Source organism: Campylobacter cuniculorum DSM 23162 = LMG 24588, assembly GCF_002104335.1.
Lineage (GTDB): Bacteria > Campylobacterota > Campylobacteria > Campylobacterales > Campylobacteraceae > Campylobacter_D > Campylobacter_D cuniculorum.
Map to the genome: position 1 here is coordinate 461371 of NZ_CP020867.1, position 57671 is coordinate 519041.

The window sequence follows — 57671 nt, forward strand, 5'->3', positions numbered from 1 at the left end:
TTATTGCAACTCTTTTTTCATTTTAGGAACTAAATAACAAAAGCCGTATATCATCATAGAAGCTTGAGCTAAAACACCTATAACTATGCTGATAATATTGATTTTTGTTGATACTAAATTGTTTGATAAGAAATACCAAATGGTATAAATTCCTATCGGTATATTAAATAATACACTTACAACAAGCCCGGGTTATATTTTCTGTTAAATTTTAAAAACATTACCACGTGAGTAAATGCATTCAAATAAGAAAAATAAGCACACCACAAACCCCACTTTATACCAAAATAGTGAGCAAGTATTGCAGATAACGGCATTAAAAGATATACAAGAGGAATATTTATCCAAAAAGACCCTGCTTTTGTTAAGGGATAATCTCCGCTATCAGATTTCATCATATTATGGTTAAAGTATTCTAAAAATCCGCCGGGTAGAATATATTCTTCAAATTCGTGAAACCAATACACAACGATTTGTAACCATATAAGATAAAGAGGATAGCTATAATCTTTTACATACAAAAAAATGAAGATAAAACCATATAAAGCTAAAAACGGCGTTGCCTTCATCCAATTATCATACAACCATTTCAACATAATAATTTAACCCTTTTAAAATTATAATTATTATAACAAAAAACAAGATTATTAAAATTCTAAAATTAGTGTTAATTTTTTGTGAAATTTCAAAACGAACTTTTCCAAAATAATCGATAACGCAAACAGGCTCATTGATTTCACCTTCAGCTCAATAATTCACTTTGCAAAACTAAACTACACCTCAAATAAAAATCTTACTTTGAATTTAAAAAAATTAAATTTTTAAAATGCTCTTAATCAATTTGAGTTTCACTTCGCATGATAAGGCTTTGTGGAAGTTTAAAAAATTCAATCCATTCTTTTTCTGTTTGTCTCATCTCGCCATTATCTGTTTCATGATCAAATCCAAGCAAATGAAGCATAGCGTGGATGAAAAGCAAGGAAAGTTCGTCATTAAGACTATGTCCTAATTCTTTTGATTTTTCTTTTGCTAAATCAAGATTGATAGCAATGCAACCTAGCGGTAAATGTTCATCAATATTTTCAAGCGGAAAAGAAAGCACATCTGTGCTTTTATCTATCCCCCTTTGTGTTTTGTTAAGCTTTTTCATTTCTTCGTCATTGATAAAAACAAGCTCTATATCCTTAGGACTTAAATTTTGTGCAATTTTGTCTAAAAATTCGCAAGGTTCCTCGCAAAGTATCATCACAAACCCTCTTTAATCAAATGGTAAAGTTTCTCTATCTCTTCATCTTCGAAGATGCTTGAGTTTTTATTTTCGTAAAATATTTTTAATTTGTCTTTTTGAAAAGCATATCCTAAAGCACAAACATTGTGAGCAGGTAAGAAAGCCCTTAAAAGCGTAACTTCTCTATCAATTTTTTCATCACAAGAAAAACAAATAAAATCCTTATGAAGTCTTCCTTCAAATTCTAAAATTTGTATGTAAGCGTCGATAATCACACGTTTTGGATTTTGTTTTAAAAATTTTTTAGCACATTCATCTAAAAGCTCGAAATAAAAATTATCAAGCTCATCAATGTCTTTTAAATGAGCGTATAAAAGGCGGATAAATTCTTGCCACAAAAACATTTTTTCCCTCTGTGTTATCCATAAAAAGCCCATATGCAAAACATCTTTTAAACGCGGTAAAAAACTTGGATTGTCTTCTGTTGCAAAGTCTATTTTATAACCATTTAAAATGCTTGAATGTCTCAAACCATAAAAACGATAGGTTTTTAAAACCTTATTTTTACTCAAAATATAAACAATCAAATCCTCGTCTTTCACCCTTTGAGTGTGTAAAATAAAACCTTGCATCAATTTACCAAATTTCTACACCAAAGGCTTTAAGCAATTCAAAAGCAGCATTTTGCAAATTTTCATCAAAACTCGCGGTAGCTTTTTGATGCAAAATCAATTTGGCATTAAGATTTGCATTGAAGGCTAAAAGGATATTGTGGAAGACACAAATATGAGAAACAAGTCCACAAAAGTGAATTTCCTCATAAGAATTTTCGGCTATGAAATTTGCAAATTCTAAGCTTCCAAAGCTGTTTTTATAAAAAATTTTTCTAGCTCGAGGTATAAATTCCTTAAATGCATCCGGCATTTGCCAACCCCAAGTATCTTTAATACAATGTTTTATGGGCAACATTTTACCTTCTTTGCTTTGCAAATATTCTTTAGAATGTGTGTCAAAGGTTATAAGCAAATCCGTTGTTTTGAAATTTAAGGTTTTGAGTAAATCGCGTATATTTTCTTCAATCAAAAGAGCTTTTTGAAAGCCTAAACTTCCGCTAATAAAATCATTTTGATAATCTATGATTACAAAAGCTTTTTTCATCGTTGTTTTAAATTTCAGCCCATTTTTTGCAGCCAAAAGCTTTCTTGATGCAAATTTGAAAAGGCTGTTTTTAGGCTTGTAAAAAGCTTTGGATTGTCTTTTTCAAGAGAGGCGAGAATTTGTTTGGCTTCTTCTCTAGCGTGTGGAAATTTCACATTTTTTTCACTCAATTTCATGCCCGGACAAAATTCATTACCTATGACTTCAAGTTCATTGATTAAAGCATTGTCTTTTAATTGTCTCTCACGTACAAAAATTAAAGGTCTGATCACAACCACCCCTCTTTTACTCCTATAAATAGGTGCTAGAGTGCGTAAAGAACCATTATGAATGAAATTCATAAAAAAACTTTCCGCAGCATCATCTAAATGATGGGCAATGGCAAGTTTATTGAAACCTTCTTTGAGTGCATAAGTGTAAAGAGCACCGCGTCGCATTCTTGAAAAATAACTGCAAAAACTTGAATTTTCTCGTATGGTCTCGCCTGAAAGTTCATAGATGTTTGAATCAAGGATTTTATGATTAATTCCATGTGTCTTACAATGTGCATGAAGTTTGGAATAATCTTCACCCATACCATAACTAAGTGTTACAGCCTCAAATTCAAAATCAAAAGGAGCGTGTTGTTTCATCCTTTGTAAAAGATGAGCTAAAGCCAAAGAATCTTTACCCCCGCTCAAACCTAAGAGCACTCTGTCGTTTTCTTGAATGAGTCCAAATTTAGCATTGGCTTGTGCAACTTGACGAATGAGCTTTTTACTAAGATTTATCATAGTTTTTCACACATTTTAAGGATAAAATCAGCTGAAATTTTAGCAGATTTTGCAACAAATTCATCAAAATCGAATTCGGCTTTCTCTCCCGCTTTATCACTCATAGCCCTTAAAATGAAACAAGGAATTTTCAAAGCATCACAGACCAAAGCCACACTTGCACCTTCCATTTCACAAGCATCAGCTTTAAAAATTTCTCGTATTTTTTCTTTTTTAGCTTCGTTACAGATGAATTCATCTCCGGTTGCTATGATTCCCTCTTTAATCTTTATGCCTAAATCTTTAGCCGTTTCTAAGGCTAAAGCATTGAGTTTTTCATCGGTTTTAACAAAAATTTCATTTCCCGGAACATAACCTAAAGGATGTCCAAAAGCAGTAATATCTAAGTCATATTGCACGAGTTTGCTTGCATAGAGCAAATCGCCTATTTCTAAATCTTTATTGAAGGCTCCTGCAACACCGGTAAAAAGCAAAGTTTGAGCCTTAAATTTTTCTATCAATATACTTGCACTAAGAGTGGAATTGACTTTACCGATTTTTGAATAAGCTAAAATCAATTCGTGTTTTTTGTAATTTGCAAAATAATAGGTATTATGAGCGTATTCTACGCTTTTATAATCTTTGAGTGTTTCAAGTAAAGGAGTGATTTCTTCAGGCATTGCACCAAGTATTGCAATTTTCATTCGTTTTCCTTTAAAAAAGAATCAAGCTCTTTTAAATTTGTCAAACTCCAAGTATTTTTAGAGGTGATTTTTTTATTCAATCCCTTTAAAACACTTGCTCCAAATTCGATAAAACCTTCGATTTCATTTTCTATATTTTTAATGCTTTGTTTATAAAGAACAGGTTTGATAAGCTGCTCTCTAAGTAAGGACATGGCTTCATTTTTATTGTGATAAATTTTTGCATTCACATTAGAAATAACAGGTGCAAAAGTAGGATTTAAAATCTTTTCAAGCTCTGCACTAAGCTTTAAAGAAGCATTTTCTAAAAGCGGACAATGGCTTATAACATTCATATTTAAAAGCATAGTTCTTTTTGCTCCCTTGTCTTTAAAATCATTTTCTAAGCCGAGCAAATCAGATTTTAATCCAGCAACGACAATCTGCCCATCACAATTATAATTTGCTGCATAAATTTTTTTTTGATTGTTTCTAGCTTGTATGCAAAGTTCTTCTACAACTTCGTCTTTTAAACCTAAAATAACCATCATTGCAACCTCAATCCCACGACAATCCTCTTGCATAAATTTTCCTCTTTTATGCACTAATTTGATGGTTTCTAAAAAATTTAAAGCTTTGCTGATTGCAAGGGCTGAAAACTCGCCTAAAGAATGCCCTAGAGCAAATTTAGGTTTTAAATCCGGTTTTTTTTCAAGTAGAGCACAATAGCACATTAAAGAATTTAAAACAATGGCAGGTTGAGTGAATTCACTCTTGTTTAAATCTTCATTTTGACTAAAAAGCAAATGCTTAAAATCGATTTTACAAAAATCACTCGCCTCTTCTAAAAGCTCTTTTGCTCTAGGCGAGTTTTCGTAAATTTCTTTACCCATTCCGACATTTTGAGAACCTTGTCCCGGAAAGATAAAAGCATACATCAATGGCAACCGCAGCCTCCGCCTCCGCTACAACAACCACCACCGCTATTTTCATGATCATGGGCATGACCGCTACAACCACAACTATGGCTTCCTGCAATAATACCTGTTAAAATTTCATCTTCACTTGCAAGTCTGCTGTCTATGATATTCAAAGAAAAGAGTAAGTCTCTCCCTGCATAAGGATGATTATAATCAATCGTTACATCATTTTCTCCGATTTCTTTAACGCTTACACGTACAGTTTCACCATTTTCTCCTTCACCAAAAAGCTCCATTCCTATTTTTAATTCAATTCCTGCAAATTGTTCTTTAGGTAAAGTTTGAATGGCACTTGCATCATATTCTCCTAAGCCCTTTTCTTTTTTGATTAAAACATCAGCATTACTCGGACTCTCAAGTTTCATAATCTCTTCTTCTAAGCTCTCTAAAATTTGCCCCTTTCCAACGATGAAAGAAATAGGCTGTGTGTAAAGATTTGACTCTAAAACTTCATTGGTATTAGCATCTTTGAGTTCATAAAACATTGATACAACATCATTTTTTTGAATTAGCATTTTTTCTCCTTTATTATTTTTATTATTTACGATTTGGTGAAGCTTTCGCTTCAGGTGAATTCGGATAATTTGTTTTCAAAGCTTTATAAAAACCATTTGCACTTTTTGTATCACCGATTTTGTCTAAAGAAATGGCTGTATGATACAAAAGTTTTGGAAAATAATCTCCTTTTGTGCTAATCGCAGAGCTTTTCTTATAAAAAGAAATGGCGTTATTATAATTTTTTTGTTTATATTCTATCTCTCCTAGATAGAAATGAGCCCTTGCAGGTTTGTATTGATTTTTTATTAAATGATTGAATTGTTCTTCAGCTTGTGTGAAGGCATTTTTGTTTAAATTTTCTATTCCTAAAGCTAAAATTTCATTATTTTTTTTCTTTTTCCAAGTTTCATCGATTTTTTCTTCAGTATTTATTTTCTGTTCAGTGCTTTCTTCAGTCAAATTTTCATCTTTATTTAAATCATTTTTTACAGCCGAGTTTGTTTTTTTAGAATGGTTATTATCTTGTAATTCTTCTTTTGAAACATAATTTGCATTAATAGAATCCACTAAAGAACTAAGTTCTGTTAGAACTTTCTTGATTTGATTGTGATTTGTTTCTTGAATTTTCCTACTTTCTTCAACATAAGCTTTAAGGCTTTGAATTTCTTTGCTTAAATTATTATCTATATTTTCTTGTTCAAGTTGTGAAAGTCTAGAATTAGATTTAGAATATTGAGAATTGATACCTTCAAGAGTGCTTTGCAATCCCTCTACTCTCTCATTTATTTCATTAATTTTCGCATTAATTTGTATATAGTCATTGCTTAATTTGTCTATTTTTTCTTTAAACAGCTTCTCATTTCGGGTTAAGCCGTAAGAAGAATCATTCGCTAAATTTCCAGCATCAAAAGCAGAATTTTCTGCATAAAGAAAAGTAGCTCCGAGTAGAGCTACTAAAATAGTTTTTTTCATTAATTATCTTGCTAGTCTGAATTCAGCACGACGATTTTGTGCATCACAAGCTTTAGTTTTTTCTGTACACACAGGATTTGTTTCTCCATAACTTTTTACAGAGATTCTATCTGCATTAACACCTTGCACAGATAAAGCTTCTTTTACAGCTCTAGCTCTCTTTAAACCCAAAGCTTGATTGTATTCATCAGTTCCCCACTCATCGCAGTTTCCTTCGACTACAAAACTTATGCCACTAGCTTCATTATTGAAGAAAGCTGCATTATTTTTAATGACATACTGCATATCTGATCTTATATTGAATTTATCAAAATCAAAATATACTTTTTCTACCCCATTGATTTGTCCATCGGCACCAAAAATATCACTACCTCCGGTTCCACCTCTTCGTTGATCAACACTACTATCACCACTTACACTTGTGCTTTTTGTGCTACAACCACTAATGATTACCGCAAATGCTGCAATCGAAGTAAAAAGAATTTTTCTCATTGAATACCTTTCTGAAAAGAAATTAATTTAAAAATTTTACAGATTATAGCTAAATTTTTTATAAAAATCAACATAAAATTATAAATTTTTTACCAATCTATGGATTGAATTTTTCCAACTTTAAGCGGAAAATAAAAGGTTTTATTCGCATTGACACGAATAACTCCTAAAGCACTTTGTGCTCCCAAATATTTGATAAATACTATACTTCCGCCATCGCTTGAAAAACGTGGAAATAAATTTTTACCATTTGCACTAAGCTGTCTTATATCATCGCTCTTAATGGACATTAAATAAATATTGAAAACACCTGCTTGATTGCTTTCACGGCTTGAATAGACTAAAAAATCTTTATAGGTTGAAACAGCTGAATTATTTTTGCCATGAAAAACAACTTGCTCGGCATTTGTATTTCCTATATTTTGCATAAAAATATTAGGATAACCTAAGCGATCTGATACAAAAACCACCTTTGATTCGTCTTCGCCGATAAAATTAGCATTAACATCTATACCAGAATAATTTGTCATTTTTGTTAAATTTTTAGAATTTAAATCATACAAATATACATCAGGTTGGTCTTGCGGTGCCATAGTGATAAGGATTTTATCCCCATTTTTATTCACATCACTTGCCACAACCATACCTCCACTCGAAAGAATTTTGCTTGCTTGATTTGTTTTTAAATCATAGCGATAAAGTGTTGGCATTTCGTGATCATATGCAGTGTAGTAAAAGGCACTTTGCTCCTCGTTAGCCCATTTAGGAAATAGATTAAGCCCCCCACTAATAATAACTTTTTGGTAAGTTAGTGTATAATCTGCCATAATGATTTGACTTTGTTTTGGACCATTTGTTCTTGCAATTAGGATTTTATGATCCATCCATTCAACCGGTGCAAGTGCGAGAAAATTTACAGATTCTTTTACGCTTTTGTGAGCTAAAAAAGGATATTGTTCTATATTATTAAGGGTATAATTTTGACTTGATTTTTGCTCACCACCTGCTTTAATTCTGACGTTTAAACTCAAGGTATTTCCGTTTCTAGCTAAGTCATATTCAAAGGTATAATTGAAATTTTCACTTCCTTCACTTACAACCTCAAAATTAGAGCTTACCTTCAAATCATTAACCAAGATATTATAAAAACTACGTTTTAAATTTGCATCGTTTAAATTCGAAGTATCCTTAACGATAATTTTTGGTAAAACCACTCCTTTATTGATAACATCAATCACAGGATCTTCAGCCCAAGCAAAAGCTAAAAAAATAAAAAACAATAAAAAAAATTTTTTCATCTGTTCTCCTAAAAATTTATTGTGCAACCACAACTTCATCACCTAAATTCATTGTAATATTTACAAGCTCTGCCTTAGGTGGATTTGCGATAAATTTACCATTTTGATTTTGTAAAAAGTCTAAAACTTTCTCATCAAAAGCTGCATTATGACTTTTCTCCACAGAAGTATAACCAAATTTTCCGTTACTATCGATAAAAATTTTAACCACAACTCTTAAATTTCCTTGATAAGGGTGATAAAGTCTCCATCTTTGTTCAATAATCCTTGTTACCCTCCCTAAGAATTCATCATAAATTCCTGTGCGTTGGCTTTGTGTACTGCTGCCTTCATTGTTTGATTTTTCAGCGATAAGATTGTCATTAAGTTGTTTTACAAGCTCACTCGCAGCAGTTTTTGGTGCCGAAGTTTTTGGTGTTGATTGTGCAGAAGATTGCACTTTTGTCGTTTTTTCATCTTGAATCTCTTTAACATTTCCAAACAAAGCATTAAAATCTGTTGCTTTTTGATTGACATTTTCAGTTTTAACAGCTTTATTTGTTGTTTCTTTAGCGATTTTTTCTGTATCGTTTTGCAAAGGAGAGGGAGTTTTTTCTACAATTTTTTGTTCGTTTAAAATTTGTTTTGATGGTTCGGCAAACTCAATATCTATAAAACTATCTTTTAAATCTGTGTATTTAATGCTTGGTGATTCAAAGATTACAATTCTAAAAAATACAAAAGCTACAACAATGAAATAACTCAGCAAAGCAAGTAAGAAAGATTGAGTATTGGTGATTCCGTATTTCATTTTATTCAGTTTGTAAAGCGACCTTGTTAAAGCCTAAATTTTTAATATTTCTTAACACAAAAATTACATCGTCATATTTTAAATTTTTATCTGCTCTTATAAAAACAGGGTCGTCAAGATTGAATTGAGATTTTCTTTGAGCAAGATTATCTGCAAAACTTAAGAAATCAAATTTATCTTGATTGATAAAAATTTCTTTATTCGCATTAATACTTACAATAAGACTTTTAAGGGTTGGGCTACTTGAAGTTTTTTGAGAGCCTTGAGGAAGATTGATTTTTTCTTCATAGGTGATACTTGGTGCTGTAACCATTAAAATTGCGAGTAAAACGAGCATAATATCCACTAAAGGTGTGATATTAAGTTCGGGTTTTTCATCAAGCATTTGATTCCTTATTGGAGCTTAAAACTTTAATTTCACTATCGATAATACTGATAAGTTCATAGGCTCTTCTTTTGATGATAAGATGAAAAGTATAGGCAGGAATGGCAACTAAAATTCCACAACCTGTTGCAATCAAAGCTTCGCTGATTTTAGGTGCAATGATACCTAAAGAAGTTTGAGACCCTAGCCCTCCAAAGGTTTCAAGTATAGAAATAACCGTCCCAAAAAGACCTATAAAAGGCGAAGTTGAAGCAATGATACTCAACCAAGTCAGACCAACAGAAGATTTTCTATTCGCAAGATTTTTATAAATTTCTAAACGAGAAAGACTATAATCCGTGCATTTTCTAAGTATAGAATCGCTTTGACTGATGTCTTTTTCTCCTAAAAGCAATCTTTCTAAGCTTTGTTTTTCTTTACTTTTCCAAATTGCTAAATAACTCATTCTTGCAAAAAGTATGGAAAAAGAAAGGATAAAATATAAAGAAAGCCAGATTAAAACAATATAAGTAATGGGGCTTGAATCATTAAAAAAATGAAAAATAGCCTCAAAATTCATCCGCTTGCCTTTATATCGTCAAGTTTTGAAAGAGTTGCAGCTAAAGCGACATTATCTGAACTCATAGATTTGATTAATTCTTTGGCTTGAGAGAGATTTTTTTCTATTTCACTTTCACTACTTCCTGATATCCAAATTGCTCCTTTGGCTAAAACGACGATTTTATTTTCATCTACTTTCGCATGTCCTCCATCAATAGCAATTAATTCGTGTTTTAAATCTGCTTTTTCTATGGTAATTACGCCAGATTTTAAAGAAGCAATCAAGGCAGCATGTCCTTTCAACACTCCAAATTCGCCCTCGCTACCGGGTAGGGTAACTGATTGCACTTCTCCTTTGTAGATGACTCCAATGGGCGTAACAATTTCAAAATCAATTAAACCATTCATTTTGAACCTTTAATCTTATCCGCTTTTGCAATCGCCTCATCAATATTTCCAACCATATAAAAAGCATTTTCTGGTAAATCATCATATTTACCCTCTAAAATTCCTTTAAATCCTGCTATGGTTTCTTCAAGAGTGATGTATTTACCCGGACTTCCTGTGAAAACTTCAGCAACGAAAAATGGTTGCGATAAAAATCTTTCTATTTTTCTCGCTCTTTCAACGGTGAGTTTATCCTCTTCGCTCAACTCGTCCATACCTAAGATAGCAATAATATCTTGCAAATCTTTGTATTTTTGAAGCACAGATTGAACCCCTCTTGCAACTTTATAATGCTCTTCGCCAATGATATTAGGATCAAGCATTCTTGAAGTCGAATCAAGAGGATCTACAGCAGGATAAATTCCTTTTTCTGCGATAGCACGATTTAAAACCGTTGTTGCATCTAAGTGGGCAAAAACGGTTGCTGGAGCTGGGTCTGTAAGGTCATCGGCTGGGACATAAACAGCTTGAACTGAAGTGATAGAACCTTTTTTGGTTGAGGTGATTCGTTCTTGGAATCGTCCCATTTCACTTGCTAAAGTCGGTTGATAGCCTACAGCTGAAGGAATTCTTCCTAAGAGAGCTGACATTTCAGAGCCTGATTGAGAAAATCTAAAAATATTGTCAATAAACATAAGCACATCAAGACCCATTTCATCTCTAAAATATTCGGCCATAGTAAGCCCCGTTAAAGCAATGCGATTTCTAGCCCCCGGTGGCTCATTCATTTGTCCATAACAGAGAGCAACTTTATCCAAAACATTGCTTTCTTTCATTTCATTATAGAGATCATTTCCCTCACGTGTTCTCTCTCCAACTCCTGCAAATACAGAATAGCCACTATGTTTAAAAGCGACATTATGGATAAGCTCCATAATAACAACGGTTTTCCCAACACCTGCACCACCAAAAAGTCCTACTTTTCCACCCTTTGCATAAGGAGCTAATAAATCAACAACCTTAATACCCGTTTCAAAAATTTCGCTCTTGGTGCTTTGTTCTTCAAAACTTGGAGGATCTCTATGAATAGACCATCTTTTATCAAAATTGACTTCTTCACCTTCGTCGATTAAATCGCCCGTTACATTAAAAATTCTGCCTAAAACTTTTTCCCCTACCGGAACATTGATAGGACTTCCTAAAGCTTGGACTTCAAGTCCTCTAACCAAACCATCTGTCATATCCATAGCAATAGTTCTTACGCGATTATCTCCTAAATGTGCAGCAACTTCTAAAACAAGTCTATGTTTTTGTCCTTCTCTTTCAAAATTTACCATTATAGCTTCATTAATCTTAGGCAAATAGTCGTTAAAATCTACATCAACTACGGGACCTAATACTTGTGAAATTAATCCTTGCATTGTTATTTTCTCCTTAAATTTTCTATTTCATAGACTCAACACCACTGATTATCTCAATGAGTTCAGTAGTAATGGATTCTTGTCTGGCTTTATTATACGCTAGATTAAGCTCTTTGACTCTTGTTTTTGCATTATTTGTTGCATTATCCATTGCTTGCATTCTAGCACTGTGTTCAGCAGCTAAAGAATCAATTAAAGCATAATACATATTATACTCAAAATAAGTTTTCATCAAATCTTCTAAAATATCGCTCCCTTCAGGTTCAAGCTCTAAAAGCGAATTTTGCCCTTTTTCAACTTGTTTTGGTTCAACGGGAATGATATGATTAATCCTTAATTCTTGAGTGATCATATTTTTATAGCCATTGTGTATTAGGATTACTCCATCGGTTTGTCCATTTAAATAATCATTGACAGCAGCTTGAATGACCATACAAGCTTTTTCATAATTAGGGCTTGAACTTAAATGCAAATATTGTTCTAAAAGCTCTATCTTTTGAAAACTAAAATAATCAATCCCTGTTTTTCCCACAGCCCTTAAACGAATATTAATATTTTTGTTTTTATAATCACTTAAAAATTCACTCACTGCCTTAAGAGTTTTGATATTAAACCCTCCGCAAAGCCCTTTGTCTGCAGTTATAAAAATCAAATCTATATTTTTAATTTGTTTTCTTTCATGAAAAAGGCTAAATCGCGTGTCTTCTTCATTATGAATCACTTTATTAAGCTGGTATGAAATTTCACTTAAAATTTCATCAATCTTTTGTGCATAAACTCTAGCCCTTTTAGCTGCTTCCTCTGCTTTTTTGAGTTTTGCAGTAGAAACGAGTTTCATTGCATTTGTAGTTTTTTGCGTGTTATGGACGCTTTTTATCTTTCGTTTGATTTCTTTTAAATTAGACATAAAAGACCTTATAAATGATTTGCTTTAAATTCATCAATAGCTTTAGTTAATTTTTCTTCTATATCATTATCTAAAGCTTTTTTAGAGCTAATTTGCTCAAAAATCTCTGGATATTTTGTTTGAATAAAGGTGTAAATTCCCTCTTCGAAATCCTTAATTTTATCCACTGCAATATCATCTAAGAATCCCTTAGTTCCTGCAAAAATCAGAACAACTTGCTTTTCTGGTGTGAGCGGAGAATAAGGAGCTTGTTTTAAAACCTCTACCATTCTTTGTCCTCTTTCAAGTTGTTTTCTGCTTGCTTCATCCAAATCACTTGCAAATTGAGCAAAAGCTTGAAGTTCTCTGTATTGAGCTAAATCAAGCCTTAAATTTCCTGAAACTTGCTTCGTTGCTTTAATTTGAGCTGCACCGCCCACTCTTGAAACTGATAAGCCTACATTGATAGCTGGACGAATTCCGCTGTTAAATAAATCTGTTTCAAGGAAAATTTGCCCATCGGTAATTGAAATAACATTAGTTGGAATATAAGCTGAAACATCTCCAGCTTGAGTTTCTATAATAGGTAAAGCAGTCAAACTCCCTGCACCGAGTTTATCATTTAATTTACTTGCTCTTTCAAGCAATCTTGAATGCAGATAAAAAACATCACCCGGATAAGCTTCACGTCCGGGAGGACGACGTAAAATAAGACTCATTTCACGATAAGCTACAGCATGTTTGCTTAAATCATCATAGATGATTAGGGCATGTTTTGAATTATCTCTAAAATATTCTCCCATAGTTACACCTGCATAAGGTGCGAGGTATTGCAAAGCAGCTGGGTCACTAGCACCTGCATTGACAACAATTGTATAATCCATAGCTCCGTGCTCTTCAAGTCTTTTAACCACCTGTGCTACCGTGCTTTGTTTTTGACCGATAGCAACATAAATACAGATGACATTTTGCCCTTTTTGACTGATAATGGTATCTATTGCAACAGTTGTTTTTCCTGTTTGTCTGTCCCCGATGATTAATTCTCTTTGTCCTCTACCGATAGGTACAAGGGCATCAATTGCTTTGATTCCTGTTATTAAAGGTTCATGGACACTTTTTCTTGCCATAATACCCTTTGCTTTTTCTTCAACAAAGCGAAATTCATTAGCGTCTATTGGTCCTTTAGCGTCTATAGGTTCTCCTAAAGCATTAACAACTCTGCTTACTAAGGCTTCACCCACAGGAACTTTAAGAAGTTTTTTGAGTCTTTTAACTGAACTGCCTTCTCTTAAATCTACACCTTTACCAAGTATTACGATACCTACGCTACTTTCTTCAAGATTAAGAGCCATACCTTTTTCGCCATTTTCAAACTCGACCATTTCTCCAGCCATAATGTTTTTTAGACCATAGACTTTGGCAACTCCATCGGCAACAGAGATGATTTTTCCGGTTTCTTCAATCTCTAAATTTAAATCAAAATTTTCAATTCTTTCTTTAATTATGGAACTGATTTCATCAGCTTTAAATTTCATTCATATACTCCTTATTTAAATATTTTTTAGTATAAATTCACTTATCTTATTTTGAAGATCTTTCATAGAAAAAGATATTTCATAACCTAATTCTTCTAAAGTGATTTTAACACCTTTGTCTTGATTTAATTGATTTTTTAATTTAATTTTAGCATTCAATCTAGTGCTAAGTTTATTTTCTAATTCTTTAAGTTTTTCTTCATCTAAATTTTCTTGAGTATAAACCACGCCCAAATAAGTTTTTTCTTTATAGGATATTTCTTTTTCAAGTTCTTTAACGATTTGTGGAATATAAGAAAGTCTTGAATTTTCAGCAAGAAGTTTTAAAAAATTTTTAAAGTTTGGACTCATTTGAGTGAAAAATGAATGGATTAATTCTAATTTTTTATCTTTTTTAATTTGAGTGGATTCTATTAAAGTTTTGAATTTCGGTAGAGTAAAAGCTGAATTTAAAACACACAAATTATTATAAAATTCATTCATATCTGCTCTTGGTGCAACGGCTTTAGCATATTTTTTAGCAATTAAATCATTCATTAAGACACCTTTTTAACCATAATATCAACGATTTCATTTTGTTTAAGTTCTATTGTTGAATCATTAAAAATCTCAATAATGAGCTCTGAAACCACTTCTTTTTCCATTTTTCTTAACTCATAATTTTTATGTTCTTCAAAATGTTTGTCAAGCAATTCAAGTTCTTCTTTTGCTTGAGTTTTAATTTTAGCACTTAAAATTTCTGCCTCTTTTTTGGCAGTGATTAAAGCACTTGAAGCACCTGTCTTAACCTCTTCAAGTTTTTTTACGGCATTAAATTTTTTATTTTTACTTTCTAAAAGTTTTTTCTGAATTTCATCGAGTTTTGAAGAGATTTTTAAAATACGATTTTTGTAAAAATTCTTTAAAGGCGTTGCTATAAAATAAAGTAATATAGCAATAAAAATGACAAAATTAATCGTTCTTGGTATGATGTCATAATCCTCGCCCCCTGAAGAAGCTAAAGCGAATAAAGGTGTTAAAATAGTAAGATAAATTGATTTTTTCATAGCTTAAACCTTCCTAAGGGCATTTTGCAAAGTTTGCTTGAGCTCGGGCAAATGTGCTATCAAGTTCTTTTTTAATTCTTGCTTTTGATTTTGTAAATCCGCATAAAAAATAGCCGTTTTCTTCTCAAGTTCTTCTTTTTTTATTTTAAATTCTTGTTCCACTTCTTGTTTAGCTTGTTTAATTGCTTCTTGTTTAATCTTTTGAATTTCTTCTCTTGTAGCCCTTTGAATTTTTTCAAGTTCGTCATTGACTCCCAAAATTTCTTGTGAATTGTCTTTAACTTTCATTTCATCATTTTTTATAGAATTGTCTCTATCGTCCATAAATTTCAAAAGAGGTTTGTAAAATATAGCATTTAAAATAACAATCATGGCTAAAAAAATTGCTCCGGTTGCTAACATTGTAGAGACATTCATATCATCAAACATAAAATATTCCTTCTATTGTTAATTTAATTATAGTTCTTAATATATTTTTATAACTTATAATACCATAAAAAGATTCAATTTAATCTAAAATTTTACTGAATTTCTTAATTTTATCAATACTTGTTAAATAAATAGTAAGTTTTTCTTTTTGATTTTTGCATTCAAAGCCATATTGAGCTAAAATTTGTGTTATTTTTTTCATTTCATTTTCAAATTCAAAATGGGAATTTAAAGAAAATTTACCTTTATTTTTTATTTTTTTAATCATTTTTTCTGTGTCATGGACATTGAGTTTTTGTCCTAAAATACTATCGACCACCATTTCTTCATCTTTTTTATCTAATCCTACTAAGACTTTGGCATGTCCTTGAGAAATTTTACCTTGAGCAATAAAATCTTGAGTTTTTGGATTTAAATTTAAAAGCCTTAGGGTATTAGTAATTTGACTGCGACTTTTGTGAAGAATGTTGGCTAAATTTTCTTGAGTGATTTTATGCTCTTCAATCAAGCTTTTATAGGAATTTGCAAGTTCAATTGGATTTAAATCTTCTCTTTGGATATTTTCAATGAGTGCAAATTCTCTTAATTTCTCTTCTTGGGCATTAGAAATGAGAGCTGCAATGGTTTTTAAACCTAAAATTTGACTGGCACGTAATCTTCTTTCACCTGAAACTAAAATGAAAAAATCATCTTTTTTAAGCACTACAATAGGCTGGATAAGCCCGTATTCTTCGATAGATTTTGAAAGTTCATTAAGGGATTTTTCATCAAAATATTTTCTGGGTTGGAAAGGGTTGGGTTTGATTTTTTCAATAAGAATTTCTCTGACCTGATTTTTATCAAGTCCTAATTCTTTCGTATAAACAGCGTCCATATCTCCTAAAAGCTTACTCAATCCTTTACCTAAACCACCTTTTTTCATTATTTTATCCTAAAATTGAATGGGCTAAATTTTGATAGGCTAAAGAACCCGGAGATTTTATATCATAAAGTATAATAGGTTTTCCAAAGCTTGGGCTTTCAGCAAGTTTTACATTTCTTGGAATAACTATAAAATCTTCTTCATTGCCATTAATTGTAAAAAGTTGTTTTTTGAAATTCTGCTTTAAATCCTCAACCACATCTTTAGAGAGATTATTTTGAGAGCTATACATTGTAGGTAAAAAGCCTCTTACTCGAAGTTTAGGATTGATAGTCTTTTTGATAATTTTTATAGTGTTTAAGACCATAGCCACGCCTTCAAGGGCATAAAATTCACATTGTATAGGAATAATCACGCTATCACTTGCTGCAAAAGCATTAATGGTAATACTTCCTAAAGCAGGAGGAGAATCTATAATGATAAAATCATATTCGTCAATCACTTCTTTGAGTTGATTTTTAAGCACCATTTTTCTTTGGCTATCCTCGCCCTTAGCAAGTTCTTGTTCTATTCCTACAAGTCCTATATTTGAAGGAGCTAAATGAAGTTTGGGTAATTCGGTTTTTAAAATAATATCTGAAAGTTTTTTTCTATTGATAAAAACGTGATAAATATTGTATTCGTAATTGTTTCTATTAAAGCCAAGTCCTGTTGTAGCATTTGCTTGAGGATCAACATCTATAAGCAAAACTTTTTTTTCTGCTACCGCTAAAGAAGCTGCTAAATTAACAGCCGTGGTTGTTTTACCGACTCCACCTTTTTGATTTGCTATTGTGATAACTTCACTCATCTTAAACTATACACCCTTTTATTCTCTAATAAAATCGACCCATCTTCATACAAAAGAGCATTTTCTAAAGGAATTTTTTTGCCCTCGTGACAGACGCTAAATTTTTTTGATTTTTCAAATTCTAGCATATATTTTCTAAAAATATTCTTCCATGATTTTTTTTGTTCTAAAATTTCTAAAAACTCTTCCACTAAATCTTTAAGGGAAATTTTTATATCGAGCAAAGTGGTGTTTTTAGGAGCAAATTTCAAATTAAGCCCTATGCCACCGATAATAAAATCTTTTATTTTTGCACTGATGATTCCACCCGCTTTTAAATCTTTAATATACAAATCATTAGGCCATTTAAGCCAAATTTGTGAGCCTTTACTCTCTAAAATTTCTTTAAGCAAATAAGCAAAATAAATACTTGCTGAAGCTAGAGGCAAATCTTGAGGCAAATCATCTTGTTTCATGCAAAAAGATAAATGTAAATTTCCTTTTGAACTCTGCCAAATATTATCTTTACTTCCAACCCCATTTGTTTGTTCTAAAGCATAGATTGCAAAATTTTTGTCTGTTTCGCCCTTGCGGATTTTTTCACATAAAAATAGATGAGTGGAGTCTAATTTTTCAACGCAAACAATCTCCATTTTTAAGCCTTTTTCCATTTAAATAACTTCTTGCATCAATAGGTTTTTTCCCACTAGCTTGAAGTTTTTTAATTCTTAAAGTTCCTATTTGACAAGCAAGTAAAAAACTTTCTTTTTCAAGTTTTAAAATCTCTCCAATCATTGAATGTTTTTTATCATCAAGAAATTCTAAATCTAAAATTTTTAAACCATTTTCTAAAAAAATTCCCGGCCAAGTAAAAAAAGCTAAGAATTTTTGATAAATTTCTCTCGCATTGTTAAATTCAATCAACCCATCTTCTTTTTTAATCTTTTTGCAAAATGTCGCTTGATTTTCATCTTGAGGAAGAGGGATGAGTTTATGAAAATTTAAAAGAGTATCAACGCATAAGTTCGCCGCTAAATTCGCTAAAAGTTCAAAAACTTCTTCGGAATTTTTGTTTTTAATATCACATTCTTGACTTTGTAAAATTGCTCCTGTGTCAAGTCCTTCGTCCATAAGCATAGTGCAAACTCCGCTTTTTTCCTCTGCGTTTAAAATTGCACTTTGTATGGGGGATGCTCCACGATATTTTGGAAGCAAAGAGGCATGTAAATTGATGCAAGGAGCAAGGTTTAAAATGCTTTTTGGTAAGATCTTCCCATAAGCTGCTACGATGATAAAATCAGGCTTTAATGAATCAATTTGCCTTGTTATGCTTTCATCCTTTAAATTTTTCGGTGTAAAGATAGGAATGGATGGAAAATTTTGCATTAAAAAAGCCTTAGTATGGCTTGGGGTAAGAATTTGTTTCCTCCCTACGGCTTTGTCTTCTTGAGTGTAAAGAGCTAGAATGTTAAAGGATTTTAAAAGTTCTTTTAAGATTGTGGTTGCATAAGATGGGGTTCCCATAAAAACGATATTTTTTTGCATAAGCTCACTCAAAAATTTAAATTGAGAGTGATTATAACGCATTTGAAATTAAATATAAATTATACACTTAAATCAGTTTGAGAAAATGCTTGAGTGAATTTTGTTTTTAAATCTGGTTTTTGGCTGTTTTGATAAGCTTGTGCAATCTGCTTTTTATCTCTAAGTTTTTCTAAATCTGCACGAGTAAGATGGGGATTATTTTCAATCAAAGCCCAATTCATTGAGTAGTTCTTCTTTTTCATCAATATTTTTTTTATCTGAAGTATAAATGACCATATTGTTTGATTGCGATTGTGATGATGATTGTGGTTGTGAAAATTTTTCCAAACCTATATCCTCATAGTATGAGCGCATTTGATTTAAAGTATTATTTATAGGATTAGACCAAAATATATTATAAGGATCAACAACTAGGGTGATTTTTTCTTGTTTATTCTTTTCACTTAAAAGCTCATTTAAAGATTGAACAGCCCAATTCTCATAACCTTCTATGTCTGTTTTACCTTTAGCGGCGTATTCTAAACGCGTGATTTGTCCATCAAAATTTCTATCGCTTTTAATGCTTTCATTGAGTAAATCTTCTACGCTTAAAGCTTTATTTTCAACTTGAGAAGAAACGTAACCCTCTGTACTTTTTGCTTCTCTTAAAACTACAGCTTTATAAGAATCGATTAAATTTTGATTTTCAGCCCTATCTTTAACAGAATTTTTTAAAGACAAAAACTCGTCGTTCTCTATGCGTCCATTATGATCTCTATCGGCAAGTAAAAAATCACGTTTATAAAGTATGTCTTTATACCAACCTTCTACAAAGGCTCCTGCCTTTCCACTTAAGGCTGTGCTTCCATCTTTAAGGTTTAAAAAATCATTTTCACCAAAATGATTTTTTAAAAGTTCTAAACTTTCATCGTTTAATTTTAAAGAAAACTGCTTATTGTCACTAAAAAATTTAACAAAATGACCATCAGTATTCAAGCTTTGGTTTTTATTAAGAGTGAAATCTTCTTGCTTTCTTATGACATTTTTCGAAGGCATTGCACTAAAAACCGCTACATCTTTAGTTTTGTAAAAAGTATTGACAGCTATAGCAAAAATTCCCATTCCCATGAACTTTCCTTCAAAAATTAAATTTTTTAAGCTCAAAGATAATCAATAATACACTACACAAACAGGCTCACCATTTACTCTAATATTAGGCAAAGCAAGGCAATTATAATCATCTTGAGGCACTAAATCGGATTTGCAACTATCTTGATTGAATAAATTTTGCAAAGAGCAAACATAAGGGTCATTGTAAGCAAAAAGACCGCTTACAAAAAATCCTACGAGAATAAAGCTTTTTAGATATTTTTTCATCTTCTTACCTCCGCTCCTTAAGAGTAAGCATGATTATATCTTATATAATATAAATTTAATCTTAAAATATTCCCTAAATATTTATAAATATCATTTGCCTTTATCTTTAAAGATAATCAATCATTTGCAAACACTATATCTTAATGGTATATTTCTGTATATATGCAATTAATTTTTTAATTATGTTAAATACTGTAAAGATGCAAGTTGAAATTTCAAAAATTATTTCAAAGAATTTAAAATTCCGCTCCTTTCACAAAAATCTTCCATAAAACACCCAAAAATAAATTCAATTTTCTAAAAACCCTTCATTATTTTATAAAACTTTAAGCATTTTAAAGTATAATTCTAGCTTTACTTTGCAAATTTTACTTTCGCAATAATACAAAATGTTTTATTTTTTAAATTAAGATTAAGTGGGATTTCAAAGCTGTTCTTTGAATTATTATTGTTAAAAACACAAGCAAGTTATAAACAATTTTACTGAACTTGTTAAAGCATTGTTGTTTTAAATTTCTTTAAATATTTTAAAGCTTAAGTTTCAAGTCTCAACTTGAATGCTTTCCGTCTTGAATTAAAATGGCAATGATAAAACTTTAGCAAGGAAGTGATGCGTTTTAGAATGAAAAAAGGTAAGCTATAAAGAGCAAATGGTGGATGCCTTGACTGGTAAAGGCGATGAAGGACGTACTAGACTGCGATAAGCTACGGGGAGCTGTCAAGAAGCTTTGAGCCGTAGATTTCCGAATGGGGCAACCCAAGATATAGAGATATATCTTACCATAATGGAGCGAACGAGGGGAATTGAAACATCTTAGTACCCTTAGGAAAAGAAATCAATAGAGATTGCGTCAGTAGTGGCGAGCGAAAGCGTAACAGGGCAAACCTAGTGCTTGCACTAGGGGTTGTAGGACTGCAATGTGGAAGGAATGAGTTTAGCAGAACACTCTGGAAAGTGTAGCCATAGAGGGTGATAGTCCCGTATGCGAAAAACGATTTCTACCTAGCAGTATCCTGAGTAGGGCGGGACACGTGAAATCCTGCCTGAAGCTGGGGAGACCACTCTCCAACCCTAAATACTCCTACCAGATCGATAGCGAACAAGTACCGTGAGGGAAAGGTGAAAAGAACCGCGGTGAGCGGAGTGAAATAGAACCTGAAACCATTTGCTTACAATCATTCAGAGCCCTATTGTGAGTCCCTTTGAGGAATTAAGGAGGTATAAAGCCTTCTCACAAACCGGATTTCTCTCATCTTTTTTGAAAAGACAATGACAAAGGATGAGTTGATTTGGGAAAATGAAACAACGACGCATATAAGAAACTAGGATTATGATTCACTTATACAATTATAGACAAGAGCTAATGCTTAGTATCTCTTGTCAGAAAGATTATAAACTCATCAAGCCTTAGACCTAGAAGAGATAATCATTTAAGATTATGGATAAGAGAGTAAAGTTTAAGATTTAGAAGATACTCGACTGATTGCAGTTTGGTATAATAAATTGTATTGCTTCTTTATAAACCATATAAATAAATGAGCTAATAAGCCTTCACAGCAAGTTGATACGTTTTGGCATTATCATAAAAATATGAGCAAGATTGCAAAAACATTTTTGCTTATTTTCTTTATTATTTTCCTTATTTTCCCATACGAAGATGCTAAAAAATTTAAAACAGACTTAGAAGCAAACTTACAAATTTTATATATAAGTGTTTTGCGAAATGAGATTCTTAATATAAAGGAGCAAGTTTAGAATGCTTTTGCAAGATGCTCTCATTATAATAAGTGGCATCCCAATCAAGGCATAAAATTTGTCTGTGATAGCATGTTAGTATTTCTTGTATGATTTTGTTTTCATTAGAAAGATTGTGCAGAAAAATCTGCAAAGATGAGCCCTAAGAGCTCTCACACAAAGATTTTTAAACTTTCTAAAAAGTCATTGCAAACTGAATTTGAGTGATTCTTCAAAGGGATTCACAAGGGTGATGGACTGCCTTTTGCATAATGAGCCTGCGAGTTGTGGTGTCTGGCAAGGTTAAGCAAACGCGAAGCCGTAGCGAAAGCGAGTCTGAATAGGGCAAAAAGTCAGATGCTGCAGACCCGAAACGAAGTGATCTATCCATGAGCAGCTTGAAGCTAGTGTAAGAGCTAGTGGAGGAGCGAACCCATAGGCGTTGAAAAGCCCCGGGATGACTTGTGGATAGGGGTGAAAGGCCAATCAAACTTCGTGATAGCTGGTTCTCTCCGAAATATATTGAGGTATAGCGTTGTGAAGTAGCTTAGGGGGGTAGAGCACTGAATGGGCTAGGGCATACACCAATGTACCAAACCCTATCAAACTCCGAATACCCTAAGTGGTATCACAGCAGTCAGACGGCGAGTGATAAAATCCGTCGTCAAGAGGGAAACAACCCAGACTATCAGCTAAGGTCCCCAAATCTTACTTCAGTGGAAAACGATGTGAAGTTACTCAAACAACCAGGAGGTTGGCTTAGAAGCAGCCATCCTTTAAAGAAAGCGTAATAGCTCACTGGTCTAGTGATTTTGTGCGGAAAATATAACGGGGCTAAAGTAAGTACCGAAGCTATAGACTTGCATACAACTTAGACTGATTGATAAGTTTTTATGGATAAACTTTTTCAATTCTTTATATTAAGTTTCTTTATAAAACTTTTTATGAATTCTTTATTATAAAGTTTTTGAGATTTATAAACCTTAAAACAAAGCTCTTAAAAGAGCCTTTATTTTAAATTGACTTGTTTTAATGCTTCATTTGATTAAGGGCTTTAATCATTGAGTCTTAAAAAAGATTATGAGAATGATTAGACAAATACAAACACTCAAATCAAAAAAGATTAAGATACAATTTAAATGAGAATTATAGTGAGATGATAAAGATTATAAAGAAAAACTTTTAAAACAGAAGTTTAACATCAATCTCAAAGCAAATTCTTTTTTAAGAGGATGAATTAAACTTTAAGATAAAAACAAATAATAGAGATAAAATGAAAGAGCTTATAAACCAAAGAAGCTTATAAAGAGAAAAACTGAAATTTTAAGTCAAATAATAAAATAAAACAATAAAAAAGATTTAAAATAAAAAAGATTTAAAATAAAAAAGATTTAAAATTTGAAAAGTTTTAAAAAATCAAAAAAAGTTTTAGAAAATTTTTAGAAAGCTTGAAATAAAAATTCAAAGCTCAAATGCTTGATAAAGAATTCAATTTCAAAGGTTTTCATCAGCTTTAATCATCAAAGCAAAAATTGATTGTTTAAAAAAGCTTTTATGACAAAGAATTAAATCAAGCAGTTTAAGTTGTGTGCAAGTGGTAGGAGAGCGTTCTATTAGCGTTGAAGGTATACCGGTAAGGAGTGCTGGAGCGAATAGAAGTGAGCATGCAGGCATGAGTAGCGATAATTAATGTGAGAATCATTAACGCCGAAAACCCAAGGTTTCCTACGCGATGCTCGTCATCGTAGGGTTAGTCGGGTCCTAAGCCAAGTCCGAAAGGGGTAGGCGATGGCAAATTGGTTAATATTCCAATACCAACATTAGTGTGCGATGGAAGGACGCTTAGAGCTAGGAGGGCTAGCGGATGGAAGTGCTAGTCTAAGGATGTGAGTGCTTATACAGGCAAATCCGTATAAGAATACACTGAGGTCTTAAAGGCTCTTCAAAGTCTTCGGATAGCGAGGAGAACCTCTGATGCTGTCGAGCCAAGAAAAGTTTCTAAGTTTAGCTAATGTTGCCCGTACCATAAACCGACACAGGTGGGTGGGATGAGTATTCTAAGGCGCGTGGAAGAACTCTCTTTAAGGAACTCTGCAAAATAGCACCGTATCTTCGGTATAAGGTGTGGTTCGCTTCGTATTAGAATTCACTTCGAAAGCGAAGAAACTTACAACAAAGAGTCCCTCCCGACTGTTTACCAAAAACACAGCACTCTGCTAACTCGTAAGAGGATGTATAGGGTGTGACGCCTGCCCGGTGCTCGAAGGTTAATTGATGGGGTTAGCATCAGCGAAGCTCTTGATCGAAGCCCGAGTAAACGGCGGCCGTAACTATAACGGTCCTAAGGTAGCGAAATTCCTTGTCGGTTAAATACCGACCTGCATGAATGGCGTAACGAGATGGGAGCTGTCTCAAAGAGGGATCCAGTGAAATTGTAGTGGAGGTGAAAATTCCTCCTACCCGCGGCAAGACGGAAAGACCCCGTGGACCTTTACTATAGCTTGACACTGCTGCTTGGATAAGAATGTGCAGGATAGGTGGGAGGCTTTGAATATATGACGCTAGTTGTATAGGAGCCATTGTTGAGATACCACTCTTTCTTATTTGGGTAGCTAACCAGCTTGAGTTATCCTCAAGTGGGACAATGTCTGGTGGGTAGTTTGACTGGGGCGGTCGCCTCCCAAATAATAACGGAGGCTTACAAAGGTTGGCTCAGAACGGTTGGAAATCGTTCACAGAGTATAAAGGCAAAAGCCAGCTTAACTGCAAGAGACACAACTCGAGCAGGGACGAAAGTCGGTCTTAGTGATCCGGTGATTCTGTGTGGAAGGGTCATCGCTCAAAGGATAAAAGGTACCCCGGGGATAACAGGCTGATCTCCCCCAAGAGCTCACATCGACGGGGAGGTTTGGCACCTCGATGTCGGCTCATCGCATCCTGGGGCTGGAGCAGGTCCCAAGGGTATGGCTGTTCGCCATTTAAAGCGGTACGCGAGCTGGGTTCAGAACGTCGTGAGACAGTTCGGTCCCTATCTGCCGTGGGCGTAAGAAGATTGAAGAGCTTTGACCCTAGTACGAGAGGACCGGGTTGAACAAACCACTGGTGTAGCTGTTGTCCTGCCAAGGGCATCGCAGCGTAGCTAAGTTTGGAAAGGATAAACGCTGAAAGCATCTAAGCGTGAAGCCAACTCTAAGATGAATCTTCTCTAAGTTCTGTGCAAGACTAGCACTTTGATAGGCTGGGTGTGTAAGAGATGAAAGTCTTTGAGCTGACCAGTACTAATAGAACGTTTGGCTTATCTTAAACTTTTTGACTTTAAGGTCTTGATGATTTTATAAGTTCAATCAGTGAGCATCACTTCCTTGTTAAGGTTTTTATTAATCTTAAGGAAATGTTTATCAGCTTGTTTGTTTTTAACCTTGTTTTTTATGGGTATGGTTTAAATCTTAGAAGAGATGAAAGACTTGAATGTATTTTTATGCTTCATTGAAGTTAAGAGATGTTTTTAAAAGGATTCATTTTAGGATGAAAATCTTTTGATGAGAAGTCTATTGAGTCTTTGTTTGAGTTTTTAAATTTGGACTTTTAGAAATAAAAAGATTTTAACATTCTTTCATTACACTAAGACTTAACATCTTAAATCAGTGTCTAAGGCTTAAAAAGCATCAATCTTCTTTGTATCCATAAATAACAAGGTCCGTGATTATACAGATATGGAAACGCCTTGCTCCATCCCGAACCAAGAAGCTAAGCATATCGTGGGTGATGATACTAAGTCTTACTGACAGGGGGAAAGTAGCTCATTGCGGGCTTTGTTGATTTTTACTTATTGAATGAATAAAGATTTTAATTTTCTTTGCGGGTGTATCAATTAACTTTACATATATGTCCTTGATTATTTTCTTTATCTTGTGGTATAAGTCGCCAGAGGCAGATAAAATGTTCTTTTGAACCCAGTCGCCCGTCAAGCTTTGGGCTTGAGTGTAAGGGGTGTGAGCGTCCCTACCATCTACTTTTCTCTTTTAATCTATCAAATTCTGTAATTTTCTTTTTATTTGTGTGATAAATCATACTCGTCCCATTGTCATTTCTGATTCTAACATTTTCCATTTTTTTATTATCTAGTCTCTTTGCTACGATAAAGTCTTTTTCACTTTTTATCCTAGAATTGTTTATAATTATTTTAGGCTTACTCACAGCCCTTTCTATCACTTCTTTGACTTCCTTCTTGTCTCTAAACATTTTAGGATGTCTTTGATAGAGAGTTGTGAATTAGCATAGCCCCTCTTTTTCTAATAATTCTACAAGAACCTTATAGAGTATAAATGTATCATTTTGATTCTGTCTTTTGTAATATTCTTTAACTAAAGGATTTTTAAATTCCATTCTTTCCTTAAGATTTATATCAGAGTAAAATGTTATAATGACTTCATCAAAGGGGGATAGTGGCGGTTGTGACCCTCCCCTTTGATGAAATTCTGTTATTTTTTCTGAATAATTGTTCGCTATTTTATCTGCAACAGCTCTAAATCTAACATTTTCATTATTTTCCCATTCAAATATTTTTCCATTTCTTTCATCAATAAAAGGTTCTTTAAATATTTTCAAATATGCTCTTATAGAATTTTCTAAATTCAATAATTCTTCTATTGTGATTTGTCCCTCGCTTTCTTGCTCTAAATGTATTTTAATATGTTTTGTACCTAAATCACTCTTTTGATTAGCTCTTACGAGAATTTATATTAAAACTTATAAATATATTTTGTAGTATAAGCTGTTTGTATTCTTTAGAAATGCTATATGTAAATTTATAATTTAAATCAAATGTATTTATCTGCTTCGAAAGCTATGTAAGCTTGGTTTTTTAGTTTTATTTTGTTGATTTTAGCATCAATATCTTTTTTCTAAAAAACTCAAATATAAATTTGGAAAAAATTCATAGATATCTTTAAATTGTATTGATTTTATATTAAAAATTAATGAAGTTTTGATTTGCAAAATGCTAAAGTCTTTTAATTTTTAGTAAATTTAAAACTTATTTTAATTAAATAAAAATTTAAAATCAAATTTTGATTCTAAAAATTTTTAAGTATAATAACTCAAAAATTAAAAGGTTAAAATGCAAACAGTTTCTCAAATTTATCAAGCAGAAATCAAAATCAAAAAATCCACCTTTCTAGCTTTTATCTGTCCTTTTGATGCATTTGATTCTTTGCTTGAAAATTTAAAAAAGGAACACACAAAAGCTGTGCATTTTGTTTGGGCGTATCGTTTTTTAAATAAATTTCATCAAATTGTAGAGGATAAAAACGATGATGGTGAGCCAAAAGGCACTTCAGCTTTACCTTCTCTTAATGTTTTAAGAGGTGTTGAACTTGTTAATGTGGCTGTAATTATCGTGCGATATTTTGGTGGCATAAAACTTGGGACAGGAGGCTTGGTTAGAGCTTATAGTGAGGCTGTGAATGCAGCAGTAGCAAAGGCAGTTTTAATCCCTTTAAAAGAACAAATTAAAATAAGCATAGCTTTAAAATTTTTAAGTCGTTTTGAACATTTTCTTAATAAAAATAAAATCTATTTTAAGAAAGAATTTAAAGAAAATGAAGTTTTGCTTTTAATCGATGTTGAGTCAAAACAGAAAGAAAATTTTAAGCAATTTTCTCAAAAATTTAATGCAATATTTATGTAATTTTTTTAAAAAATAAAATATAAAATTCATTTTAATTAAAAAAATAAAACATATCTCTAAAATAGGTAAAATTCTTGATAAATTTTTAAAAATATTTAGATTATATTAAAATTTTTAATACCAAAAATAAACTTTAACAAAATTTAACAAATTGTATTATAAACTAAGGATAAAATTTTTATTTAAAAAATGGAAAAATATGTCTAAAACAAGTCAAAAAATTTCAAGCGATAGAATTTATGAGTATATTATCGATGCAATCAAACAAGGCAAACTTAAATCCAATGATAGAATCAAAGAGCAGCATTTAGCTGAAGAAATGGGTTTAAGCAGGACTCCCGTTCGTGAAGCCTTAGGAATTTTACTCAATGAAGGAATTTTAATCCAAGATGGTAAAAATGGCTTGATAGTTGCGGGGCTTGATTTGGTTTCTATCACTAAACTTTACGAGATGAGAGAGCTTTTAGAATCAGAAGCAGCAAGACTTGCCGTGCAATACGCCTCTAAAGCAGAAATTGAAATTTTAATTAATATTGTTGAGTCTCAAAGAAATATAAAAGATACTGATATTGTAGCTTTAAGGGCACACAATGTTTTGTTTCATCAAACCCTATATCATTACTCGAACAATCATTATCTTTATAAAATTATGCAAAATTTTGAAAAAACACTAATACTCCTTGGTGAAAGCACTTTAGCAAAAACAAGTCGCCCTAAAGAATCGTATAATGAACATTTAGAGCTTGTCAATGCCATTAAAGAAAAAGACGCTAAAAAAGCAGCAGATTTGGCTCGGTTTCATATCCATCAAGCCTATAAAATTCGCTTAGAGCGTATTTTAAATAACTAAGTTACTCAAAAATTATCACTCCATCTGTGTTTTTATGAGATTTTTCAGATGAATTTTGTGAATTTTGGTTTTCATTGAAGGTCTCATTAAAACTTTCATCATTGATGAATTCGTTAAATTCTTGATTGCCTTGATTGTTTTCATTGTTTGAATTTAAGGCTTGAGGGAGATTTTCATAAAGCGTATTTAAAGTGGTTTTATAAAAGGCTAAAAAGGCTTTATCAATTTCAAAAGCGGGACGCTCTAAGCCCTTATTAAGCTGTGTTGGGACAGCACTAAAGGTCGTTTTAAAAAGACCCACACCCTCACCGCTTTTAACCGGATAAGTAAGACTTACAAAAGAATCAGTTTTTGCATTGCTCGTAATATTTGTTATATTTTGCGGATTATGTGCGTCGATGAATTCCATTTTGGCTTGAAAATTCAAAGCTAAATTTGAGCTTATAGAATCTCCGTTGAGCCATTCACTCGTTTTTTGGGCATTTTTTTCTTCTATATAAATGCTTAGAGTGCTTTGAAGTTTATAATCAGCATTTGTAGAGCTAAGTTCATAACCTTTAAGCCTTGCTATGGTCTTCATTTGCTCTTCTAAATTTTGTTTTAAAAGCTCAATTTCTTTATCGATTCGAAATTTAAGGGTCGAGTTTTCAAAATAATCTGAATAATTATTATTTTGCTCTATGTTTATAGCTTCTAAAGAAATTTTAACGCCTGAATGAGGAGTTTCTGTTTTGATAGGAGTTTGAGGTTTAAAATTTGGCATTGAAACATTGATAAAACTTGAACTTGTTTTTCCACAAGCACTTAAAAATAAAGCAAAAACCATACTCAAAGCATATTTTTTCATTTTAAAACCTTTTATAAATTTAAAGCTAATTATAGCAAATTAAAGTTTTTTTGATATATTTTTATGAAAAAATTAAAATAAAAAATTTTGGAATCAATATGGAAACTTGGCAAAATATTTATTCTCATTTTAATGTGGTGGCTTTTGAAATTTTAGGCTTTAAAATTCATTGGTATGGCATTATGTATGTTATAGCCTTGCTTCTTGCTTTAGTTTTGGCAAAATTTTTTGTAAAAAAATTTAAAATCAATATTTCAAATTCTATGCTGGATAATTATTTTATTTGGGTTGAAATTGGTGTAGTTTTAGGTGCAAGAATAGGATATATTTTAATTTATGATTCAAATACTTTATGGTATTTAAGTCATCCTTGGCAAATCTTTAATCCTTATGAAAATGGCGAATTTATCGGTATTAGAGGAATGAGTTTTCACGGAGCCATCGTAGGATTTTTACTCGCAACTTTTTTATTTTGCAAAAAATACAAACAAAATGCTTGGCAGTATCTTGATTTGGTTGCTTTGAGTGTGCCTTTAGCCTATGTTTTTGGAAGAATCGGAAATTTTTTAAATCAAGAACTTTTTGGACGCGTTACAAATGTAGCTTGGGGAATTTATGTGGATAATGCTTTGCGTCATCCTTCACAGCTCTATGAAGCATTTTTAGAGGGTATTGCAGTTTTTTTCGTTGTCATTTTAGTCAAAACAAGGCAGAAATTTACGGGAGAACTTATCATCGTTTATGCTTGTGCCTATTCTTTAGCTCGTTTTATTTGTGAATTCTTTAGAGAACCTGATTTTGGCATAGGTTTTGTAGTTTTTGGATTGAGTATGGGGCAAATTTTAAGTTTGGTTATGTTTATAATTGCTTTACTTTTTTATGCGTATTTGAAATTCAAGAATAAATTTTAATTTATATTAAAGAGTGATTGTAATATAATGAAACTTTATTAATAAATTATTAAAAGAAAAGGAGTAAAGATGAGTGGGCTTATCGAAGGGTACTTTGGTAAGAGCATTGAGGGTAAAAAAAGCAAAATACCAGCAAAGCTTGATTTTATCCAAAGTGCTACCGGGCTTTTTCTGGGTCTTTTTATGTGGGGGCATATGTTTTTTGTCTCAAGTATCTTAATTAGCAATGATTTTATGTATAAAATTGCTAGAATGTTTGAAGGAAACTTTATATTTGGAACTCCTCAACCTTGGGTTGTATCCTGTATAGTTTTCGTGGTTTTCGCGGTTTTTGTAACTCATGCAGGTCTTGCTATGCGTAAATTTCCTATCAATTTTAGGCAATGGCAACTTCTTCGCACTCATGTAAAAACCATCAATCACGGAGATACAAGTTTATGGTTTGTGCAAGCTATCACAGGTTTTATTATGTTTTTCTTTGCATCATTCCATCTTGGTATCATGTTTTTCTTTCCCGAAACGATAGATCCTTATGGTTCTGGAGATAGAATGCTTCAAATGTGGCCTTTTTATCTTATCTTGCTTTTTGCAGTAGAATTACATGGAGGCATAGGACTTTATCGCCTTTGCGTTAAATGGGGCTGGTTTGAAGGCGATAATGCAAGAGCAAGCCGTAAGACACTTAAAAAAATCAAATGGGTGATTAGTGTATTTTTCTTAGTCTTAGGACTTTTTACTATGGCAGCTTATCTTAAAGTAAGTTTTAGTCCTCATACTCCGGGCGAAAGATATACACCAAGTGCAAATTTAATGCTACCATCTTCAGAACTTATTGAACAAAAAAGGGGTTGATTATGAATATACAATATAGTGATGCCTTAGTTATAGGTGGCGGTTTAGCAGGGCTTAGAGCAGCAATACAAGTAGCCAAAAGCGGACAAAGTGTTACACTTTTAAGCATTTGTCCGGTAAAACGCTCTCACTCTGCAGCAGTGCAAGGCGGTATGCAAGCAAGCTTAGGAAATGGAGCTAAAGGTGAAGGAGATAACGAAGATTTGCATTTTGCGGATACGGTTAAAGGTTCAGATTGGGGTTGTGATCAAGAAGTTGCAAGAATGTTTGCACAAACTGCTCCAAAAGCTGTGCGTGAGCTTGCAGCTTGGGGTGTTCCTTGGACGAGAGTGACTAAGGGACCAAGAACTGTTGTGATTAATGCTCAAAAAACCGTGATTGAGGAAAAAAAAGAAGCACACGGATTGATTAATGCAAGAGATTTTGGCGGGACAAAAAAATGGAGAACTTGTTATATTGCCGATGCAACAGGGCATTGTATGCTTTATGGTGTAGCAAATGAAGCGATTAAACATCAAGTTAAAATCATCGATAGAATGGAAGCTGTGCGTATCATCCACGATGGCAAGAAATGTCTTGGAGTGATTGCAAGAGATTTAACAAATGGACAACTCATTGCCTATGTTGCAAGAGGAACAATGCTTGCAACCGGAGGTTATGGTCGCATTTATAAACAAACCACTAATGCCGTTATTTGTGAGGGCACAGGTGCAGCTATAGCCCTTGAAACAGGACTTTGCAGACTTTCAAATATGGAAGCTGTGCAATTTCATCCAACTCCTATTGTGCCAAGCGGAATTTTACTTACTGAAGGTTGTCGCGGTGATGGCGGAATTTTGCGTGATGTTGATGGCTATCGTTTTATGCCAGATTATGAACCAGAAAAAAAAGAGCTTGCAAGTCGTGATGTTGTAAGTCGTAGAATGATGGAGCATATAAGAAAAGGTAAAGGTGTCAAAAGTCCTTATGGGGATCATTTATGGCTTGATATTTCGATTCTTGGTCGTGCCCATGTAGAAAAGAATCTAAGAGATGTGCAAGATATTTGTAAAACTTTCAATGGTATTGATCCAGCAGATGAGGGTCCAAAAGGTTGGGCACCGGTTTTACCGATGCAACATTATTCAATGGGTGGAATCAGAACTAAGCCAACCGGAGAAAGTCAATGGCTCAATGGACTTTTTGCTTGTGGTGAAGCAGCGTGTTGGGATATGCACGGCTTTAATCGTTTGGGTGGAAATTCTTGTGCTGAAACCGTTGTTGCGGGGATGATTATCGGGGATTATTTTGCAGATTATTGTAAGGCTAATGGAGAAGTCATTGATACTAATGTTGTTAAAAATTTCTTAAGCAGAGAATATCAATATCTTAAATCTTTAACAGACAAAGAAGGCAAAAATAATGTTTTTGAAATCAAAAACAGAATGAAAGAAATTATGTGGGATAAAGTTGCAATCTTTAGAACAGGCGAGGGATTAAAAGAGGCTGTAGATGAGCTTGAAAAACTTTATATTGAAGCACAAGACATTAAAGTTCATCAAAAAGAGCTCGATTGTGCTAATCCAGAATTAGAAGAAGCCTACAGAGTTCCTAGAATGCTTAAAGTGGCTCTTTGTGTAGCGTATGGAGCACTTTTAAGAACTGAAAGTAGAGGGGCACATTATAGAGAGGATTATCCTAAAAGAGATGATTTAAATTGGATGAAAAGAACATTGACTTATTGGGTGGAAGGTGAGAATTTACCTCGTGTTGAGTATGATGAGCTTGATATTATGAAAATGGAAATGCCACCAGCCTTTAGAGGCTATGGAGCTAAGGGCAATATCATAGAAAATCCTTTGAGTGAAAAAAGACAAGCAGAAGTTGATGCTATCCGTGAAAAAATGGAGAGCGAAGGCAAAAGTCGCCATGAAATTCAACATGCTCTCATGCCTTATGAACTTCAACCAAAATACAAAGCATTAAATCAAAGAATAGGAGTTGATTATGAGTAGAAAATTAACCATTAAAGCTTTTAAATACAATCCTTTAAGCAAAATTTCTAAACCACATTTTGTAACTTATGAGCTTGAAGAAACTCCTTTTATGACAATTTTTGTGTGCTTAACTTTGATTCGAGAAAAACTTGATGCGGATTTGAGTTTTGATTTTGTTTGTCGTGCGGGAATTTGTGGCTCTTGTGCTATGATGATTAATGGAGTCCCAAAACTTGCTTGTAAGACATTGACTAAAAACTATCCCGATGGGGTTATCGAGCTTATGCCTATGCCAGCCTTTAGACACATTAAAGATTTGAGTGTCAATACCGGAGAATGGTTTGAAAGTATGTGTAAAAGAGTAGAAAGCTGGGTGCATAATGAAAAAGAAACAGATATTTCTAAAATAGAAGAACGTATCGAACCAGCAGTTGCTGAAGAGACCTTTGAGCTTGATAGATGCATAGAATGCGGAATTTGCGTTGCATCTTGTGCAACCAAACTTATGAGACCAAATTTCATTGCTGCAACAGGACTTTTAAGAACAGCAAGATATTTGCAAGATCCGCATGATCATAGAAGTGCAGAAGATTTTTATGAGCTTGTCGGAGATGATGATGGAGTGTTTGGGTGTATGTCTTTACTTGCTTGTGAGGATAATTGTCCAAAAAATCTGCCTCTTCAAAGCAAAATTGCTTATATGAGAAGACAGCTTGTCGCTCAAAGAAATAAATGAAAACTTTCCCCTTAAAAAGGGGGAAGTTTTATGAAATTGAATGCCTTTTTAGAAAAAACTTGGCAAAATCATTTGCAGTTTTTGGATTTAAATGCGAATTTTGAAGATAAAAATGCTCTTGATATTGCTCAAATCGCAATCTTGCTAAGTGCTGATAAAAATAATTATGAAAGATATTTTCTCTTAAAGGAATTTCAAAATATTTTTAGCTTGATTGATTTAAGAGTGGATATTTTTGGCATACAACATGCTCAAGTTTGTGCCATCAATCTTCTAAAAACAGGTTTTTTAGACAAGCAAGATTTGCTCAAGGCTTTAAAAATTTTAGAAAAAATTTCAAAGAATTCTTTGATTTTAGAATTCATTGAAAATTTAGATGTAAAAAAAGTCGATAAAAAAGCAATCTTTGAGTCTCATTTCAAAGAATTAAATTCTATCAATTTAGAACTTCAAAAACTTTCTTTCACTCAAGAAAGCAAACAAAGATTGGAAAAAACTTTAGAAAAATTTCAAAATTTAGAATTTAATATTTGCGTAACAGGGATAATGAATTCTGGTAAATCAAGCCTTTTAAATGCTCTTTTAAAAAAAGATTTTCTAGGTGTTTCTAATATCCCTGAAACTGCAAATTTAACCATACTTCAATACGGCAATAGCGAGGATGCAAAAATTTATTTTTGGAATGAAACAGAATGGCAAAATATTTTAAAAACCTCTGAATTTAGTGAAGAGCTTAAAAATTTTGCCCAAAATCTTGCCAAAGATTTAAACATAAGTGATTTTATCAAAAAAGAAACTCTTATCAAAGAAATTTCTTTAGAAGAATTGAAGAAATTTAGCAGTGCTCAAAACAAGCTTTCTGCTTTGATTAAAAAAATAGAAATTCAAAGCAAATTAGAATTTTTGAAAAACAATATCCGTATCGTAGATACTCCCGGACTTGATGATATAATCATTCAAAGAGAATTAGTAACACATGAATATCTTAAAGAAAGTGATTTTTTAATCCACTTGATGAATGCTTCGCAGAGTTTAACCCAAAAAGATATGCAATTTTTAATCCATTGCTTGTTAAATTCGCGTTTGAGTAAATTTTTGATTGTGCTGACTAAGGCGGATTTGTTAGGAGAAAAAGAACTTAACGAGGTCATTTCTTACACCAAACAAAGTTTAAAATCAAGACTTGAAAATTTAGACAGCAATCTTGTTGAAAAAATAGATTTTTTATGTGTCAGTGCTAAACGAGCGAGTGATTTTTACAAAGGCTTGGCTTCTAAAGATGAATTTGAAAAAAGCGGAATGAAAGAATTTGAAGAATATTTATTTAATGAGCTTTATTCTGGTGAAAAAACTAAGATTGCAATCAATGCTTACAAAAAAGAATTGCTTTTAGAACTTAAAAATCTTTTAGCTGAATACGAAATGCAAAACAAACTCATCAAAGAAAATGAGCAAAATTTTGACAAAGAAAATGAAAAATTATTTTTAGAATTTAAAGCCCAAAAACAAGTTTTAGAAAGAGCCAAAGAAGAAATTAAAAATTCTATACTCAAACTTGAAAATTTGGAAAGCGGGATAGATAATCTTTTATTGCTTTTAGCTAAAAAACTTAAAGAACGTTTAATTGATGAGTTAAAATATCTTCACAATAAGGGTCAAAAAGCGAATATTTCACGCATTTTAAATATTACAGATATTACGGTTAAGGATGGTATTAATGATATTTTAAGAGAAGTGAAATTTGAAAATCTTAAAAGAATTGAGGATTTAAAAGCCACTTTGAGTGTGAAGTATGAATTTTTGCAAGAAGATTTTGAAAGCGGTTTTGAAGAATTTAAAGAACAGATTTCAAAAAATATTGAAAATATCTTTTCAAGTGAAAAATTTTCGCTTTTAAGACTTCAAATCACACAGCTGGTGCAAAAAAAATTTGATTTTAGCTTAGAAACACAGCTCAATGAAGTCATACACGAAGGTTTTAAAAGTTTTGAGATGGCTAAATTTTTAAAAGAATTAAAAATCAATCAAAATTTCTTTGATTTTTTAAACCATAAATTAACCCATTATGAAAATTCGCAAAATCAAAAACTCCAAAATCTTGAAAATTTAATGAAAAATTTAAAAGCCGATAACACAGATTTATCTCAATCTTACGAACAAAATTTAGAAAAAATTTCTCAACTCACTCAACTTAAAACGGAGCTTTTGAATGCAAATTGAACTCTTAAATGACTTCATTAAAGCCTATGAAAATGCTTATGAAAAGCGATTTGATTCAAGTTTTGAAGGCAAAATCAAAACGCTTTGTGCAAAACTCAATGAACCTTTTATGCATTTAAGCAAGGAATTGAGCAAGGAATTTGAAGAATTGATTTTTAGTTTAGAAAAAAATATTAATGTTGCAATTATCGGGCAGTTTTCAAGTGGAAAATCAAGTCTTTTAAATCTTATTTTGCAAAAAGAATGTTTGCCCACAGGCATCATTCCTGTAACCTTTAAACCTACGTTTTTGCATTATGCGAAGGAATATTTTTTAAGAGTGGAATTCGAAGATGGAAGTGATATAATCACTGAAGTGAGCGAACTTGAAAAATATACAGACCAGAGAAAGGGCATTAAAGAAACTAGGAGTTTGCATATTTTTGCTCCTATACCCCTGCTTGAAAAAATCACACTTGTGGATACTCCGGGTTTAAACGCTAATGATACAGATACTCTTACAACCTTTAAAGAACTTAGAAATACTCATTCTATCGTATGGTTGAGTTTGATTGATAATGCAGGTAAGAAAAGCGAAGAGGATGCGATTAAAGCGAATTTAAAACTTTTAGGAGAGCATAGCATTTGTGTGCTTAATCAAAAAGATAAATTGAACGAAGTTGAACTTGAAAATGTAATGAATTATGCTAAAGATGTGTTTTCAAAGTATTTCGAAAAAATCATTGCCATTTCTTGCAAAGAGGCTAAGACTAAAGAGAACTATGAAAAATCAAATTTCGAACTTTTGTTAAAATACCTGCAAAATCTTGATGGATTTAAAATAAAACACAATTTTGTCAAAAGAAAAATGCTTGAATGTTGCGAAATTTTAGAAAATGAAATCAAACTTTTTGATGAAATTTTTAATAAACTTGAAAAACATTTTAAAGATTATGAACTCTATTTAAATGAGTGTTTTGAAAGATTAAATTCTCAAATCAAAATTTTAAATCACGAAATTTTGGAAAAACTTAAAAGCATTAGCGAACGCATTTCAAAAGAAATTTTTGAAAGTGTTAAAGAAAAAGAAGCACATTTTTTTAAACAAGCAAAAACCTTGTTTAAAAAAGATTTATATGTTAAATACAATTACAAAACCCCTTTTATTTCGAGCGACGATGCATTTTTAGCAATGTTTTATAATTCTGATGTAATGAGTAAAGAATTTAAAAAAAATAAAAATGAGTTGATTGCAGCTTTTGACAAGCTGAAACTAAATTTGAATGAAATTTTTGAAACCTTACAAAAAGACATTTTGCTTTTTAAGGCAAGATTTTCAAATATACAAAAAGACAATGAGTTTCAAAGTGATACAAATTTTAGCGAATTAAGGGTTTTTTGTAATGCAAGTGACGAGTATTTTTTAAAAGATTTTAAAAATATTTTGTTTGAAAATATCTTAGAGCTTGATATTTTTTTAGAAAAACTTGATTTAAAAGCCTTTACAAATTACGAAAATGCCACAAAATTAAGTTTGAGTTTTTTTAGCCGTAAAATCAATGAAAGCAGAAGTTTTTATGAGCTTGATAGTTCGCAATTTTCTTTGTTTTATCCCAAAAAAAGCGAAATTTATGAAAGGGTTTTGACCGAGCTTAATGTTTATGAATTTGAGGCTTTACTTATTAACAAGCCCATTATTACTAAGATTGTTAAAAAATTTTTTGAGCAAAATAAGGCTTTGATTATAGAAAAAACAAAGCTTATTGATTCTAAAAAAGAAGAGCTTAAAAAACGAATGGATTGTATTTTAGAGGTAAAAAAAGCTCTAAAGGAGCTTGAATGAAAAAAATTATTTTATTTTTTTTAATGCTAAGCATTGTTTTTGCACAAGAAAATTTAGAACAGGCTTTGAGGCTTTATGAAAAGAATCAATTCGCAAAGGCTTACGAAGTTTTTGACAGACTTTGTGAAAAGGGGAGTGCTAAAGCGTGTTTTTCTATTGCTTATATGAATGAAAATTCTCAAGGGATTCCAAAAAATTTAAAAAAAGCTCATCAATTCTATGATAAATCTTGCACCTTAGGACTTGCAAAGGCTTGTTCCAATTTGGCTCTTTTACTTAATGAAGAAGGCTATGAAAATGATGCGATTTTAGCCTTTAATCGGGCTTGTAAATTGTCCGATACAGCAAGTTGCAATGCTGTGGCACTTTTTTATGAAAAAGAAAAAGATGCAGAATTAGCCTTAAATTTTTATAAAAAATCTTGTGATTTAAAAGATGCCAGAGCTTGTTATAAACTCGGCTCAATTTACGAAAAAGGCGAATTTGTGCGTCAAAATTTAAAAAGCTCTTTATCATTTTATTCGCAATCTTGTTCTTTTGGTTTTGCAGAAGCTTGCTATCTTTTAGGTCGCTATAATGAAAAAGAGAAAAAAGATATGCAAAGTGCAAAACGATATTTTGGAATGGCTTGCGATAAAAAACACAAAGAAGCTTGTGAAGCTTATAAAGAATTTGTAAAAAAAGGCATTGAAATTTATTAGTGTTTTGAATTTTTGATGATAAAACATTTTTAGTTTAATTTTGCTTTAATTTTTATAAAAGCACATAAGCTTTATTTGAAATTTATTTTTATATAGAATTTCACAACATAACAGGTTATTCGGTTAATATAATTTTGTATTATTTTTCTGCGAAAAACTTTTATAATTTTTGTGTTTTTTTGAGTGCATATTTTAGAAATTTTTATTATCGTTTGATTTTAAATTTATAAGCTCATTAATTTATAAAATTTCAAATTAAATTTTTATTTTTTAAAAGCACATAAAGTCTTATAGTTGAGATGAAAAAGGTTAAAATAGCCGGACCTAAAATAATGCCCCAAAAACCAAAACTTGAAATTCCTGCAACCATAGATAAAAAAATCAAGAGTTCGTTGATTTTAGCTGGAGTTTTTACAAGTTTTTGATTAATCCATTTAATGATTAAAGGTTTAATCAAAGTGTCAGCTACAAAAGAAATCACAAGCAAAGAATAAAGAAAAATGACCAAAGCATTGCTTAAACCACTTGAAGCAAATTCATAAAGACTGATAGGAATATAAACCAAAGCTCCTCCGATAGCAGGTATGAGTGAGCTTACAGCAAAAATAGTTCCAAATAAAATTCCATCATAGCCATAAAATAAAGTAATAATGCCAAAAAGTGCTCCTTCAAAAATAGCTATAATCACCATAGAGTAAAGCACCACAGCCATTACATTGCTCACTTCACTCAAAATTTCTTCAAGCTCTTTTCTTTCTATAGGAATGATTGATTTAAGATAAATCACAAGCTCTGTCCCATAGAGATTTGCAAAGAAATAAAAAACACAAATGAGCACCATATCGACTAAAAATTTCGCCCCTGAACGCGTAAATGTTGAAACGTAACCTAGAATTTGCCTATAAAGACTATTTAAGTCAATGCCCGCAATCCATTCTTTGATTTTAGGTTCTAAAAAACTTAGAGATTCTGGTAGAGTAAATTGATAGGCTCTTACATATTCAAGAGTTTGACTGATAAGATTAATGTCGAAATTTTTTAAACCCTTTGCAAGTTCTATCATCGCATAGACAAAAGGTGCAAAAAAGAGTATGACCATACAAGCTGTCGTTAAAATCGCGGTTAAAAATTTGCGTCCTTGTGTTAAACTTAAAAATTTAGCATTCAAATTTGAAGTTGCCACTGCCATTAAACTTGCAATCGCAATCGTCAGTAAAAAACCCTTAAAAAGATAGAACAAGAGGATTAAAACAATTAAAATAAAGGCGATTAAAAAAGTTTTTCCATTTTTCATTTTTTAACTTTGATTGATATTATAATGACGATATTTTACTAGAATATTCTAAATACATTTAAAATATATTAAAAGGATAAAAATTTAAATTCTTAAAAATACTTTGGCTTAAAAAATAAGAGAGGGTTATAATTTCTCGCTTTTTACAAGGAGTTTAAATGATTTATGCTTAATTACATTTTGATGGTTCTAGCTGTTAGAGGAATGCATATATAGGCTTTATATTTGTTTATGATTATCATCGCTTTTATTTTGGCTTATCGGTGTATTTTTTGGAATGACTTTTGGAATTATTTTTGTGATTTTAGCTTGCAATTAAAATTGAATTTTAAATTTCTTAGCTTTTTGATATTTTTTAAAATCAATTTGAAGCTAAAATTTTAATCTCTCTTAACTTCAGCTTTTAAAAGAAAATAAATGTTTTTAAATTTTAAACATAAAATTTTTTGAATTTTAAAAAAAGTGTTAAGGCACATAATAAAAGCAAAATTGTAAAAATACAAAGAAAATTCCAGCCTAAAATTTCATAATAAAAACCGGGAATAACCGAGCCCATAACTCCTCCGCTATAATAAAAAGTAAGATAAAGCCCATTTGCCAAGCCTTTTTGATGAATCTTTAAATTCAAAAGAGCAGAAAAAATGCAATGACAAATAAACATTCCGCTACAAAAAATAAACATTGAAACGAAACTCCAAAGAAAATGCGTTATCATCATACTCAAACACCCTGCAATAAAAACTAAAAATCCAAAAACAGCTGTATTGAATTTTGATTTTAAAATTTTAATGGTTTTCTGGATAAGCAAGGAGCTAAGAATTCCTGTTAAAAAACCTAAATATACAAGTCCTATTTGAGTTTGAGTGATATTGACAAAACTTTCTTTAAGATGAAAAGGCAAAAAAGAAACAATACTTTGAAAAGAAAAGAACATCACAAAAACACAAATTAAAAGCACCAAAAATTCATTTCTTGAAAGATAAACCATAAAATCTTTTACAGAAATGTTTGAATTTAAATTTGAGCTTAAGTCTTTAAAAAAACAAAAAACTAGAGCACAAATAAACATTAAAAAAGCAAAAAAATTCAAAGCAAAATGCCAAGAAAAAAGATCACTTAAATAGCTTCCAAATACTCTGCCTATAAAGCCACCAAGAGTCGTTGCACCTACATATAAAGCTATATTTTTTTGAATGTTTTCTGATTCTATTCTTGTTAAAAGTGTCAAAAGTGCCGTGAGTATAGCTGGGATGCATAAAGATTGTAAAAAACGAAAAGTTAAGAAAAAATAAAAATCATCACTTGAATTTGCAATCATTTGAAACAAAGCACAAAAAAATAAAGAATAAATAAGAATTTTTTTCAAAGAAAATTTTTCAAGCAAATAACCATAAACAATAGGAGCAAAAGCTAAAGGTATAAGTGTAACACTCATCACCCAAGAAATTTCATAGAGGTTTGTTTTAAAATATTTAGCGAGTGCAGGAGCTAAAGGTTGTGGTGCGTAAGTTAGAGCTAGAGTTAATATTGCTGTGAAAATGATAGGAATTTTTAATGCTTTCATAGATGAAATTAAACACTAATGAAAATTAAATTTCGTTTAATATATAAATTTTTTCTAAAAACTGCCGATATAAACTTAACCTCACAAAACAAAGGAGCGATAATGCAAGTAAATACGAATACTTACTCATCAATCGCTAACTCAAAACAAGTTAGCAATACGAAGGCAGATGAAAATACGAAAGACTCTGATGTCCAAAGTGCGAATTCACAGCAAAAAGCATCGCAGTTAAGCCAAACTGAACGAGACACGATTGAAAAGCTCAGTTCTCTTGGCGGTAAAGGTCTAACACAGCTTTATTTCTTAGAATTCTCTCAACAAACTATGAGTGCGGCTTTTGGTAGTAGCAATGCACAAAACGGCATAGCTGATCTTTTAAATGGTTTTAATACTGAAAAAGCAAGTTCAATACTCTCACAAATTGATTTTGCAGCTTTGGGTTATACAGGGAAAAATCCTTTAGATATGAATACAAATGAGCTTAACGAGCTCTTAAGTGAAAATGGATTTTTTGGTGTAGATAACACTGCAAATCGAATCGCTGATTTTGTGATACAAGGTGCAGGAGATGATCTTGAAAAACTTCAAAAAGGATTTGAAGGTATGAAAAGAGGATTTGAAGAAGCGGAAAGAATGTGGGGCGGCAAACTTCCTCAAATCAGTCAAGATACTATAGCACAAGCTATAGAAAAGGTTAGCAAACGCGTAGAAGAATTAGGTGGAAATGCTGTCGATTTTCAAGCTTGACATTTAAGGCGTTTTAAACGCCTTAAATTCTAAAAATTAGTTTTTTCTTATATCAAAGGTAAAGAATTCACTTTTAAAATCATTAGGCAAATCTTTATATTGAGTTAAAGCAGGTTCATAATTGCGTACTTCTTGATACAAAAGTCCTAAAGCAGCTTTACTTTCTTTATTATTTTTATCGTTTAATTTTGCAAGCTGTAAAAGTATGATAGCTGAATTGGGATTGTTTGCACCTGTGGCAGCAACTGCTGCTAAGAAAAGAGTTCTTGAATCTTCAATCTTATAATTATCAATAAGAATATTATAAAGTGCATAAGCTTCCTCAAATTGCCCTGCGAAAATATCCAAATACGCCAAAGTTTGCACCACACCTTCATCTTTAGAATCTGAAGTATTCATAAAATTTTTGAATTTTTCACGTTCTAAATTTAAAAGTCCTGCAATATGCATTAAAGAAACATAATACTCCCTGACTATATTTGCTCCTCCAAATAAGCTTTTATAATCAAGTTTTAAATCTTTAAAATGTATTTGAGCATTTTGAGAATATTCTTTGATGTCTAAATTTTCATTCATAGAATTAAAATACAAAATATTTGCAATAATATCATCGGGTAAAAGGGCTTTAAGTTTTGAAATTTTAACGCTAACTTGATTGTCTAAACCATTAGTTTTAGCAATGATAGCTTCAAGCATAAGACTCAGTGGGCTGTCTTGTTTTTCCTCCTCCAAATAAGGAAGCATTGAAACATAACTTCCACCTGCTAGAAAAATCATAGCTCTTTGAAGATTAGCTTTAAATTCGGTATCGGTTGCGATATTTTCCATAATTTCGTTGTAAAATTTTGTCGTGTCCATGTCGATGATTTTTGCACAAAAGATTGCAAAAGCTCCCGCTAAATAATTTTTAGGATTAAGATGATAAGAGCTTGAAAAATGTTTATAAGCAAGCTCATAGTCTTTAAGTTGAGCATAACTTAAGGCAAGATTATAGTGCAAAATACTATGTTCGGGATAATCTTTGAGTATATTTTGAAATTCTTTATTTGCAAGTCTTAATTGTTGATTAAAAGCATAATTAATCGCTTTAGCGATTTTTACATTTGTTGAAGAAATCATCTTGCCTGTCGTTAAATAATTGCCCGCATCGTTACTATCATCGACAAAGTCTGTTATGTTCGCTTTTTTAATATAAAGCAAGGCTTGTTTGGCATCAAAAACTTGATAAGGTGCAAAATAAAACAGCAAGTCAAATTGATCTTTATATTTTTTAAGCAAATCTTTAGAAAAATTTTTTTGTGCAATATGCACATCGAAAAGCTCTCTATTTAAACGCACTTTGATTTTATAATCATCTAAAATTTTATATTTATCACTATCATCTGTATAAGCACCACTTAAACGAAGCAACATATCTTGATAATTACCCATTTTAAGATCCACCAAACTAATGGCTGCTAAGCTTTTATTGAAATCTCTATCAATTTTCATAGCTGTGCTTAAAGCCCCTTTGGCTCTCTCATATTCGCCCATTCTTGCATATAAAAGTCCCAAAGATAAACTACTTTCAAAGCTTTCTTGAGAATTAAGCTCTTGCACAGCCTTAGAATCCAAATCCATTTTGGTGTAAATTTTAGCTGAAAGGTATTTAGCGGTATCTGTGTAAGGTTCGATATTTGTTTTTTGTAGCATTTGCAAGGCTTCCGGATAATAGCCCTTATAATAATTAATTAAGCTCAAATAATAATCATAAAGCTTTGATTTACCTTCTTTTGAAAGATACACCTCCGCTAAATCAATATAATATTTAAATCTCTCTTTATCGTTTAATTTTAAAGCACTCACAGCAGCATTAATTGCCGAAACGCTTTGACTTTCACCCCTTTTGATGGCTTCATCAAAGCTCACTAAGGCTTCATCAAATTTTCCCTCATTCATTTTTAAAACGCCAAGATTATAGTTTGATAAAGATTCATTATAAATGGAAACTTGTTCGTATATTTTTAAAGCTTGTTCAATCTCTCCTTTAACATAAAGAGCGTTTGCTTTTTGTATCATATTATCAATTTTTTTTGAATCATCGTATTGATAAGATTCATCGGGGGCAACTTCGGCTTGCACTTTTAGTTTTGTAGCGATAATATCAGGCTTAACATTATCTCCTTTAAAAGTAAGTATCATTAAAATGAAAATCAAAGCAGAAGTTACAAATAAAGAAGCACCGACTAAATATAAGAATTTTCTATCTTTATACCAAGGTATAAGTTCATTCGAATCTTCTTCTTCCTTTTTTTCAAAAGTGGCTTCGCTCTCTTTTGGAGCCGATTCTCTTGTGAAAGAAAATACCTCTCCTCCATCACTTGGCAATTCATCGGGTAAGGTTGCAAATTCCTCATCTTGCGGAGCTTCACCCGCTTGTCCTTTATAGTCTTTTAAGCTTTCATCAAGTTTTTTTTCATCCTCTGGTTTTTCTAAAATAACCTCTTCGGTTTCAGCCATTTTAATCCTTTAAAAATATTTTTTCAAGACATCGGGAATATGAATTTTCCCATCTTTATCTTGATAATTTTCTATAATCGCGACTAAGGTTCTTCCTACAGCTAAAGAAGAGCCGTTAAGAGTATGCACGAGTTCATTTTTGCCTTGTTCATTTTTATAGCGAATTTTAGCTCTTCTTGCTTGAAAGCTCCTGCAATTTGAAATTGAGCTGATTTCTCTGTATCGGTTTTGTCCGGGCAACCATACTTCAAGGTCAATAGTTTTTGCAGCACTAAAGCCTAAATCTCCTGTGCAAAGCATCATATGCCTATGGGCTAAACCCAAAGAGCTTAATAAATCACTCCCACAGCTTACCATTTGCTCAAACACCTCATCACTTTGCTCTGGTTTTGTAATGCTTACAAGTTCAACTTTTTCAAATTGATGCTGTCTTATAATGCCTCTTGTATCCCGCCCGGCACTGCCTGCTTCTTTTCTAAAACAAGCACTATAACAAGTCATTTTAAGCGGCAACATTTCTTTAGGAATAATCTCATCAGCATAGAGATTAGTTACAGGAATTTCAGAAGTTGAGATAAGATATAAATCCTCTGCGTCAATTTTATACATATCTTCTTTAAATTTAGGAAGTTGTCCAGTGCCAAACATTGTGTTAGAATTGACTAAAAAAGGAACATTGACAAGTTTAAAACCACGTTTGCAATTAAAATCAATCATATAATTAATCAAAGCACGATTGAGTAAAGCCGCTTCATTTTTAAGCACACAAAAGCGACTTTGCGAAATTTTAACCCCGCGAACAAAATCAATCCAATCAAGCTTCGCCGCTAAATCAAAATGTTCCTTAGGTTCAAAATCAAAACGCGGTGGCTCTAAAACCTTTTTAAGCTCGATATTTTCATCTTCATCTTTTCCTATAGGAACATCATCATCAGGGATATTTGGGATAGAATGAGAAATGGTTTGAAGTTCATTTTGAAGGGCATTAACTTTTTGATTTAAAGAAGAAATTTTAGCCTTATTTTCACTCAATTGAATTTTAAGCTCTTCTTTATTTGTAGAATTTGAAAGCTCCTTACTGAATTTGTTTTGGAAGGCTTGTAGTTCTTCTAAAATCGCTTTTTCTTTTTTAAGTTGAGCGAAAAGTTCGCTTAAAATTTTAAGCAAATCTTCATCGACTTTTTTATTTTTAAGTTTTTGAGCGAAAAGTTCAAAATCCTTTTGAAAAAGTTTTAAATCCAACATTTTTATCCTTTAAAGTCCTATTTTTTCATAAATTTTTTGCATTTTTTCTTTTGCAATCTTTCTTGCCTTGTTTGCTCCTTGTTCTAAATAAAATTCAAGCTCTTGCGGGTTGGCTAAAAAATTTTCATATTTTTCTTTTGCTTCTTTAAAATACGCATTGATAATTTCATTTAAAAATATCTTAAAATGCCCATATCCCTCTGCACCTTTTTCATATCTTTTTTTCAATTCTTCTTGTTCTTCTGAATTTAAAAAGAGTTTTGCAAGGCTAAAAATTTTACAATTTTGCCAATTTTTTGGCTCTTCTAAAGGAGTGCTATCCGTTGTGATGGTTGAAATTTGCTTTTTTAAGGTTTTTTCATCAGCAAAAATATCAATGGTATTTTTATAAGATTTGCTCATCTTAGCCCCATCTGTACCAACTACCACAGCGACTTCTTCATTGATTTTTGCTTGAGGAAGGGTGAAAATTTCTCCCCACGTATTATTGACCTTTAAAGCAATATCGCGTGCAATTTCAACATGTTGAATTTGATCCTTACCTACAGGCACAATTTGAGAATCAAAGAGCAAAATATCTGCTGCCATCAAAACAGGATAAGAAAAAAGCCCATGCGAAGCATTTAAACCCTTAGCAATTTTATCCTTATAACTATGGGCACGTTCAAGCAAACCCATAGGTGTAAATTGCGATAAAATCCAATAGAGTTCAACGACTTCCTTAACATCACTTTGCAACCAAAAAATGCTTTTTTGTGGATTGATTCCTAAGCTTAAAAATGCTGCGGCTGCTTTTAAGGTGTTTGTCCTTAAATTTTTACCTTCTTGACTCGAAGTCATTGCGTGATAATTTGCAATAAAAATAAACATTTCATTTTCATTTTGTGCTTCAATCATAGGTTTTATCGCACCAAAATAGTTTCCAATGTGTAAATCCCCGCTTGGTTGAAGTCCCGTTAAAACTCTCATTCTATCCTCTTTTTAAGCTCATAAATAAGCTCTTGTATATTTTTATTTTCAATATCTAAAATCAAATTTGCTTTTTTTTCATAAATTTTTAAACGCTCATTATATAATGTTTTTGCTTTTTTTTCATCATAAAATAAGGGTCTTTTTTCTTTTTCTTTTAAATCAAGGCGATTTTTAAGAGTCTCAAATTCAGCTCTTAAATATACGCAAATTCCTATTTCATTTAAATTTGAAACTTGTATGAATCCTCCCCCTGTTGCAATAGAAGCATTTTTAATTCCACAAAAAAAATTTGCTATTTTTTGTTCTTCTTTTCTAAAAAAATCCTCTCCAAATTCTGCAAAAATTTCAGTTATGCTCTTATCAAATTTAGCCTCAATCAAAGAATCACTATCTAAAAAAACCCGGTCAAGTTCTACTGCTAAAGCCCTTGCTAAAGTGCTTTTTCCACTAGCCATAAAACCTATAAAAAATATATTTTTATTCTTCATCTCTTTGCCCTTTTTTTCTCGATACCAAGATAAGAGGTACACCTTCAAGTTTGAAATTCTCACGCATTTTATTTTGCAAATATCGTTTGTAGCTAAAATGCAAAGCCTTTGGGCGATTCATCACAAGAGCAATTTTTGGTGGTGCTAAATCATATTGCACAGCATAATAAATTTTAACCACTTTTCCACGATCATGAGGCAAAGGATGGGTTTTTGTTGCTTCTTCTATGAGAGCGTTGAGTTTTGCAGTTGGAATTTTTTGAATGAAATTCTCAAAAAGCTCTAAAATTTTATCTAAAAGCACGGAAATTCTTTTACCACTTAAAGCACTAACACTAATGATGGGAGCGTGAGCTAAGAATTTAAAGCGGTCTAATTTTAATTCTTTAAGCGTTGCGTCAAAATCTCTTTGTGCTTTATCCCATTTATTTAACACAATCATCACAGCTAAATGATGTTTTGCAATCAACCCCGCTATACGCTCATCAAGTTCATTAAAACCTTCATCAGCGTCTAAAACCAAAAGGGCGATTTGAGCTTTTTGGAGAATTTTTTCTGTGCGATTGAGTGCAAAATATTCTAAACCTTGAATTTTTCCTCTTTTGCGAATTCCTGCTGTATCGATAAATTCTATGGTTTTATTTTGATAATTAATGCTTTCATTGACAGGATCAATTGTCGTTCCAGCAATGGCACTCACCACAGCTCTTTCTTGTTTAACAAGAGCATTTAAAAGACTTGATTTACCAACATTCACGCGTCCTACTATACCCACTTTAATGTGATGTTCATCGATGTTTTGCAATGAATTTTGTTCTTCTTCTAAGCTTTGCTCTTCATCTTTTGAAAAACTTTGTTTTAAAAAACAATCCAACCAATCATAAAGCTCATCTAAGCCTATATTGTGCGTTACAGAGAGATTAAAAATTTCTTTAACTCCAAAATTTGCAAATTCCCAAGCCCTTTCCTCGTCTTTTTTATTATCAATCTTATTGACAATCAAAGCTATAGGTTTTGAAAGTTTTTTTAAAGAATGAAAAAATTTTCTGTCCTCATCATCCGGAGCAAGTTTTCCATCAACAAGATAAAGGATAATATCGCTATTTTTGGCAACTTTGAGAGTGTTTTTTTTGACATTTTTAAAAAGCTCATCTTTTTCATCAAGTCCGCCACTATCGATAAGTAAGGCTTTTTTAGAATAAATTTCAATCAATGTTTGATTTGTATCTCTTGTTGTGCCTGAAATTTCGCTTGTAATTGCAATCCTCTTTTGTGCCATACGATTAAAAAGACTTGATTTACCGACATTTGGCTTGCCTATGAGTATAATACTTTGCATTTTTTTCCATAATTAAAAATTTATTTTCGAAAAGATTATATAAAATTTGGCTTAAAATTAAGCAAACAAAGATTAAAATATCAAAAAATAAGGAGAAATGTTTGTTAAAAATTGTTAAACGCAATTTAGGCATTTATTTTATGATACTTGCTTGTTTTGATTTTGCTTTAATGGGTGCTTGTGCTAAACTTCTTAGTGAAGAGCTTAGCTCTATTGAAATTATGTTTTTTAGAAATATTATCGGTGTGGTTTTTATATTTTATATGCTTAAAAAAACTAAAGTGCGTAAAAAGGGTGGGCGTTTAGGGCTTTTGATTTTTAGAGGAATAAGCGGAACCTTATCCTTATATTTGTTTTTTTATAATGCTGCAAATATCACTCTTGGCGGAACTTTTGCCTTTCAAAAAACTGCTCCGATTTTCATCACTTTGATTGCTTTTTTTTGGTTTAAAGAAAATATAGGCTTTAAAGGTTGGTGTGGAATTTTAATCGCTTTTTGCGGGGTGCTTTTCATCACACAGCCTTGGGCAAATGAGCAAATGCATTCGGGTTTTGATATTAAAAATTCTATTCTTGGAATTTTAAGTGGCTTCTTTGCAGCCTTAGCCCTTACAAGTGTGAGGCAATTAAGAAAATATTACGCGGCAGAGAAAATCGCCCTTTCTTTTATTTTAACGGGGACATTAATGCCTTTTGCTTCTATGCTTGTAGGCTCTTTTTATGCTCCTAAAGAGCTTGATTTTTTATTAGCACCTTTTATTATGCCGAGTTTTAAAGCGTGGATTTTAATCGCTATTATGGGAACTTTAGGTACTTTATATCAAATTCACATTACAAAATCTTATGGGGTGGCTAAACAAGCAGGAATCGTTGCTGGAGTGAGTTATTTGGATGTGGTTTTTTCTTTGTTTGTGGGGTTGTTGTTAGGAGATGATTTACCAAGTGCTATAGTTTTTTTGGGTATAATAGGTATAATTTTTGGCGGATTGATTTTGATTAAAGGAAAAAAATGAAAAAAATGATACTCATTGCAGGTCCTTGTGTTATAGAAAGTAAAGAGCTTGTTTTTAAAATGGCACAAGAGCTTAGACAATTTGCAGATGATGCAAGAATAGAATTTTATTTTAAATCAAGTTTTGATAAAGCTAATCGCACGAGTATCGATTCTTTTAGGGGTCCTGGACTTGAAGAAGGACTTAGAATTTTAGAAAGTGTTAAAAAGGAATTCGCTCTTAATATCCTTACAGATATTCATGAAAGCTATCAAGCAAAAATAGCAAGTGAAGTTGTTGATGTGCTTCAAATTCCCGCCTTTTTATGCAGACAAACAGATTTACTTGTCGCAGCAGCAAAAACTCAATCAAAGATTAATATTAAAAAGGGACAATTTTTAAATCCAAGCGATATAAAATACAGCATTAAAAAGGTGTTGCAAACAAGAGGCATAGAACAAGAAGGCTATGAAGTGGCACAAAAAAATGGAGTTTTTGTTGCCGAAAGAGGGGCGAGTTTTGGTTATGGAAATTTGGTTGTAGATATGAGAAGTTTAGTGATAATGCGTGAATTTGCTCCTGTAATTTTTGATGCAACTCATAGTGTGCAAATGCCCGGAGTCGCAGGGGGGAAAAGTGGGGGAAAAAGCGAGTTTATACAGCCTTTAGCAAGGGCTGCTGCTGCGGTTGGCGTCGATGGTTTTTTCTTTGAAACCCATATCAATCCTTCTGAAGCTCTTTGTGATGGACCAAATATGCTTAATTTAGAGCATTTAAAAAAATGCGTTTCTAAACTCCTTGAAATTCAAAATCTTATAGAAAAGGAAAAATGATGGAAATTATCGAAGGAAAACTTGCCTTAAGCGGAAGTGAAAAAATTGCCATTGTCAATGCAAGATTTAATCATATCATTACAGATAAATTGATAGAGGGTGCAAAAGATGCTTTTTTAAGGCATGGGGGTCAGGATGCAAATTTAAGTTTGATTTTAGTTCCGGGTGCTTTTGAAATACCCTTTATCCTAAAAAAAGCGATTGAGAGCAAAAAATTTGATGGAATTTGTTGTTTGGGAGCTGTGATTCGAGGTTCTACTCCGCATTTTGATTATGTGAGTGCGGAAACAACGAAAGGCATAGCGAATGTGAGTTTAAATCACAATATTCCTGTAAGTTTTGGGGTTTTAACAACCGATACCATAGAACAAGCCATAGAAAGAGCGGGAAGTAAAGCGGGAAATAAAGGTTTTGAAGCTATGACAACCCTCATAGAAATGTTTAATTTAAGCCAAATTTTAAGGACCTAAGGTGGCGACGCGACATCAGGTGAGACAAAGCGTTGTTTCTTTGCTTTATGCCTTTGAATTTAACGAAAAAAACAATGAATTTTTAGATGAATTTTTAGATGAAAAAAAAATTCGCAATGAGCAAAAAAAATTCACACTAAGTTTATATCAAGGCATTTGTGAAAATCTTGAAAAACTTGATTTTCAAATCAATACGCATTTGAATGAAAATGAAATTTCTAAGGTTGCACATATTGAAAGGGCTATTTTGAGATTAGGTGCTTATGAACTTTTATACACTGATACGACGCGAGCAATTATCATCAATGAAGCCATAGAACTTGCTAAAGAAATGGCAAATGATAATTCTTCTAAATTCATTAACGGGGTGCTTGATTCAATCACTAAGGCACAATTATGAAACTTTGCGTCGCCTTTGATTTATCCTCAAAAAAAGAATGCCTTGACTTAGCTCAAGAGTTAAAAGGTTTAGACCTTTGGATTAAAATAGGCTTAAGGGCTTATTTAAGAGATGGTTTTAAATTGATTGAAGAGCTTAAAAAAATCAATGATTTTAAAATTTTTTTAGATTTAAAAATTTATGACATTCCTAACACAACAGCAGATGCTTGTGAAGAATGTGCAAAACTTGATATTGATATGATGAATATCCATGCAAGTGTTGGAAAAAGTGCAATGCAAAAAGCGATAAATCGTTTAAATTCACTTAAAAAACGCCCTTTGGTGTTAGGAGTTTCGGCTTTAACAAGTTTTGATGAGAGTGAATTTTATGAAATTTATAAACAAAAAATCAATGAAGCGGTGATTAATCTTTCAAAAATTGCTTATGAAAATGGACTTGATGGTATGGTTTGTTCGGTTTTTGAAAGCTTAAATATCAAAAAACACACAGCTTCAAATTTTTTGACCCTAACGCCCGGAATTCGTCCTTTTAATGAAGATAATGAGGACCAAAAAAGAGTGGCGGATATAAAAACAGCACAAGAAAATAAAAGCGATTTCATCGTCATAGGAAGACCGATTTATAGAGCGAAAAATCCACGAGAACTTTGCGAAAAAATTCTTTTGAATTTATAATAATGCTTTTTTTAAACTACATAGTGCTATTTTTGAATAAATTTTTTATATCTTTTAGTCAATTTAAATCTTTAGAAATTTTTAAACCTAAAGATATTTCAAGTCTTTTTTGAAAGTATTTTGATTACGCATTTTTCGCCTTGATTTATTCATCAACAGAATTTAACAATTTTTTTTATAAGGTAATGGCTCATTTTTGGCTAAAATTGCTTTAGTTTCCTCTGGCGGCTCATATTTTTTATCTTTTTGTGCTAAAAGAAATTTTTTAGCTTTTTTGTAAAAAATTAAAAAAAGCCCCATTCTCTTTTACTCGTAATGCTAATTTCTTTGCTTTTTTCGCAAGAATTAAACGTATATGATTTGTTTTGGTGTTGTATTTTGTATTTAGAATAATCAAACATTTTTAGCTCCTTTTTTTAATTATAGCTAAAATTCGTTTTTTAGTTTATGGCGATATTAATGATTTTTACAGCTAAATTAAAAGAACAATTTTGAAATGATTGATACATTTAAAAATGAAATTAGATAAATAAAATTTGCTTTAATAAATTAAAGTTTTATTAATTTTGTGCGGTATATAATTATTATATATACAATTTATAATATCTATGATTTAAATCATGAGCTTAAGGAGTAAAAATGTTAAATATTTTAAATGCTAATTTAAATCATCGCTTCCATAAATGTATGCCTAAAGAAGTTCATGCAATGTATGACATTTTAAAACTTATGGAAAAACAAGAAGATACAAAAAAATTAAAGTTGAGGCTGATAAAAAAAAGAAGAAATTCACTCAAAAGATAAAAATAAGAACGATTCTTTAAATACAGATATTAAAAACAAAAATGACAGGCTTTTAGATATATCTGCTTAATTTTAAAATATGTTATAATTTCACAAGTTCAATGATATTTTTTAAAATAAAGGAGGGAGCTATGAACATTATTGACTATGAGAAATATTCTTTTATGAATAGGAGACAGCTTTTAAATTCTCTTGAAAATGCAGAAAAAAAAGAGCAAAAATTAAAAGCAGAAATGGAAAAAAATAAATGCAACAAAAGAGCTGATTAAATTTTTAAGAGCAAAAATTAAATAAAGTATAGATGAACCACAATATTACACACTTGAAAATGCTCCAGCAATAAAAAAATTAAAAATGATTTTGAAAATTTGCCACAAGAACAACAAGAGCAACTAAAAAATGAATTAGAACAAATTTCAAGCATTAATTTTCAAAAAAGCAATGCAGTATAAACAAGACACAATGACAGAGATTTCTCCCTAGTTATTTAATCAGCGGTAATTATGAAATTAGTCGCAATCACTATGAAACAAGAGAATTAAAAATCAAATCATTATAATAAAGCCCCCTCTTTAAAGCCAAAAAACTATGAATATACCTGAAAAGAATGAAAAACAAAAACAAACTAGAATTAAATTCATCCAAGAGAGCTTAAGAGCTATAAAAAAAGCAATTTCAGACTATGGATTTTCAGAAAAATTCACAGAATGGGAAAACAAAACCCAAACTATAAAGAAATTTTAGAAAATTATAAAGCAACTCCAGCAAAAGAGTAAGAACAGATTAAGCGACAAGAACAAGGCAGAAGTTTATAAAAGCTTTTCAAAGATTTACTAAGGCTAACTTTTCTGTTGTCAAAATTTTATCACTGAAATACAGATAAATCGATACAGCTTTAATGTTTGAATTTATACTTGCTTATCAACAAAATTTTTATTTTCTTTTTCTTTATCTGTTTTATTTGTTGATTGATTTGTATTTTCATCTTTCTCATCTTGTCTTTTTACTTCAAGCTTTAAGAGAGGTTTGACTTGATATTCTTTTGTTGTATCGACAATCAATCCGCAAAAATCTCGCAATACCATTTTACGACCCTAAATTATCTGCAAATTCCAAATGTTTCACAAGCAGCTTCTTGATAGATGCTTTGATGAGCTATAATCTGCACCATATTGATACACTAAAACACAACCCTCATAATGTGGTTCAACGATTTCTTGCTGTGATACCGTGATGTCTGCAAAAGCGATTATAGGCAAAAATATCATACTTATCAAATTCAATAAAATATTTTTCATATTTTACTCCTTGCAGTAAAAAAACTATATTTCAATATTTTAGGGACTATCCTATTAAAGATTATTTTAAAATTATATTAAAGAATTTTTAAATTTTAAAACTTATTTTTAGCTAAAAAGCTGTAGAATTACAATATTTTTTAAAAGGCTTCATATGCAAAAAATTCATTTTATTGGCATTGGTGGGATAGGAATTTCAGCTTTGGCACGATTTTTTAAGGTTAAAGGTTATGAAATCAGCGGGAGCGATCTTAAAGAAAGCAAAATTACAAAAGAACTTGAAAAAGAAGGTGTAAAAGTGAGCATTCCTCATCTTAAGGACAATGTTGAGGGTAAGGATTTGGTGATTTATTCTGCAGCCATTAAGGAGGAAAATCCGGAATTTAAACACGCAAAAGAACTTGGTATAACCTGTCTTTCGCGTAAAGAAGCCTTACCTTTGATTCTTAAAGATAAAAAGGTTTTTGCAGTTGCAGGAGCCCATGGTAAAAGTACAACTTCAAGCATTTTGGCTTCTTTGTTTGATGATTCTTCTGTGATTATTGGTGCGATTTTAAAACAATTTGATTCTAATATGATTTACAGAGAGAGTGAAAATTTGATTTTTGAAGCCGATGAAAGTGACAGCTCTTTTTTGAATTCAAATCCCTATCTAGCCATAGTTACAAATGCAGAAGCTGAACATTTAGAACATTATAATAACGATATTCATAAACTTCACAAAGCTTATGATGAATTTTTAAAGAGTGCAAAAATTCGCATCATCAATGCTGAAGATGAATTTTTAAGACATTTTAAAGGAGAAGCTTTAAGGCTTTATCCGAGTCAAGACATTAAAAATTGTGTTATGGAGCTTGAAAATTTTAAGCCTCAAACAAGTTTTGAACTTAAAAATTATGGAAAATTTAGTATTTTTGGTATGGGCTATCATTTGGCTCTTGATGCATCTTTAGCGATACTTGCAGCTCTTGAATATCAAAGCATTGATACAATTCGTTTAAAACTTAAAAATTATCAAGGCATTAAAAAACGTTTTGATATTTTATATGCGGATGAGGATTTAGCAATCATTGATGATTATGGACATCATCCTACTGAAATCAAAGCCACTTTAAATGCCGCAAAAGAATACGCAAAACTTGCAGGATACAAGAAAATCACAGCAATTTTTGAACCTCATCGTTACACGCGTTTGTCTGCAAATTTACAAAATTTTATAAGGGTCTTTGAGGATATTGATGAGCTGGTGATTTTACCTGTTTATAGTGCGGGTGAGACAAAATTAGATATTGATTTAAAAAGATATTTCCCAAAGGCTTTATTGACTAAAGACATTAAAAGAGAGGGAAAATTTCTTGTAGCAAGTCAGGGTGAAGTTTTAGATAAAGGCTTGATTATAGGCTTTGGTGCAGGTGATATTAGCAATAAATTGAGGCTTAAATGAATGAAGTTTTAATTGCAAAACTCGATTTAAATGGCTATTTGGATGAATTTAAAAATTTTCTTGCAAGGGATAAAGAGCTTTTTTTACAAGGCGATAGGAGTTTGCATTTTAAACGTATTGATGAACTTTGTAAGCTTGAATTTAAAGCTCCACCTCAATTGCAAAAACTTGACACGGCTCTTTTACATCTGAGCAAACAAGGAATTTTACATCTTGATGAAATCGCTGAATTTGTTAAAATTTTACGTTATTTTTCTTATCTTAAAAATCTTAAATTTGAAGGAAATTTAAAAACTTGGCTTGATAAAATTAAACCTCCTAAAAGTCTCTTAGAATTTTATGATTATTTTGATGAAAAGGGAGTTTTTAAGGATGATAGCGATGAAAGATTGATGAATTTAAATCAAGCTTTAAAGATTAAAAATGAAACTATAAGCCATGAATTTAAAAAACTTTCGCATTCTAAAAATCTCAATCCTTATCTTATTGATACGCAAATTCATTCCATCAATGGATTTGAATCCCTGCTTGTAAGGGGAGGTTTTAGTCATTTTATACAAGCTAAAATCATAGGACGTAGCAAAACAGGAGGCTTTTATATCGTGCCTTTGAGCATAGAAAATTTGCAAGATGAAATCCAAAAGATAAAAAATCAAAAAGAAGAAATTTACTATGAATATGCGAAAAAATTTTCTCTCTTTCTTAGCAAGGAACTTTTATTTTTAAAATTTATTGATAAAAGTTTTGATTTGTTTGATCATTATAGTGCTAGAGTGATGTTTGCAAAAAAGAAGGATTTTGAATTCATTTTATGCGATGATAGTGATGAGATTGTGCTTAAAAATTTTGCCCATCCCGCTCTTAAAAATCCAAAAAGCGTTAATGTGGAATTTAAAAAGCAAGTTTTGCTTATCACAGGCGTGAATGCAGGGGGAAAATCTATGCTTTTAAAGAGCATTTTAAGTGCGGCTTTTCTTGCAAAGGCTCTTTTACCGATGCAAATTAAGGCTTGTGAAAGTAAGATTGGCTCTTTTAAAGCTTTTGAAGCCATTATAGAAGATCCGCAAAATGTTAAAAACAATATATCCACTTTTGCGGGTAGAATGCTTCAAATTTCAAAGCTTTTTAGCCAAAAAAATATGCTTTTAGGTATCGATGAAATCGAGCTTGGAACAGATTTTGAAGAGGCGGGATGTTTGTATAGAGAAATCATCTTAAAATTGATAGAAAATAAACTTAAAATCATCATCACAACACACCATAAACTCTTAGCCATGCTTTTAGCAAAAAATGATCAAATCGAACTTTTAGCAGCTTTATATGATGAAAAAAATTCACGTCCTCAATATGAGTTTTTAAAAGGCACAATAGGAAAATCCTATGCTTTTGAAACAGCTTTAAACTACCAAATTCCACCTTTTTTAGTTGAGAAAGCAAGGAAAAATTATGGAGAGGATAAGCAAAATTTAGAAGAGCTTGTGAGTAAAAATATCAACTTAGAACTTGAACTTCGCACAAAACTTAAAGAACTTCAATTCAAAGAAAATAAAGTCGATACACTTTTAAATTCCTTTAAAATTCAAAAGGAAAAAGAAGAAAATGAATTTAAAACAAGATTAAGAGAACTTGAATTTGAATTTCATAGAGCCATAGAAGAGGCTAAAAAAACCTTAAATTTTAAAGAACTCAAAGATAAACAAAGAACCCTTAATAGGGCTAATGAACTTAAAAAAGCTATACTCTTGCCGAGCATGAAAAAAAATGATGAATTAAGAGTAGGGGACTTTGTAAAATACGAAAAAATTAAGGGTAGAATTCTTAATATTTCTAAAAATGATGCTTTAATTGAGAGTGAGGGCTTAAGGCTTAGAGTGCCTTTAAGATTACTAAAAATCAGCCAAGAACTTCCTAAAAAAAATGCCAAAACAAGCATAAACATCCAAAAACCGCGTCATTTAGGAGTGAGTCTTGATTTGCACGGACTAAGGAGTGATGAAGCCATTGAAAGACTTGACAGATTTATTTCAGATGCCTTAATCGCAGGATTTGACGAGGTTTTGATTTATCATGGCATAGGCACGGGAAAACTCGCTTTTGCAGTCAAAGAATTTTTAAAGACACATAAAAGCGTCAAAAGTTTTCATGATGCACCATTGAATCAAGGTGGATTTGGAGCTAAGGTAGTGAAATTTTA

General features: G+C 31.8%; 59 protein-coding genes, 2 rRNA genes and 1 pseudogene (1 of these 62 running past the window's edge). 22 read left to right on the top strand and 40 right to left on the bottom strand.

What is annotated here, in order from left to right; all coding sequences use genetic code 11:
• Nucleotides 1-176: 176 nt before the first annotated feature.
• From CCUN_RS02365 to CCUN_RS02495, 28 genes are all read right to left on the bottom strand, one after another.
• On the bottom strand, nucleotides 177-596 hold the full coding sequence (locus CCUN_RS02365; protein ID WP_027305954.1) for an HXXEE domain-containing protein: 420 nt from the start codon (nucleotides 594-596) through the stop codon (nucleotides 177-179).
• A 236-nt stretch (nucleotides 597-832) separates the two neighbouring features.
• Nucleotides 833-1246, bottom strand: a complete 414-nt coding sequence (ybeY, locus tag CCUN_RS02370) for an rRNA maturation RNase YbeY (RefSeq protein ID WP_027305955.1) — start codon at nucleotides 1244-1246, stop codon at nucleotides 833-835.
• Nucleotides 1246-1860, bottom strand: a complete 615-nt coding sequence (recO, locus tag CCUN_RS02375; RefSeq protein WP_027305956.1) for a recombination protein RecO — start codon at nucleotides 1858-1860, stop codon at nucleotides 1246-1248. Before recO ends, ybeY begins: the two co-directional genes overlap by 1 nt.
• Nucleotides 1861-1864: 4 nt before the next feature.
• The gene (locus tag CCUN_RS02380) at nucleotides 1865-2386 is read right to left on the bottom strand and encodes a cysteine hydrolase family protein (RefSeq protein ID WP_027305957.1); all 522 of its coding nucleotides are present in this window, start codon (nucleotides 2384-2386) and stop codon (nucleotides 1865-1867) included.
• A gap of 14 nt (nucleotides 2387-2400) precedes the next feature.
• Nucleotides 2401-3159, bottom strand: a complete 759-nt coding sequence (locus CCUN_RS02385) for a PP-loop family protein (RefSeq protein WP_027305958.1) — start codon at nucleotides 3157-3159, stop codon at nucleotides 2401-2403.
• Nucleotides 3156-3842, bottom strand: coding sequence for a 5'-methylthioadenosine/adenosylhomocysteine nucleosidase (locus tag CCUN_RS02390; protein WP_027305959.1), 687 nt, complete (start codon nucleotides 3840-3842; stop codon nucleotides 3156-3158). Before CCUN_RS02390 ends, CCUN_RS02385 begins: the two co-directional genes overlap by 4 nt.
• Entirely contained in the window at nucleotides 3839-4762 is a 924-nt protein-coding gene (gene fabD / locus CCUN_RS02395) for an ACP S-malonyltransferase (protein WP_088245180.1), read from the bottom strand. Before fabD ends, CCUN_RS02390 begins: the two co-directional genes overlap by 4 nt.
• On the bottom strand, nucleotides 4759-5316 hold the full coding sequence (locus CCUN_RS02400) for an FKBP-type peptidyl-prolyl cis-trans isomerase (protein ID WP_027305961.1): 558 nt from the start codon (nucleotides 5314-5316) through the stop codon (nucleotides 4759-4761). The genes fabD and CCUN_RS02400 overlap by 4 nt, the downstream gene beginning before the upstream one ends.
• Nucleotides 5317-5338: 22 nt before the next feature.
• Nucleotides 5339-6271 carry a tetratricopeptide repeat protein gene (locus CCUN_RS02405; protein ID WP_027305962.1) on the bottom strand — a complete coding sequence of 311 codons (933 nt, stop codon included), beginning with the start codon at nucleotides 6269-6271 and terminating at the stop codon, nucleotides 5339-5341.
• 3 nt (nucleotides 6272-6274) lie between these two features.
• Nucleotides 6275-6763, bottom strand: a complete 489-nt coding sequence (locus tag CCUN_RS02410) for an OmpA family protein (RefSeq protein WP_027305963.1) — start codon at nucleotides 6761-6763, stop codon at nucleotides 6275-6277.
• Between the two features lie 89 nt (nucleotides 6764-6852).
• Nucleotides 6853-8061: a Tol-Pal system protein TolB gene (tolB, locus tag CCUN_RS02415; RefSeq protein ID WP_027305964.1), complete on the bottom strand. Its 1209-nt coding sequence runs from the start codon at nucleotides 8059-8061 to the stop codon at nucleotides 6853-6855.
• A gap of 16 nt (nucleotides 8062-8077) precedes the next feature.
• Nucleotides 8078-8851 (bottom strand): TonB C-terminal domain-containing protein, encoded by a 774-nt coding sequence (locus tag CCUN_RS02420; protein ID WP_027305965.1) that lies wholly within the window; start codon nucleotides 8849-8851, stop codon nucleotides 8078-8080.
• A gap of 1 nt (nucleotide 8852) precedes the next feature.
• Nucleotides 8853-9236 (bottom strand): ExbD/TolR family protein, encoded by a 384-nt coding sequence (locus tag CCUN_RS02425; RefSeq protein WP_027305966.1) that lies wholly within the window; start codon nucleotides 9234-9236, stop codon nucleotides 8853-8855.
• Entirely contained in the window at nucleotides 9229-9795 is a 567-nt protein-coding gene (locus CCUN_RS02430; RefSeq protein ID WP_027305967.1) for a MotA/TolQ/ExbB proton channel family protein, read from the bottom strand. The genes CCUN_RS02425 and CCUN_RS02430 overlap by 8 nt, the downstream gene beginning before the upstream one ends.
• The gene (gene atpC / locus CCUN_RS02435; protein WP_027305968.1) at nucleotides 9792-10184 is read right to left on the bottom strand and encodes an ATP synthase F1 subunit epsilon; all 393 of its coding nucleotides are present in this window, start codon (nucleotides 10182-10184) and stop codon (nucleotides 9792-9794) included. The genes CCUN_RS02430 and atpC overlap by 4 nt, the downstream gene beginning before the upstream one ends.
• On the bottom strand, nucleotides 10181-11584 hold the full coding sequence (atpD, locus tag CCUN_RS02440) for a F0F1 ATP synthase subunit beta (protein ID WP_027305969.1): 1404 nt from the start codon (nucleotides 11582-11584) through the stop codon (nucleotides 10181-10183). The genes atpC and atpD overlap by 4 nt, the downstream gene beginning before the upstream one ends.
• A 22-nt stretch (nucleotides 11585-11606) precedes the next feature.
• Entirely contained in the window at nucleotides 11607-12491 is an 885-nt protein-coding gene (atpG, locus tag CCUN_RS02445) for an ATP synthase F1 subunit gamma (protein WP_027305970.1), read from the bottom strand.
• 8 nt (nucleotides 12492-12499) lie between these two features.
• Nucleotides 12500-14005, bottom strand: coding sequence for a F0F1 ATP synthase subunit alpha (gene atpA, locus CCUN_RS02450; RefSeq protein ID WP_027305971.1), 1506 nt, complete (start codon nucleotides 14003-14005; stop codon nucleotides 12500-12502).
• 15 nt (nucleotides 14006-14020) lie between these two features.
• Entirely contained in the window at nucleotides 14021-14542 is a 522-nt protein-coding gene (locus tag CCUN_RS02455; protein ID WP_027305972.1) for a F0F1 ATP synthase subunit delta, read from the bottom strand.
• Nucleotides 14542-15051: a F0F1 ATP synthase subunit B gene (locus CCUN_RS02460; RefSeq protein WP_027305973.1), complete on the bottom strand. Its 510-nt coding sequence runs from the start codon at nucleotides 15049-15051 to the stop codon at nucleotides 14542-14544. The genes CCUN_RS02455 and CCUN_RS02460 overlap by 1 nt, the downstream gene beginning before the upstream one ends.
• 3 nt (nucleotides 15052-15054) lie before the next feature.
• On the bottom strand, nucleotides 15055-15480 hold the full coding sequence (locus CCUN_RS02465) for a F0F1 ATP synthase subunit B family protein (protein ID WP_027305974.1): 426 nt from the start codon (nucleotides 15478-15480) through the stop codon (nucleotides 15055-15057).
• Nucleotides 15481-15559: 79 nt separating this feature from the next.
• Nucleotides 15560-16402: a ParB/RepB/Spo0J family partition protein gene (locus CCUN_RS02470; RefSeq protein WP_027305975.1), complete on the bottom strand. Its 843-nt coding sequence runs from the start codon at nucleotides 16400-16402 to the stop codon at nucleotides 15560-15562.
• Between the two features lie 4 nt (nucleotides 16403-16406).
• Nucleotides 16407-17192: a ParA family protein gene (locus CCUN_RS02475; RefSeq protein ID WP_027305976.1), complete on the bottom strand. Its 786-nt coding sequence runs from the start codon at nucleotides 17190-17192 to the stop codon at nucleotides 16407-16409.
• Entirely contained in the window at nucleotides 17189-17842 is a 654-nt protein-coding gene (locus CCUN_RS02480) for a biotin--[acetyl-CoA-carboxylase] ligase (RefSeq protein WP_027305977.1), read from the bottom strand. The genes CCUN_RS02475 and CCUN_RS02480 overlap by 4 nt, the downstream gene beginning before the upstream one ends.
• Nucleotides 17805-18716 (bottom strand): methionyl-tRNA formyltransferase, encoded by a 912-nt coding sequence (fmt, locus tag CCUN_RS02485; protein ID WP_035175875.1) that lies wholly within the window; start codon nucleotides 18714-18716, stop codon nucleotides 17805-17807. The genes CCUN_RS02480 and fmt overlap by 38 nt, the downstream gene beginning before the upstream one ends.
• Before the next feature lie 59 nt (nucleotides 18717-18775).
• Nucleotides 18776-18937, bottom strand: coding sequence for a hypothetical protein (locus CCUN_RS09720; RefSeq protein WP_157258354.1), 162 nt, complete (start codon nucleotides 18935-18937; stop codon nucleotides 18776-18778).
• A complete protein-coding gene (locus tag CCUN_RS02490; RefSeq protein ID WP_174564651.1) occupies nucleotides 18918-19823 on the bottom strand; it encodes a hypothetical protein in 906 nt (301 codons plus the stop codon). The genes CCUN_RS09720 and CCUN_RS02490 overlap by 20 nt, the downstream gene beginning before the upstream one ends.
• A 42-nt stretch (nucleotides 19824-19865) precedes the next feature.
• Nucleotides 19866-20072 carry a hypothetical protein gene (locus CCUN_RS02495; RefSeq protein ID WP_027305979.1) on the bottom strand — a complete coding sequence of 69 codons (207 nt, stop codon included), beginning with the start codon at nucleotides 20070-20072 and terminating at the stop codon, nucleotides 19866-19868.
• 630 nt (nucleotides 20073-20702) lie between these two features.
• On the opposite strand from CCUN_RS02495, the gene CCUN_RS02500 reads away from it, so the two are divergent.
• Both CCUN_RS02500 and rrf read left to right on the top strand, forming a co-directional pair.
• A 23S ribosomal RNA gene (locus CCUN_RS02500) occupies nucleotides 20703-25110 on the top strand.
• Nucleotides 25111-25502: 392 nt separating this feature from the next.
• Nucleotides 25503-25619: ribosomal RNA gene (gene rrf / locus CCUN_RS02505) — 5S ribosomal RNA — on the top strand.
• A 190-nt stretch (nucleotides 25620-25809) separates the two neighbouring features.
• On the opposite strand, the gene CCUN_RS02510 is transcribed toward rrf, so the two are convergent.
• Nucleotides 25810-26049: a hypothetical protein gene (locus CCUN_RS02510; protein ID WP_051521720.1), complete on the bottom strand. Its 240-nt coding sequence runs from the start codon at nucleotides 26047-26049 to the stop codon at nucleotides 25810-25812.
• A gap of 30 nt (nucleotides 26050-26079) precedes the next feature.
• Nucleotides 26080-26415, bottom strand: coding sequence for a hypothetical protein (locus tag CCUN_RS02515; RefSeq protein ID WP_085296630.1), 336 nt, complete (start codon nucleotides 26413-26415; stop codon nucleotides 26080-26082).
• 511 nt (nucleotides 26416-26926) lie between these two features.
• On the opposite strand from CCUN_RS02515, the gene CCUN_RS02520 reads away from it, so the two are divergent.
• A complete protein-coding gene (locus CCUN_RS02520; protein ID WP_027305925.1) occupies nucleotides 26927-27496 on the top strand; it encodes an IMPACT family protein in 570 nt (189 codons plus the stop codon).
• 199 nt (nucleotides 27497-27695) lie between these two features.
• The gene (locus CCUN_RS02525; protein ID WP_027305924.1) at nucleotides 27696-28346 is read left to right on the top strand and encodes a GntR family transcriptional regulator; all 651 of its coding nucleotides are present in this window, start codon (nucleotides 27696-27698) and stop codon (nucleotides 28344-28346) included.
• Nucleotide 28347: 1 nt separating this feature from the next.
• Here CCUN_RS02525 and CCUN_RS02530 read toward each other — a convergent pair whose 3' ends face one another.
• Nucleotides 28348-29193 carry a hypothetical protein gene (locus CCUN_RS02530; RefSeq protein ID WP_027305923.1) on the bottom strand — a complete coding sequence of 282 codons (846 nt, stop codon included), beginning with the start codon at nucleotides 29191-29193 and terminating at the stop codon, nucleotides 28348-28350.
• 98 nt (nucleotides 29194-29291) lie between these two features.
• On the opposite strand from CCUN_RS02530, the gene lgt reads away from it, so the two are divergent.
• The 7 genes and pseudogenes from lgt (at nucleotide 29292) to CCUN_RS02565 (ending at nucleotide 38411) form a co-directional block, all read left to right on the top strand.
• On the top strand, nucleotides 29292-30104 hold the full coding sequence (lgt, locus tag CCUN_RS02535) for a prolipoprotein diacylglyceryl transferase (RefSeq protein WP_027305922.1): 813 nt from the start codon (nucleotides 29292-29294) through the stop codon (nucleotides 30102-30104).
• A gap of 69 nt (nucleotides 30105-30173) precedes the next feature.
• A pseudogene (locus CCUN_RS02540) lies at nucleotides 30174-30975 on the top strand (fumarate reductase cytochrome b subunit).
• A complete protein-coding gene (locus CCUN_RS02545) occupies nucleotides 30959-32950 on the top strand; it encodes a fumarate reductase flavoprotein subunit (protein ID WP_027305921.1) in 1992 nt (663 codons plus the stop codon). The pseudogene CCUN_RS02540 and the gene CCUN_RS02545 overlap by 17 nt, the downstream one beginning before the upstream one ends.
• Nucleotides 32943-33668, top strand: coding sequence for a fumarate reductase iron-sulfur subunit (locus CCUN_RS02550; RefSeq protein ID WP_027305920.1), 726 nt, complete (start codon nucleotides 32943-32945; stop codon nucleotides 33666-33668). Before CCUN_RS02545 ends, CCUN_RS02550 begins: the two co-directional genes overlap by 8 nt.
• A gap of 36 nt (nucleotides 33669-33704) precedes the next feature.
• Complete coding sequence (locus tag CCUN_RS02555) at nucleotides 33705-35888, top strand: dynamin family protein (RefSeq protein ID WP_232087703.1); 2184 nt, start codon at nucleotides 33705-33707, stop codon at nucleotides 35886-35888.
• Nucleotides 35878-37710, top strand: a complete 1833-nt coding sequence (locus CCUN_RS02560; protein WP_027305918.1) for a dynamin family protein — start codon at nucleotides 35878-35880, stop codon at nucleotides 37708-37710. The genes CCUN_RS02555 and CCUN_RS02560 overlap by 11 nt, the downstream gene beginning before the upstream one ends.
• Nucleotides 37707-38411, top strand: coding sequence for a tetratricopeptide repeat protein (locus CCUN_RS02565; RefSeq protein WP_027305917.1), 705 nt, complete (start codon nucleotides 37707-37709; stop codon nucleotides 38409-38411). Before CCUN_RS02560 ends, CCUN_RS02565 begins: the two co-directional genes overlap by 4 nt.
• Before the next feature lie 250 nt (nucleotides 38412-38661).
• Here CCUN_RS02565 and CCUN_RS02570 read toward each other — a convergent pair whose 3' ends face one another.
• Together CCUN_RS02570 and CCUN_RS02575 are read right to left on the bottom strand one after the other, a co-directional pair.
• Nucleotides 38662-39705 carry an AI-2E family transporter gene (locus tag CCUN_RS02570; protein ID WP_027305916.1) on the bottom strand — a complete coding sequence of 348 codons (1044 nt, stop codon included), beginning with the start codon at nucleotides 39703-39705 and terminating at the stop codon, nucleotides 38662-38664.
• 430 nt (nucleotides 39706-40135) lie between these two features.
• On the bottom strand, nucleotides 40136-41269 hold the full coding sequence (locus tag CCUN_RS02575; RefSeq protein WP_027305915.1) for an MFS transporter: 1134 nt from the start codon (nucleotides 41267-41269) through the stop codon (nucleotides 40136-40138).
• 102 nt (nucleotides 41270-41371) lie between these two features.
• Here CCUN_RS02575 and CCUN_RS02580 point away from each other — a divergent pair, with 102 nt between their 5' ends.
• The gene (locus tag CCUN_RS02580; protein WP_027305914.1) at nucleotides 41372-42016 is read left to right on the top strand and encodes a hypothetical protein; all 645 of its coding nucleotides are present in this window, start codon (nucleotides 41372-41374) and stop codon (nucleotides 42014-42016) included.
• 36 nt (nucleotides 42017-42052) lie between these two features.
• On the opposite strand, the gene pflB is transcribed toward CCUN_RS02580, so the two are convergent.
• From pflB to der, 5 genes are read right to left on the bottom strand one after another with little or no spacing between them, the layout of a single operon-like run.
• Nucleotides 42053-44515, bottom strand: coding sequence for a motility protein PflB (pflB, locus tag CCUN_RS02585; protein WP_027305913.1), 2463 nt, complete (start codon nucleotides 44513-44515; stop codon nucleotides 42053-42055).
• Between the two features lie 9 nt (nucleotides 44516-44524).
• Nucleotides 44525-45760 (bottom strand): serine--tRNA ligase, encoded by a 1236-nt coding sequence (gene serS / locus CCUN_RS02590; RefSeq protein ID WP_027305912.1) that lies wholly within the window; start codon nucleotides 45758-45760, stop codon nucleotides 44525-44527.
• A gap of 9 nt (nucleotides 45761-45769) precedes the next feature.
• The gene (gene trpS / locus CCUN_RS02595; protein ID WP_027305911.1) at nucleotides 45770-46729 is read right to left on the bottom strand and encodes a tryptophan--tRNA ligase; all 960 of its coding nucleotides are present in this window, start codon (nucleotides 46727-46729) and stop codon (nucleotides 45770-45772) included.
• Nucleotides 46726-47220 (bottom strand): shikimate kinase, encoded by a 495-nt coding sequence (locus CCUN_RS02600; RefSeq protein WP_027305910.1) that lies wholly within the window; start codon nucleotides 47218-47220, stop codon nucleotides 46726-46728. Before CCUN_RS02600 ends, trpS begins: the two co-directional genes overlap by 4 nt.
• Nucleotides 47210-48559 carry a ribosome biogenesis GTPase Der gene (der, locus tag CCUN_RS02605; RefSeq protein WP_027305909.1) on the bottom strand — a complete coding sequence of 450 codons (1350 nt, stop codon included), beginning with the start codon at nucleotides 48557-48559 and terminating at the stop codon, nucleotides 47210-47212. The genes CCUN_RS02600 and der overlap by 11 nt, the downstream gene beginning before the upstream one ends.
• Before the next feature lie 101 nt (nucleotides 48560-48660).
• On the opposite strand from der, the gene CCUN_RS02610 reads away from it, so the two are divergent.
• The 8 genes from CCUN_RS02610 (at nucleotide 48661) to CCUN_RS09730 (ending at nucleotide 53479) form a co-directional block, all read left to right on the top strand.
• On the top strand, nucleotides 48661-49572 hold the full coding sequence (locus CCUN_RS02610; protein ID WP_027305908.1) for a DMT family transporter: 912 nt from the start codon (nucleotides 48661-48663) through the stop codon (nucleotides 49570-49572).
• A complete protein-coding gene (gene kdsA, locus CCUN_RS02615) occupies nucleotides 49569-50384 on the top strand; it encodes a 3-deoxy-8-phosphooctulonate synthase (protein ID WP_027305907.1) in 816 nt (271 codons plus the stop codon). Before CCUN_RS02610 ends, kdsA begins: the two co-directional genes overlap by 4 nt.
• Nucleotides 50384-50854: a 6,7-dimethyl-8-ribityllumazine synthase gene (ribH, locus tag CCUN_RS02620; protein WP_027305906.1), complete on the top strand. Its 471-nt coding sequence runs from the start codon at nucleotides 50384-50386 to the stop codon at nucleotides 50852-50854. The genes kdsA and ribH overlap by 1 nt, the downstream gene beginning before the upstream one ends.
• Nucleotide 50855: 1 nt before the next feature.
• A complete protein-coding gene (gene nusB, locus CCUN_RS02625; RefSeq protein ID WP_027305905.1) occupies nucleotides 50856-51254 on the top strand; it encodes a transcription antitermination factor NusB in 399 nt (132 codons plus the stop codon).
• Nucleotides 51251-51931, top strand: a complete 681-nt coding sequence (pyrF, locus tag CCUN_RS02630; RefSeq protein WP_027305904.1) for an orotidine-5'-phosphate decarboxylase — start codon at nucleotides 51251-51253, stop codon at nucleotides 51929-51931. Before nusB ends, pyrF begins: the two co-directional genes overlap by 4 nt.
• 639 nt (nucleotides 51932-52570) lie before the next feature.
• The gene (locus tag CCUN_RS09575) at nucleotides 52571-52735 is read left to right on the top strand and encodes a hypothetical protein (protein ID WP_088245179.1); all 165 of its coding nucleotides are present in this window, start codon (nucleotides 52571-52573) and stop codon (nucleotides 52733-52735) included.
• A 131-nt stretch (nucleotides 52736-52866) separates the two neighbouring features.
• Nucleotides 52867-53004 carry a hypothetical protein gene (locus CCUN_RS09725; RefSeq protein ID WP_157258351.1) on the top strand — a complete coding sequence of 46 codons (138 nt, stop codon included), beginning with the start codon at nucleotides 52867-52869 and terminating at the stop codon, nucleotides 53002-53004.
• A 319-nt stretch (nucleotides 53005-53323) separates the two neighbouring features.
• Nucleotides 53324-53479, top strand: coding sequence for a hypothetical protein (locus CCUN_RS09730; protein WP_157258347.1), 156 nt, complete (start codon nucleotides 53324-53326; stop codon nucleotides 53477-53479).
• 164 nt (nucleotides 53480-53643) lie between these two features.
• Here the strand turns inward: CCUN_RS09730 and CCUN_RS09735 are convergent, their stop codons facing one another.
• On the bottom strand, nucleotides 53644-53820 hold the full coding sequence (locus tag CCUN_RS09735; protein ID WP_157258344.1) for a hypothetical protein: 177 nt from the start codon (nucleotides 53818-53820) through the stop codon (nucleotides 53644-53646).
• Nucleotides 53821-53856: 36 nt separating this feature from the next.
• Complete coding sequence (locus CCUN_RS02635) at nucleotides 53857-54033, bottom strand: hypothetical protein (RefSeq protein ID WP_169712497.1); 177 nt, start codon at nucleotides 54031-54033, stop codon at nucleotides 53857-53859.
• Between the two features lie 154 nt (nucleotides 54034-54187).
• Between CCUN_RS02635 and murC the strand changes: the two genes are divergently transcribed.
• On the top strand, nucleotides 54188-55477 hold the full coding sequence (gene murC / locus CCUN_RS02640; RefSeq protein WP_027305903.1) for a UDP-N-acetylmuramate--L-alanine ligase: 1290 nt from the start codon (nucleotides 54188-54190) through the stop codon (nucleotides 55475-55477).
• Nucleotides 55474-57671 carry the 5' portion of an endonuclease MutS2 gene (locus tag CCUN_RS02645; protein ID WP_027305902.1) on the top strand. It continues 1 nt past the right edge of the window, so 2198 of the gene's 2199 nt are visible here — the first part of the coding sequence; its start codon is at nucleotides 55474-55476; only part of the stop codon is in view: it crosses the right edge, with 2 bases visible at nucleotides 57670-57671. The genes murC and CCUN_RS02645 overlap by 4 nt, the downstream gene beginning before the upstream one ends.

Bases quoted from the DNA above. Each gene is read 5' to 3' on its own strand.
- CCUN_RS09725 (WP_157258351.1), top strand. From the start codon at position 52,867: ATGAACATTATTGACTATGAGAAATATTCTTTTATGAATAGGAGACAG.
- CCUN_RS02365 (WP_027305954.1), bottom strand. From the start codon at position 596: ATGTTGAAATGGTTGTATGATAATTGGATGAAGGCAACGCCGTTTTTA.
- CCUN_RS02545 (WP_027305921.1), top strand. From the start codon at position 30,959: ATGAATATACAATATAGTGATGCCTTAGTTATAGGTGGCGGTTTAGCA.
- pflB (WP_027305913.1), bottom strand. From the start codon at position 44,515: ATGGCTGAAACCGAAGAGGTTATTTTAGAAAAACCAGAGGATGAAAAA.
- CCUN_RS02460 (WP_027305973.1), bottom strand. From the start codon at position 15,051: ATGAAAAAATCAATTTATCTTACTATTTTAACACCTTTATTCGCTTTA.
- trpS (WP_027305911.1), bottom strand. From the start codon at position 46,729: ATGAGAGTTTTAACGGGACTTCAACCAAGCGGGGATTTACACATTGGA.
- serS (WP_027305912.1), bottom strand. From the start codon at position 45,760: ATGTTGGATTTAAAACTTTTTCAAAAGGATTTTGAACTTTTCGCTCAA.
- CCUN_RS09730 (WP_157258347.1), top strand. From the start codon at position 53,324: ATGAATATACCTGAAAAGAATGAAAAACAAAAACAAACTAGAATTAAA.
- CCUN_RS02580 (WP_027305914.1), top strand. From the start codon at position 41,372: ATGCAAGTAAATACGAATACTTACTCATCAATCGCTAACTCAAAACAA.
- ribH (WP_027305906.1), top strand. From the start codon at position 50,384: ATGGAAATTATCGAAGGAAAACTTGCCTTAAGCGGAAGTGAAAAAATT.
- CCUN_RS02635 (WP_169712497.1), bottom strand. From the start codon at position 54,033: ATGAAAAATATTTTATTGAATTTGATAAGTATGATATTTTTGCCTATA.
- CCUN_RS09720 (WP_157258354.1), bottom strand. From the start codon at position 18,937: ATGAATTGGGCTTTGATTGAAAATAATCCCCATCTTACTCGTGCAGAT.
- atpA (WP_027305971.1), bottom strand. From the start codon at position 14,005: ATGAAATTTAAAGCTGATGAAATCAGTTCCATAATTAAAGAAAGAATT.
- CCUN_RS02525 (WP_027305924.1), top strand. From the start codon at position 27,696: ATGTCTAAAACAAGTCAAAAAATTTCAAGCGATAGAATTTATGAGTAT.
- CCUN_RS02400 (WP_027305961.1), bottom strand. From the start codon at position 5,316: ATGCTAATTCAAAAAAATGATGTTGTATCAATGTTTTATGAACTCAAA.
- CCUN_RS02570 (WP_027305916.1), bottom strand. From the start codon at position 39,705: ATGAAAAATGGAAAAACTTTTTTAATCGCCTTTATTTTAATTGTTTTA.
- atpC (WP_027305968.1), bottom strand. From the start codon at position 10,184: ATGAATGGTTTAATTGATTTTGAAATTGTTACGCCCATTGGAGTCATC.
- CCUN_RS02425 (WP_027305966.1), bottom strand. From the start codon at position 9,236: ATGCTTGATGAAAAACCCGAACTTAATATCACACCTTTAGTGGATATT.
- CCUN_RS02600 (WP_027305910.1), bottom strand. From the start codon at position 47,220: ATGAAGAATAAAAATATATTTTTTATAGGTTTTATGGCTAGTGGAAAA.
- atpG (WP_027305970.1), bottom strand. From the start codon at position 12,491: ATGTCTAATTTAAAAGAAATCAAACGAAAGATAAAAAGCGTCCATAAC.
- CCUN_RS02430 (WP_027305967.1), bottom strand. From the start codon at position 9,795: ATGAATTTTGAGGCTATTTTTCATTTTTTTAATGATTCAAGCCCCATT.
- CCUN_RS02420 (WP_027305965.1), bottom strand. From the start codon at position 8,851: ATGAAATACGGAATCACCAATACTCAATCTTTCTTACTTGCTTTGCTG.
- CCUN_RS09735 (WP_157258344.1), bottom strand. From the start codon at position 53,820: ATGGTATTGCGAGATTTTTGCGGATTGATTGTCGATACAACAAAAGAA.
- CCUN_RS02475 (WP_027305976.1), bottom strand. From the start codon at position 17,192: ATGAGTGAAGTTATCACAATAGCAAATCAAAAAGGTGGAGTCGGTAAA.
- CCUN_RS02490 (WP_174564651.1), bottom strand. From the start codon at position 19,823: ATGGGAATGGGAATTTTTGCTATAGCTGTCAATACTTTTTACAAAACT.
- atpD (WP_027305969.1), bottom strand. From the start codon at position 11,584: ATGCAAGGATTAATTTCACAAGTATTAGGTCCCGTAGTTGATGTAGAT.
- murC (WP_027305903.1), top strand. From the start codon at position 54,188: ATGCAAAAAATTCATTTTATTGGCATTGGTGGGATAGGAATTTCAGCT.
- CCUN_RS02465 (WP_027305974.1), bottom strand. From the start codon at position 15,480: ATGTTTGATGATATGAATGTCTCTACAATGTTAGCAACCGGAGCAATT.
- CCUN_RS02575 (WP_027305915.1), bottom strand. From the start codon at position 41,269: ATGAAAGCATTAAAAATTCCTATCATTTTCACAGCAATATTAACTCTA.
- pyrF (WP_027305904.1), top strand. From the start codon at position 51,251: ATGAAACTTTGCGTCGCCTTTGATTTATCCTCAAAAAAAGAATGCCTT.
- kdsA (WP_027305907.1), top strand. From the start codon at position 49,569: ATGAAAAAAATGATACTCATTGCAGGTCCTTGTGTTATAGAAAGTAAA.
- CCUN_RS02405 (WP_027305962.1), bottom strand. From the start codon at position 6,271: ATGAAAAAAACTATTTTAGTAGCTCTACTCGGAGCTACTTTTCTTTAT.
- CCUN_RS02495 (WP_027305979.1), bottom strand. From the start codon at position 20,072: ATGAAAAAATATCTAAAAAGCTTTATTCTCGTAGGATTTTTTGTAAGC.
- CCUN_RS02520 (WP_027305925.1), top strand. From the start codon at position 26,927: ATGCAAACAGTTTCTCAAATTTATCAAGCAGAAATCAAAATCAAAAAA.
- CCUN_RS02565 (WP_027305917.1), top strand. From the start codon at position 37,707: ATGAAAAAAATTATTTTATTTTTTTTAATGCTAAGCATTGTTTTTGCA.
- CCUN_RS02510 (WP_051521720.1), bottom strand. From the start codon at position 26,049: ATGTTTAGAGACAAGAAGGAAGTCAAAGAAGTGATAGAAAGGGCTGTG.
- ybeY (WP_027305955.1), bottom strand. From the start codon at position 1,246: ATGATACTTTGCGAGGAACCTTGCGAATTTTTAGACAAAATTGCACAA.
- CCUN_RS02470 (WP_027305975.1), bottom strand. From the start codon at position 16,402: ATGAAAAAAGGTGGTTTAGGTAAAGGATTGAGTAAGCTTTTAGGAGAT.
- CCUN_RS02560 (WP_027305918.1), top strand. From the start codon at position 35,878: ATGCAAATTGAACTCTTAAATGACTTCATTAAAGCCTATGAAAATGCT.
- CCUN_RS09575 (WP_088245179.1), top strand. From the start codon at position 52,571: ATGTTAAATATTTTAAATGCTAATTTAAATCATCGCTTCCATAAATGT.
- CCUN_RS02455 (WP_027305972.1), bottom strand. From the start codon at position 14,542: ATGAATGATTTAATTGCTAAAAAATATGCTAAAGCCGTTGCACCAAGA.
- CCUN_RS02530 (WP_027305923.1), bottom strand. From the start codon at position 29,193: ATGAAAAAATATGCTTTGAGTATGGTTTTTGCTTTATTTTTAAGTGCT.
- CCUN_RS02550 (WP_027305920.1), top strand. From the start codon at position 32,943: ATGAGTAGAAAATTAACCATTAAAGCTTTTAAATACAATCCTTTAAGC.
- der (WP_027305909.1), bottom strand. From the start codon at position 48,559: ATGCAAAGTATTATACTCATAGGCAAGCCAAATGTCGGTAAATCAAGT.
- recO (WP_027305956.1), bottom strand. From the start codon at position 1,860: ATGCAAGGTTTTATTTTACACACTCAAAGGGTGAAAGACGAGGATTTG.
- lgt (WP_027305922.1), top strand. From the start codon at position 29,292: ATGGAAACTTGGCAAAATATTTATTCTCATTTTAATGTGGTGGCTTTT.
- CCUN_RS02410 (WP_027305963.1), bottom strand. From the start codon at position 6,763: ATGAGAAAAATTCTTTTTACTTCGATTGCAGCATTTGCGGTAATCATT.
- CCUN_RS02385 (WP_027305958.1), bottom strand. From the start codon at position 3,159: ATGATAAATCTTAGTAAAAAGCTCATTCGTCAAGTTGCACAAGCCAAT.
- CCUN_RS02390 (WP_027305959.1), bottom strand. From the start codon at position 3,842: ATGAAAATTGCAATACTTGGTGCAATGCCTGAAGAAATCACTCCTTTA.
- fmt (WP_035175875.1), bottom strand. From the start codon at position 18,716: ATGCAAAAAAATATCGTTTTTATGGGAACCCCATCTTATGCAACCACA.
- CCUN_RS02480 (WP_027305977.1), bottom strand. From the start codon at position 17,842: ATGGAAAAAGGCTTAAAAATGGAGATTGTTTGCGTTGAAAAATTAGAC.
- CCUN_RS02380 (WP_027305957.1), bottom strand. From the start codon at position 2,386: ATGAAAAAAGCTTTTGTAATCATAGATTATCAAAATGATTTTATTAGC.
- tolB (WP_027305964.1), bottom strand. From the start codon at position 8,061: ATGAAAAAATTTTTTTTATTGTTTTTTATTTTTTTAGCTTTTGCTTGG.